Source organism: Streptomyces sp. NPDC043738, from assembly GCF_056436545.1.
On the sequence record NZ_JBWKCJ010000020.1, the window covers coordinates 95,310 to 152,480 of the forward strand.

Genomic DNA, 57,171 nt, shown 5'->3' on the forward strand with positions numbered 1-57,171 from the left:
AGCTCGATCTGCGCGACACGGCGAGGGATGTCGAGCTCGGCGAACAGGCTGCGTGCGGTGTTGTACGAGTGGTGGGCGGAGAGGGGGCCGAGGGTCGCGCCCTGGTCACGTTGCAGATCGCCGAGGAGGACGAGCGACCGGCCGTAGAGGTACAGGCCCTTGTCCTCGAGCGCACGCGGGTTGTGGCTGCCGAGCCACCGGTTCAACAGGTGTGAGGCGAACGAGAAGTTCTGACGGCTCAGACACACGATGGCGCGGTCGAGGTCCTCCGTCCATGTCTCGTAGTCCGCTGGGCGAACTGAGCTGCGCCCTGCCCGGCCGTCCATGGAACGGGAGAGCAGCGCCTCGAAACGGCCTCGCGCCAACGTGTCAGCACGTGCGAGCGCGGTGTCGAGGATGGCCTGTGTATCCGGCCGGGGAACGGTGTCCGCACCGAGCTTCTCCCACTTCGCCACGGTGCGCAGAGCGACGCCCAGGTGCTCAGCGAATGTGCGCGTACTCATCCGGAGCGCAGCGCGCAGGGCGCTCGCTTCGAGGCCGGTCCACTGCTGCACACCGATCACGGGCTGCCTCCCTCTTGTCACGTATGGAAGCACGCTGCGTGGTGGCTGCGGTCCGGAAGTGCAACGGAAGTGCAACGCCCGGTCATTTCGAGGCCGTTGGTCCGCCACGACGCTCGAAGCCATGGAACAGATCACAGAGCGACGACCGGTGAACGGCCCTTATGTGTATGGCTACTTGCGTCGTACGAGCAGTGAGGCCCGGCACGCTGCCCTTGCCGACTCCCTCGTTGAATACTGCCGACAGCACGAGCTGACGCTGTGCGGCCTCTTCACCGAGTGGGGAACCGTCGCCGAGGTACGGTCGGCGGCTTTCGTGGGGTTGCTCGACGTGCTGGTGCTGCCGGACACGTACGGCGTTGTCCTGCCCGCTCGTAGCCACCTCGGGCCGAAACGCATCGTTGCGGAGCGCGAACGGCAGATAGGCCAGACGAACGCGCGCCTGATCGTGGTCCGCTCGGCCAAGCCGAGGCACGGCGATCTTCGCCCCGTCGACGCCGGCCCTGTGGCCCGGCGGAAAGGGGGCGTCTGATGTCCCTGCGTGAGGCGCTGCGCGCCGCACCGCTCGTCGAGGACGTCCCCGGTGTGCACCTGCTCGCGATCGGCCACGTGTGGGACGTCGTACGGGTGTCCGCCGACGCCGGATTCCTCGCGCTCGCACGGCTCAGGACGGCCGAGGAGCGGCTCGGCCCGGTGCTCTACGACCGTCCGGGCGAACGCCTCTACTTCGCCGTTCCGACCGGCAGCCGAGGCGCGTGGGACGGCTTGCCGGTGCGGCTGCTGTCCAAGGGCTCATGGCTTGTCGCCCCGAACCCGTACCGCTGCGACGAGTGGTTCGGCGGATGGTGCGAGTTGCCCGACGACGAGAGGCTCACCGCCCCCGAGACGCTTCGCCGCGCTTTTGAGCAACCACAGATCGACTCAGCACAACCCGTGATCGTCGCAAGGGAGGAGAGGCAGAATGGAAACCTTCGAACGTGCTCGTCTTGACGCCTACTTCGGGCGCATCGCCACGCGGTTCGCTCCCCAGGAACGCCCCGCATCGTTCCTGATCACGCACCTGTTGCCGGAGCGCCCGGCGTTCGTGCGGGGCGTGGCGAACGTGACCGACCTGCGCGCCGTACTGCCCAAGCCCAAGTCTGTACAGGCCGAGGCCCGGCACCAGGTCGAGGCCGACGGGCACGCGTGCGACAGGCTGACGCGCGAGATGTTCGCCGACCCCGAACGCGCCGTGCGGTACGTCGAGGCGCGCGCCGCCGGCCGCCCGGTCGTGCTGCTCGACGTCGGCGGGTACTTCGCCCCGGCCCTCGACGCTCTGTGCGATCACTTCTCGGGTCGCGTCCTGGGCGTGGTCGAGGACACCGAGAACGGGCACAAGCGGTACGCCGAGCGCGACAAGCTGCCCTGCCCGGTCGTCTCCGTGGCCCGCTCGCCGCTGAAGGACCCCGAGGACTTCCTCGTCGGGCAGTCCGTGGTGTTCTCCACCGAGGCCCTGATGCGCAGCCGCGGCGACATCCTGCACGGCCGTACCGCGCTCGTGATCGGCTTTGGCAAGCTGGGCAGCTCCATCGCCCGCATGTTGCACGCCAAGGGTGTACGGGTGACCGTCTACGACATCGACGCCGTGCGCCGCACACAGGCACTCTCGCAGGGCTTCACGGTGGCTCGTGACCACGCAAGCGGTCTCAAGGACGCTGGGCTCGTACTGTGTGCGACCGGTTCGCTGGCGCTGCGCGGCGAGGACTTCCCGCGGCTGTGCAACGGCGCGTACGTGGCGACCGTCACCAGCAGCGAGGACGAGCTCGAGCTCAACGGCCTGCCGGACGTCTACGAGCGTGCCCACATCGGCGAACACGTCACCCGGTACCTGACGACCGGCCACTACTTCTACCTCCTCAACGGCGGTAACGCGGTCAACTTCCTGCACGGGGCCAGCGTGGGACCGTTCATCTTCCTCGTGCAGGCCGAGATACTCGCGGCTTCCGCCATGCTCGCCCGCGGCGAGCTGGACCCCGGTATGCACGAGATCAGCCCGACCGACCGCGCCGCCATCGCGGCGACGTGGCTCGACTACTTCAACCGATAGGAGACCTGCCCGTGCCCATCACGGCCGAGCACATCCGCGAGACCGTCGACGACTACCTCGACACCCGCCCGGACGAGAAAGGGCGGCTCGAGCCCATCCTCGACCTCCTCGACGCCGGCGCTGACCTCACCTCGCGGAAGGAGTTCCGGGGGCACGCCACGGCGGGTGCGATCCTCGCCGACCCCGCCGGCCGCGTGCTCCACATCCGGCATCTGGCTCTCGACCGCTGGTTGCTGCCCGGCGGGCACCTTGAGGCCGATGACGCCCGGCTCGTCGACGCGGCGCAGCGCGAGCTCACCGAGGAGACCGGCATCCCCGCGTCCGTCGTCGTCCCGGCAGGGCTGCGCCCGCTCCACATCGACGTGCACCCCATCCCGGCGAACGACGCCAAGGGCGAGCCCGAGCACCAGCACGTCGACTTTCGGTTCCTCTTCCGGACCTCGGCCGATGTCGGCGAGCTCCAGACCGAGGAGGTTACGGCCGCGGCGTGGCGCGACGCCGAAACCCTCGCGGATGAGGCGCTGCGCAGCCGCGTCATGCAGGCCCTGCGCTGACCGGAAGACAGGCCGCTGCGGCGCTGCGATCCCTACGCGCACCCTGGAAGCCTCGTAACGCGAACGCCCTGACCCGCACCCTCCCCGGCGAGTCGGGGCGCTCGTTCGTCTGCGCCTACCGCTCACCCCACGCGGCGTAGCCCGTCGCAGGGGTCTTGGCGAGCTGCTCGCGCAGGTACTCGGTCGTCCACTCGAGGCCGAGCAACGGTTCGTCCCTGGCTTCGACGACGGAGCGCAGGGCGATTACGGCATGCATGGCGCGGTCGGCGAGCACCCGATCGTGCCGCTCGGCGTCGCCCACCGTCGCGGGGTGCGGAATGTCGAGCGCCTCGAGGATGGCCGCGAGCAGATCGCGGTAGGCACTGGTTCGATCGGTACGAGACACGGGGCTGACTCCCTCGGTCCGGAGGAATTCGGATCAAGGCGTCGCCCGATGGCAGGGCACCGGGCGACGCCCGGCCGCGGCCCGTCTGTCCGCGCGGTCCGCAAGGAGTCCGCGGGATCTTCGAACGGGCTCAACTCCAACCAACATCACCAACCGTAGTAATGGCAGGTCAGAGGGGGCCTGGTGTCTCCGGTGCAGGTCAGCGGAACGGGTCATGAGTTCCGGTTCAACGTGTGAGCGGGTGACGTGACACCGCGTCGCTGAGCGGACGAATGCGCAGCTCGGAAAGGGTCGGACTGTCTCCAGTCCGACCCTTTCGCATGCCCGCGCCGACTGGGCGCCGACCGGGAATCGCCTCGCGGTGTCGGCCCGGCCGGCCCGGCGCAAGCGTGTCGAGATCAAGGCTGATCTCGAAGGGCACCGGACGCCGGAGTGAGCCTCGGAAGATACCGGCGGGCGCGTACCTACGGGTCGGCTCATCGAGCTCGTAGACATGTACGACCGGTGCGCCGTCCTCGTCTTCGACGCACCAGTGGTGCGGGATGCCGGCCTCGGCGTCGTCCGTCGTGACCAGCAGGTCCGGCTCGAGGGCGACGGTGAGCATGGTGGGCGGGCCTCGGTGCGCCTGCTGCCCCTGGACCCCACGCAGTGGCGGCGCCTTGCCCCTGGTGATGTCATCACGCTGCACGAGAGCGCCGAGCCTCGGGGCACGGCGACGATTCTTCAGGTGTGCGGCCCGGCTGCGTAGCTGTGTGCCCGCCGCTGCGGACTGGGTCGTTATGACGATCAGCGCCGATGAGGCTTCCGGTGAACCCGTCGCCGGACGGTCTTCCGTATCCGCCCCCGGCCCCGGCGCCGCCGGAGCCGCGACAGGTGTGAGCGGGGACCCGGCGACCGATGACCTCCTCGCGCGTTTCACCGAGGCCCTCGGCCCGCCCTTCGTGCCGCTCGCCGCGCTCTGGGTGCACGGTTCGATCGCCGAGGGAACCGATTACCGCCCCGGTCGCAGCGACCTCGATCTGGTCGCCGTGCTCGACCGGCCCTGCACCCCCGAGGAGGAGCGGCGGCTGATCGGGCTCCACGAGCGGCTGGTGCGGGAGCTGCCGCTCGCGCGCGGGCTGCACTGCTCGTACCTCCCCGCCGACGGACTGGACGATCCGGACCGGGAGCATCCGGTATGGGCCCACCAGGAGTACTACGCCCGCCCGGTCAGTCCGGTCGCCAGGCGGGAACTGCACACGTTCGGGCGGGTGCTGCACGGTCGGCAGGTCGCCGGGCTGCTGCCCACGGTGACGGATCGTCAACTCGCCGACTTCATCGTCGGCGAGCTGCGGGAGAGCCTCGCCGGCCTCGCCGCGTCGCGCAGTGAACTGCTGCTCCAGGACGGCTGGCTGGACTACGCCGTGCTCACCGTGGCCCGGATGCACATCACCCTGCGGGACCGCCGACTGATCAGCAAACGCGAGGCCCTCGACGTGCTTTGCGCCGAGCTCGACGCCCCCGGGGAGGCCGTGGCGGACATCCGTCGGCGCCGATATGGGGACGGCGTGGAGGGGGCGGGGCAGGAGGACGAGGCCTGGCGGCGCCGGAGGGCGGGGCTGGCGGCCCGCTTCCTGGGGCCGGTCGTCGGGCGGCTGCTCTCTTCGTACGGATAGACCACCCGGCCCGGCCGCGACGGGACCCGCCAACAGGGGCCCGCGGATACGGGGCGGTCCAAAAGGGGGCAGTCCTAAGGGGGAAGCTCCAAGTGGGGTTAGTTCATTATGGCCCGGATTTGGGGGCTCGGGCATCGTCTTCAGGGGCGAATTTGCGGGGAATTCGTGCGCCTAGCTTGGATGCATGACGGAGAGCGCGAACAAGGTGAACGGTCAGGTCAGCGGCCAGGTCAGCGGTCAGGCGGGCAGGCAGCCGGACGGCGGGGTCAGCGGCAGGGGGAACGGGGGGAGCGGGGACCTGACGTGTATGGCCGGCGACGGGGTGGAGCTGGCCGTGCGGGATCACGGCGGGGCCGGGCCCGCGGTGCTGTTGTTGCACGGGGCGGGGCGGACGTTGGCGGACTGGGAGCGGGTCGCGCCGCTGCTGGCCGCGCGGCACCGGGTGCTGGCGATGGATCTGCGGGGCCACGGGCGGTCGGGTGACGGCGCGGTGCCGTGGACGTTCGAGGTGGCCGTGGGGGATGTGGCGGCGGTGTCGGCGGCCTGCGGGGTGCCGGAGGCCGTGGTGGTGGGGCATTCGATGGGCGGGATGGTGGCCGCGCGGTGCCTGGAGCTGCTGCCCGACACGCCCGCCGCGGTGAACCTCGACGGGCACGGGATGGGGCGGGTGGAGCAGTACGTGGGGCTGGACGCCGCGTACGTGCGCGAACGACTGGCGGAGGCGCGGAAGTTCGCGGAGGAGACGGGTGGACGGCCCTTCGACGCGGCCGCGTTGGACGGCGTGTACGGGTATCAGGCGGCGATGGCGGCGCAGTTGGGAATTCCCGGCGAGTTCATGGCGGCCGGGGTGCGGCGGTCCTTGGCGCGGACGGCGGACGGGCGGCTGTTCCTGCGGCCGGGGCGACGGCAGGCGGTCCAGGTCCAGGAGGCGATGGCGGGGATCGATCTGTTCGCGCTCTACCGGCGGGTGACGCGGCCGTTGCTGATCGCCCGGGCGCTGCGCCCCAACCCCCAGGTGCCGGGCATGCCGCCCTGGTTCGAGGAGCTGATGGCCGCGTATGTGGAGGGGCTGCACCGCGATCTGGGGGAGCTGGCGCGGACGCAGCCGCAGGTGACCGTGGCGGGGGTGGACGGGACCCACGCGATGGCGCTGGAGCGGCCGGAGGAGGTGGCGGAGCTGGTGGCCGGGTTCGTGGGAGGGGTCGTGAAGGCCGGGCGCGTGGGCACGGGAGCGTGAGGCCGGTTCGCCGTCGAGGCACCCATGAGGGCGGGGAGGCGAGTCGCAGGCCTCGGCGGCGGCCCGCCGATCGGGCCCCCTACCGCGGAAAGACCTGGAAGAGCGTCGCCGGGCGGCCCCGGTAGCGTTCGCCGCCGGTGCGCAGGGTCTGTTCGATGAAGGTGCGGGCGTAGCTGTGCGGGTCCTGTTCGGGGCCGCCGAGGCCCCTGATGTACGTGGCGTGCGCCGCCAGTGAGGCGACCGCGCGGTCGATGCCGGGGCCGACCTCGGCGGCGTGGGTGGGGTGGGGGGAGCCGGCCACGGCGACCCAGCGGACGCCGTTCCAGGGCGCCAGGCCGCGCACGTCGGCCAGCTCGGGGAAGATCCAGCGGTTGCCGGCGTCGCCCGCCGCGTCCAGGACGGCGCGGCCGACCACCCGGTGGTCCGGGGTGTTCCACTCCACCCCGCCCCAGGTGTCGTGGTGGTTGAGGGTGATCAGCAGCTCGGGGCGGTGGCGCCGGATGGCCGCGGAGAGGTCGCGGCGCAGCGCCGTACCGGCCTCGATGACGCCGTCGTGGTGGTGTTCGAGGAACTCGACGGTGTGCACGCCGACGAGCGCCGCGCCGGCCCGCTGCTCGGCCTCGCGGATGCGCGCGCACTCCCCGGGTGCCAGTCCGTCGATGCCGGCCTCGCCGCGGGTCACGAGCAGGTAGCTGACCTCGCGTCCGGCGGCGGTCCATTCGGCGATGGCGGCCGCGGCGCCGTACTCCAGGTCGTCGGGGTGGGCGACGACCGCGAGGGCGCGCTGCCACTCCTTGGGCATGGGGGAGAGGCCGGGTTCGGCGGGCATGGGTGCCTTCCTTCCCTTCCGGTGAACCTGCTTCCGGGCCGGTGCCGTGTGGTGAGCGGTCCGTGCGGTGGAGCGGGTTCCGCTGCCGGGCGGTCCCGTTGGGGGCTGGTCCGGGTCGATCGTGCCACGAGAGGGCGGCGCGCTCCGGGAGGTGGGGCGTGGGGTGTGGGTGAGGTGGGGAGAGGAGCCTGGTGGGTCCGTGCGCGCTCCTCGGGCGGCTGAACTGGGTTTCATCACATCAGGTGAATATCTGGCCCAAGGTTGCGGTCGGCAACGCGCCGTTGCCACGCTGTTGCTGACTGTCAAGCTGTTGGGAGGGGCACGTGCCTTTCGGTGAGCAGCCCGCGTACCTCCGCGTCGCCGGCGACCTGCGCCAGAAGATCGTCGACGGGGTGCTTCCGCCGCACACCCGCCTCCCCTCCCAGGCCCGTATCCGCGAGGAGTACGGCGTCTCGGACACCGTCGCGCTGGAGGCGCGCAAGGTCCTGATGGCCGAGGGCCTGGTCGAGGGCCGCTCGGGCTCGGGCACCTACGTGCGCGAGCAGCCCGTCCCGCGCCGTATCGCCCGGGCCGGATTCCACGCGGTCGGCGGCTGTACGCCCTTCCGGCAGGAGCAGACGGACGAGCGGGTGCGCGGCACCTGGGAGTCCAACAGCGAGCAGGAGGGGGCCAGTTCGGCGGTCGCCGCCCGGCTGCGCGTTCCGCCGGGGGCCAGGGTGATGCGCACCCGCTATGTGTTCCGGGCGGAGGGCGAGCCGGCGATGCTCTCCACGTCCTGGGAGCCCCTGGAGGTGACGGGGCGGACGCCCGTGATGCTGCCGGAGGAGGGGCCGCTGGCGGGGCGCGGGGTGGTCGAGCGGATGGCGGCCATCGACGTGGTGGTGGACAACGTCGTCGAGGAGGTCGGGGCGCGGCCCGCGCTGGCCGAGGAGGCCATGGCGCTCGGCGGGGTGCCGGGGCATGCGGTGCTGGTCGTCTCGCGTACGTACTTCGCGGGCCGCAGGCCGGTCGAGACCGCCGATGTCGTCACGCTCGCGGACCGGTATCGGGTGGCCTACCACCTGCCGGTGAAGTAGCCGGGCGGCCCGCGAGGCCGCCCTCTGCCGTCGCCGCTCCGCCTCCGTATCCGCCCTCCCGGCGGCCCGTACTGGATCCGTGGCGGCTTTCAGTCTCCAGTCCGATGTCCCTTTTGATGGGATATGCCCGTGAATGTTGGCTGGATCTTGGTGTTGGAAACCTCACAGACCCTCAGCTGGGCGGGAGTTTTGGCCAGCAGCGGGAAGCCGATCTTCGGATTCGCTCTTACGATGGCGAAGTTTGTGCACGGCACGGGGGAAGACCAGGAGACCAGCACGTGAGCACGACGAAAACCCAGGGTGCGGAGCAGGGTTCGCATTCGAATTACCGGCGGTCCCTCGGGACCATCGCCCTGACCGCGACGGGCCTCGGGTCCATCATCGGCTCCGGCTGGCTCTTCGGGGCCGAGCGGGCCGCCGCCATCGCCGGTCCGGCCGCGATCCTGGCCTGGGTCATCGGCGCGCTGGTCGCGCTCACCATCGCGCTCACCTACAGCGAGCTGGGTGCGATGTTCCCGAAGGCCGGCGGCATGGTCCGCTACGGCCAGTACTCGCACGGCTCGCTGGCCGGCTACCTCGCGGCCTGGGCCAACTGGATCGCGATCGTCTCGGTCATCCCCGGTGAGGCCACCGCCTCGGTCCAGTACATGAGTTCCTGGGACTTCGGCTGGGCGAAGGCGCTCTACGACGGCAAGGAGCTGACCGGCACCGGTGTCGGGCTCGCCAGCGTCCTGCTGATCTTCTACTTCTTCCTCAACTGGTTCGCCATCTCGCTGTTCGCGAAGACCAACACCGCGATCACGGTCTTCAAGGTCGTGGTGCCGGTGCTGACCGCCAGCGCGCTGATGCTGGCGCACTTCGACACGGACAACATCACCGGCAACGGCGGCTTCACCCCCAACGGCTGGAGCTCGGTCTTCACCGCCGTCGCCGTCTCCGGCATCGTCTGGGCCTACAACGGCTTCCAGTCCCCGCTGAACCTCGCCGGCGAGGCCCGCAACCCGGGCAAGTCGCTGCCCAAGGCCGTCGTCTGGTCGATCCTGATCGCGCTGGTCATCTATGTCGCGCTGCAGGTCGCGTTCCTGATGGCGGTCCCCGCCGACAAGCTGGGCGCCAGCGGCGGCTGGGCCGGCCTCGGCTACAACTCGCCGCTCGCCGACCTCGCGGTGGCCTGGGGCCTGAACTGGCTGGCGCTGCTGCTGTACGCGGACGCCTTCGTCTCGCCGTCCGGCACCGGCATGATCTACGCCGCCACCACCTCGCGCATGATCCACGGCGTGCAGGAGAACGGTCATCTGCCCGGCGTCTTCGGCAAGGTGGACAAGAAGACCGGCGTGCCGCGTCCGGCGCTGCTGCTCAACCTCGTGATCGCCTTCCTCTTCCTCGCGGTCTTCCGCGGCTGGGGCTCGCTCGCCGAGATCGTCTCGGTCGCCACCGTCATCTCGTACATCACCGGCCCGGTCGCGGTGATGTCGCTGCGCCGCATCTCGCCGGACCTCACCCGCCCGGTCAAGCTCCGGGTGATGCCGCTCATCGCGCCGGTCGCGATGGTCTTCGGCTCGCTGGTCCTGTACTGGGGCCGCTGGCCGCTGACCGGCAAGGTCATCCTGATCATGGCCGTCGGACTGCCGGTCTGGGCCTGGTACGAGATCGGCAAGCCGCTGACCCAGGGCCGCAAGCCGTGGGCCGGGCTGCGCCCGCACCTCAAGGCCGGCGCCTGGATGGTGGCGTATCTGCTGGTCATGGCCGCGGTGTCGTACATGGGCGGCAAGGAGTTCGGCGGTAAGGGCTATCTGCCCGCAGGCTGGGACATCGTCGTGGTCGCCGTGATCGGACTGGCCTTCTACTACTGGGGCGTGCGCAGTTCGTGGCGCAACCCGTCGCTGGTCCAGGTCGAGGCCGAGATCCGTGCGGAGGAAGAGGCCGCCGCGGCGGACGCGGCCGGAGAGGCAGAAGGGGCCAAGGCGTCCGTCGGGGCCTGAGTCAGCCTGGCGCCACGCCTCACAGTTTCGGACATACGCCCGGTCCTTCGGGCGAAAACCGGCCACTCGCAGGCCGCTTCCGGTACACCCGGGGCCCGCGAGTGGCCGGTTCGGTACCTCTTTGTGTAAATCCATATCCGGTGCGTAAAGGTCGGGCGTACGCTCGGGCATATGCGGATTGCGATTTCGGCATCAGCAGACGAGGGGCGCGTCACGACGCGCTGTGTGGCGGACGGAGGGGCGCAATGACCGAGGGTGGAGCCGTGCTCCCCTGGCTCGTCATCCGCCAGGACGAAGGGGGCAACCGGTATCGCGTCGGCCGCTATGCCACCCGGGCGGAGGCGGAGCGGGTGGCCGACCGGCTCGATTCACCGGGCCGGCGGCAGCTCTACGTGGTCGAGAAGGTCGACCATGCGGCGACCTGAGGGGCGGCGGGCGAGAAGCGGGACGAAGGCGGGGGACGTAGGCTGCCGCGCATGACGACGGTGCGCGTAGTAGTGGGCGGAGCGGTGTGCCAGGGCGGGCGGCTGCTGGCCGCACGCCGCAGCGCACCGCCCGCGCTGGCCGGCCGCTGGGAGCTGCCCGGCGGCAAGGTGGAGGACGACGAGACGCCCGAACGGGCGCTGGAGCGCGAACTGCGTGAGGAGCTGGGCGTCGAGGCGGTGGTCGGGGAGCGCATCCCCGGGGAGTGGGTGCTGCGGCCCGGCTACGTCCTGCAGGTGTGGACGGCCCGGCTGGCGTCCGGTGAGCCGCGGCCGCTGCAGGACCACGACGAGCTGCGCTGGCTGCTGCCCGGCGAGGAGTCGCAGGTCGACTGGCTGGATCAGGACCGCCCGGCGGTCGCCGAGGCGATGCGCAGGCTGGTCGCCACGGCCGGGATCCCGGGCGTGCGGTCCGCTTGAGCGCGCGCGGCCGCCCGCCCGCCCTGGCTCGCGCCCCGTGTGCCTTGGCTCCTTCGCCGCGCACGCATGACCGCCCGCCGCGCACGCACGGCCCCACTGTTCCCATATGCGCCATTTGTGTCACAGCGCACCGTTGGCGGCGATACTTCGACCTCGATATCGGGTATGTCCAGATTGACCCCTTCAATGTGGGCAATCCGACGGGGATGCCATCGGGGTTGGGATGTGATCGGCGTGAGCGACAGCGCAGCGGCAGGGGCCCCGGAATCCGGCTCCAGCAGTGTCCGCAAGCGCGGCAGGGCCACCGGTTCACCGATCGCCGAATGGAGCTTTCCGGCCGACCCCGGAGCGGTGCGCACCGCCCGCACGATGGTCCGTCGGGTGCTGGACGACTGGGGACTGAACGGCGCCACCGATGTGGCCGTACTACTCGTCAGCGAGCTCGTCACCAACTCCCTGCGCTACGCCAGCGGACCGATCGGCGTCCGCATGGTGCTGCTGAGCTCCGGCGGGCTGCTCGTCGAGGTCTCCGACCCGCTGCCCGACCCGCCGCAGGAGCGCGCAGCCGCCCCGGACGACGAGGGCGGCCGTGGATTGCAGCTGGTCGCGTGCAGTTCGCGACGCTGGGGGACCCGGCGTGGAAAGAGTGGCAAGACAGTGTGGTTCGAGCTGTCGGTGGCTGGTTAGGAGACATGTGGAGTCCTGATCGTTGCCATTTCATCGACATTTTGTAGATGGCCTGCGATCGAGACTGTGCTGTGATCGTGAAGACCGTGTTCCGGATAGCCGAGGTGCTGGATACTCAGGCTGGTCCGGTCCGGGCACGATGAGCTGGAGGGGACGGGGCTCGTGAGCGAGATGTCATCTGGCGGGGCAGAACCCGCACAGGCCGAGGGTCAGGGTGGTGCGGACGGCCCCGGTGACCCAGGTGGGCGTGCGTACGCCCGCGACCTGCACGGTCCGCCCGTATGGCAGAGCAGCCGGCCCGGCTCGATCTACGACTACATCAGAGTGGCCTCCTTCTCGCTCGGCCCCGACGGGCGGATCGACCAGTGGAGCGAGCGGGCCGAGCAGATGCTCGGGATCCCCGCCCGCTACGCCATCGGCAAGGACCCCATCGAGGCGTTCGTCCCCAGCGAGTTCCGCGAGACCGGGCGCCGCAAGGTGTCGGAGATCCTCGACGGCCGCGAGTGGACCGGCCTGGTGCCCTACCGCAGGGCCGAGGGCGGACCGGCCGACGGGCTCGCCGAGATCTATGTGATGCCCTCCCACGACGAGGCCGGGCAGCGCGCCGCGGTCTGCGTCGTCGTCGATGTCCGGGCGCTGCGCGGCATCGAGACCGACCTCGCCGCCTCACAGGCCGTTTTCGGTCAATCCCCCATGGGCTTCACCCTGTTCGGCACGGACCTGAAGCTGCTGCGGGTCAACGAGCGCTTCGCCACGGTCTTCGGCGGCCCCGCCGCCAAGTACCGCGGCCGCACCCCGCACGACTTCCTGCCGCGCCCCGAGGCCGAGCGGATGACCGCCGCGCTGCGCCGCGTCCTGGAGACCGGCGAACCGGTCACCGAGATGCAGCTGGTGGGGGCGGTGCCCGGCGAGGAGGAGCGCCGCCGCTGGTCGGTGTCGCTCTACCGACTGCACGGCGCCAGCGGCCGCCCCATCGGCGTCGCGGCGCTCGCCGCCGACGTCACCGGCCGGCGCCGGGCCGAGCGCGAGGCCGCCAGCGCCCGCCGCAACCTCGCCCTGCTCAACGAGGCCGGCGCCCGGATAGGCAACTCCCTCGACCTGGAGACCACCGCCCGCACCCTGTTGGACGTCGCCGTCCCGCAGTTCTGCGATCTGGCGTCGGTGGACCTCTATCAGGGCCTGCTGGCCGGCGACGAGGCACCGCCCGGCATGAGCGACGGCAGCGCCGAGCTGCGCCGGGTCGCGTTCGCCAGCGCCGTCTCCGACGCCCCGTTCGCCAGTGCCGCCGGCGGCGCGCCCCAGGACCCGCCGGTCGCCGTCGGCGCCGTCCACCGCTACCCCTTCAACTCCCCCTGCGCGGCCGCCCTGCGCACCGCCCAGGCGCAGATCATCCCGGGCCGGGAGAGCGACGAAGGACCGGAGCTGGGCGCCGTGGTGCACTCCACGCTCGTCGTCCCCATGGTCGCCAGGGACACCGTCGTCGGGCTGGTGCAGTTCTCCCGCGCGAAGGGCAGCGAGCCGTTCGGGGAACGCGACACCGCCCTGGCCGTGGAGCTCGCGGCGCGCGCCGCGGTCTGCATCGACAACGCCCGCCTCTACCGCCGCGAGCACGAACGCGCGCTGATCCTGCAGCGCAGCCTGCTGCCGCCCGGCGACCCGGAGGCGGCCGGCCTCGACATCGCCTGCCGCTATCTGCCCGGCACCACCGCGACCGAGGTCGGCGGCGACTGGTTCGACGTCATCGAACTCCCCGGACACCGCACGGCGTTGGTCGTCGGCGACGTCATGGGCCGCGGGCTGCGCGCCGCCGTGGCGATGGGCGAACTCCGCACCGCCGTAAGGACGCTGGCGCTGCTGGACCTGGAGCCGGCCGAGGTGCTCTCGGCGCTGGACGAGATCGCCCGCGGGCTCGGCGGCAGCGGCGACGGCCGGTCCGCCGGGCGCGCGTCCCGCGGCCGGTCAGGTGCCGCCGGCGCACCGGAGCCGGGCCGCTCCGCCCGTACCGCCGACCTCTCCGAGGTCTACCTCGCCACCTGCGTCTACGCCGTCTACGACCCGGTCACCCGGCGGGCGACGTTCGCCAACGCCGGGCATCTGCCGCCGGTCCTGGTCGAGGAGGGCGAGGACGCGCTGCTGCTCGACGTACCGCCGGGGATGCCGCTGGGCGTCGGGGGCGAGCCGTTCGAGGAGATCGAGGTGGAGCTGCCGGACGGCGCGCTGCTGGCCCTGTACACCGACGGGCTGGTGGAGTCCCGCCACCACCCCCTCGACGAGGGGCTGCAGGCCTTCCGGGCGGCGCTGTCGGGCGCCGACCGCCAGCTGGAGGACGCCTGCGACCACGTCCTGAGCGCCCTGGACACCTCGCACGGCGAGGACGACATCGCGCTGCTGATGGCCCGGGTGCACGGGCTGCCCAAGGACTCGGTGGGCGACTGGAGCCTCGCGCCGGAGGCCCGTTCGGTGGCCCGTGCCCGTGAGCTGGCCCGCGACCAGCTGACGGACTGGGGCCTGCAGGGGCTGGTCGACACCGCGGAGCTGCTGGTCAGCGAGCTGGTGACGAACGCGCTGCGGCACGGCCACGGCGAGATCCGGCTGCGGCTGCTGCTGGACCGCACGCTGGTCTGCGAGGTCTGGGACGCCGATCTCGCCCAGCCGCGCCGCCGCCGCGCCCGGGACACCGACGAGGGCGGCCGCGGACTGCAGCTGGTCGGTCTGCTCAGCGAGGGCTGGGGCAGCCGCCGCACCCCGCGCGGCAAGACCGTCTGGTTCGAACTCGCCCTGCCCGACGGGGAGTCGACGGGCATGGACCCCTCGGAAGCGCTGCTGAGTCTGTTCTGAGGCCCGTGCCGAGGCGGCGTCAGGCGGCGGCCCGCAGGTTCGCCGCCGCCCGCTCCGCCTCGCGGACCACCCGCGCGGTGTCCACCCCCACCAGCTCACCGCGCGCCTTGCGCAGCCGCCCGTCGACGAAGACCTCGCTGACGTTCGGCGGCTGCCCGTTGAGCACGATCTGGCTGGTCCAGTCGAAGCGCGGGGCGAAGTTGAGGGTGCCGGGGTCCAGGACGACGACGTCGGCGCGCTTGCCCGGAGTCAGCGACCCGACCCGGTCGGCCATGCCGATGCACTCCGCACCGCCCAGCGTCGCCATCCGCAGCACCGCCGGGATCGTCGGATGGACCCCCGCGTCCTCGTGCCGGGCCCGCTGGAGGCCCACCGCCGCCTTCATCAGGTTGAACATGTCCGAGGTGTCGTTGGTCCCGCCGTCGTGGCCGAGCCCGGCCCGCACGCCGCGGCGGTGCAGCGCGGGCAGCGGCGCGATGCCCGAGGCCAGCCGCATGTTGCTGAGCGGGCAGTGCGCCACCCGGACGTCGTGCTCGCCGGTCAGCGCGATCTCCCGGTCGTCGAGGTGCACCGCGTGGTTCATCAGCAGGTCCGGGCCGAAGGCGCCGACCTCCCGCAGCGCGCGGACCGGATCGTCCGCGCGGTCCGCGCGGCACTCCAGCACATGGCAGTTGAGCATCACGCCCAGCTCCCGGGCCAGCTCGTGGAACTGGCGCAGCTCGGCGCGGACGGACATCCCGGCCTGCGCCGACACCTGCGCCAAGGCCAGCGGCAGCGGGTCCAGGAAGTCCCTCTTGACCCGGGGGATCAGCTCCCGGGCGGCGGCGTGCTGGGCCGCCGCGTAGACGAACCGCACCCCGGCGTCGTCCAGCGCCCGGACGTAGGCCCCGGCGGTGTCGTACGGGATGGGGTGGACCCAGTCGACGACGGTGGTGACGCCCGCGCCGAGGGCGTCGAGCGCGGCCAGACGCACGAAGCGGTACATGTCCCGGGGTCCGATCCTCGACAGCACATGTCCGTTGCAGCCGGACAGCCACCCGCTCAGGTCCCGGTCCGCGCAGCCGCCCCGGATGCTGGACTGCCACAGGTGGTTGTGCAGATCCACGAAACCCGGCAGCACGATCCGGCCGCCGGCCTCCAGCACCCGGGCGCCGGGCGGTGCCTCCAGGTGCCGTCCGACGGCGGCGATCGTGCCGTCGCGCAGCAGCAGGTCGACGCCGTCCTCCAGCGCGCCAAGGGGGCCCTCGCCCAGACCGGGGTCCATGGTGAGCACCAGATCGGCGCCGCGCAGCAGCGTCGGACGCCCGCCGCCCGGGGCCGTCGCGGGGCCGGCGGCCCGGTCGTCGGACTCGGGCACGCCGGCCGCCGCGGCGAGCGGAAGGCTGCCGATGCCCGCGAGGACCGTGCGCCGTCCGATCCGCGGGGAGGTCATTCCGTACGGCGCCGGATCTTGTTCCCGAGCCACACCAGCGGGTCGTACTTACGGTCCGCGGCGCGCTCCTTCAGCGGGATCAGCGCATTGTCGGTGATCTTGATGTGCTCGGGGCAGACCTCCGTGCAGCACTTGGTGATGTTGCAGTAGCCCAGCCCGTGCTCGTCCTGCGCGGTGCTCTTGCGGTCGATGCCGGACGCCGGCGCCGCGTCCAGCGGATGCATGTCGAGCTCGGCGATCCGCATCAGGAAGCGCGGGCCGGCGAACGCCGCCTTGTTCTCCTCGTGGTCCCGGACCACGTGGCAGGTGTCCTGGCACAGGAAGCACTCGATGCACTTGCGGAACTCCTGCGAGCGGCCCACGTCCTCCTGCTGCATGCGGTACTCACCGGGCGCCAGCTCCGCGGGCGGCATGAACGAGGGGATCTCGCGGGCCTTGGTGTAGTTGAACGACACGTCGGTGACCAGGTCGCGGATGACCGGGAACGCCCGCATCGGCGTGACCGTGATCGTCTCCGTACGGTCGAACACCGACATCCGGGTCATGCACATCAGCCGCGGCCGGCCGTTGACCTCCGCGCTGCACGAACCGCACTTGCCCGCCTTGCAGTTCCAGCGCACCGCGAGATCCGGCGCCTGGGTCGCCTGCAGCCGGTGGATGATGTCCAGCACCACCTCGCCCTCGTGCACCTCGACCGTGAAGTCCTCAAGGCCTCCGGCGCCGGTGTCGCCCCGCCACACCCGGAAGTGCGCCTGGTAGGCACCGGACTTCCCGGGCCCCTCCGCCGCGTCGGATACCGTCTGCTGCTCGCTCACCGGCTCAGCTCCTCGTCCGTCAGATACTTCGCCAGCTCGTCCTTCTCGAACAGCTCCAGCAGATCGCGGCGGATCGGCGGCATCTCCCGGCGGGAGAGCCGGATCTGTCCCAGCGCCGGGTCCGCGGCCCGGGAGTCGCCCTGCGGGTCCGCGAGCCGGCAGACCAGATTGATGTTGCGCCAGTTGCGGTCCATCGCCGGGTGGTCGTCGCGGGTGTGCCCGCCCCGGCTCTCCTCGCGCTCCAGCGCGGACCGGGCCACACACTCGCTGACCAGCAGCATGTTCCGCAGGTCCATGGAGAGGTGCCAGCCCGGGTTGTACTGCCGGTGCCCCTCGACGCCGGCCCGCCGGGCCCGTACCCGCAGATCCGCGAGCCGTTTGAGGGCCTCGTACATCTCGCCCTCCTTGCGGATGATGCCGACCAGGGCGTTCATCGCCTTCTGGAGCTCCTGGTGGAGGGTGTACGGGTTCTCCGCCGGGCCCTCGTCGTGCCCGGTGCCGTCCGCGCCCTCGCCGGCCTCGGCGCTGAAGGGCCGCAGCGCCTCCGCCTCGGCGGCGTCGATCTGCAGCGGGTCGACGGTGGGCCGCTCGGCCAGCGCCGCCGTGTACTCGGCCGCGTGCAGCCCCGCCCGGCGGCCGAAGACCAGCAGGTCGGACAGGGAGTTGCCGCCCAGCCGGTTGGAGCCGTGCATCCCGCCGGCGACCTCACCGGCCGCGAACAGGCCCGGTACGCCGGTCGCCGCCGCGGTGTCCGGGTCCACATCGACCCCGCCCATCACGTAGTGGCAGGTCGGCCCGACCTCCATCGGCTCGGCGGTGATGTCCACGTCCGCCAGCTCCAGGAACTGGTGGTGCATCGACGGCAGCCGGCGCTTGATCACCTCGGCCGGCATCCGGGTCGAGACGTCCAGATAGACCCCGCCGTGCGGGGAGCCGCGCCCCTCCTTGACCTCGGCGTTGATCGCGCGGGCGACCTCGTCGCGGGGCAGCAGCTCGGGCGGGCGGCGGTTGGTCTCCGGGTCCTCGTACCAGCGGTCGCCCTCCTCCTCGGTCTCGGCGTACTTCTCCTTGAAGACGTCGGGGATGTAGTCGAACATGAAGCGCCGGCCGTCGCTGTTGCGCAGCACCCCGCCGTCGCCGCGTACGGACTCGGTGACGAGGATGCCCTTGACCGACGGCGGCCAGACCATGCCGGTGGGGTGGAACTGCACCATCTCCATGTTGATCAGCGGTGCCCCGGCGAGCAGCGCCAGCGCGTGCCCGTCGCCGGTGTACTCCCAGGAGTTCGACGTCACCTTGAAGGACTTGCCGATGCCGCCGGTGGCCAGCACCACCGCCGGGGCCTCCAGGACGAAGAAGCGGCCGGACTCCCGCTCGTAGCAGAAGGCCCCGGCGACCCGGCCGTCCGCCTCCGCGCCGCGCTCCTTGAGGATGCGGGTGACGGTGCACTCCTGGAAGACCTTCAGCCGGGCGTCGTGGGCGCCGAACTCCCGCTCGTCCTCCTGCTGCAGCGAGACGATCTTCTGCTGGAGGGTACGGATCAGCTCCAGGCCCGTACGGTCGCCGACGTGCGCGAGGCGCGGGTACTCGTGGCCGCCGAAGTTGCGCTGGGAGATCCGGCCGTCGGGCGTGCGGTCGAAGAGCGCGCCCCAGGTCTCCAACTCCCATACCCGGTCGGGCGCTTCGCGGGCGTGCAGCTCGGCCATCCGCCAGTGGTTGAGGAACTTCCCGCCGCGCATGGTGTCGCGGAAGTGGACCTGCCAGTTGTCGTGCTCGTTGACGTTGCCCATGCTGGCCGCGATACCGCCCTCGGCCATCACCGTATGGGCCTTGCCGAACAGGGACTTGCAGATCACGGCCGTCCGCATACCGGCCTCGCGGGCCTCGATGGCGGCGCGCAGCCCGGCGCCGCCCGCGCCCACCACGACCACGTCCCATGCCTGCCGGTCCACATGCGCCATCGGGGGCACACCTTTCCTTGGAGAAGCTGCCGTCGGGACGGCTGCCACGGGGGCAGCCGCCGTCGCAGAAGTCGGTCAGAAGAAGCGGGGGTCCGAGAAGGCCCCGCTGGCCAGCAGGAAGACGTAGAAGTCCGCCAGGGCCACGCTGATCAGGGAGGACCAGGCGAGCAGCATGTGCCGCTCGTTGAGCCTGCCGACCCAGCCCCACATCCGGTAGCGCACCGGGTGCTTGGAGAAGTGCCGCAGCCGGCCGCCGATGATGTGCCGGCAGGAGTGGCAGGAGAGGGTGTACGCCCAGATCAGCACGATGTTGGCGAGGAAGACCAGGGTGCCCAGACCCATGTGGCCCCACTCGTAGTGCGCGTCGCGGAAGGTCAGCGCGGTGTCGTAGGTCAGCACCCCGGCGACCAGCACCGCGAAGTAGAAGAAGTAGCGGTGGATGTTCTGCAGGATCAGCGGGAAGCGGGTCTCACCGGTGTACTTCTTGTGCGGTTCGGCGACCGCGCAGGCCGGCGGCGAGGCCCAGAAGCCGCGGTAGTAGGCCTTGCGGTAGTAGTAGCAGGTCAGCCGGAAGCCCAGCGGGAAGATCAGGATGAGCAGTGCCGGGGACAGGCCCCACCAGCTGCCGACGATCTCCCAGTTGGGCCCGCCGCGCATGGTGTGGCAGTTCTGCGCCAGGCACGGCGAGTAGAACGGCGAGACATAGGGCGCGGCGTAGTAGTCGGCGTTCGCGAACGCCCGCCAGGTCGAGTAGACGATGAACGCGAGCAGTCCGGCGGCGGTGCCGGCCGGCGCCAGCCACCAGCGGTCGGTCCGCAGATGGCGGGCGGGAATGGCGGCGCGCGAGGCAGTGTGCACACCGCTCGCGCCCGTTTGCGATGAGGGTTCGGTGCCAGTGGCCAACGTCGGTCTCCGAGAAGGGCGCTCCGTCCGGAATGCTCGTTCCGCAATCGCTTTCCGTCGGGGCGGCAACGGGGTAGGGGTCTGAGTGGGGCGAGGACACCCCCTAAGGGGCATCCACCAGGGGTCTCTCCCTAGGGCGCATGACCGTTGCGGCAGCCGAGTCCCTCGTCATCGGCTCCCACCCACAGCGCCGCGTCGTAGGGGGCGTCGGAGATCGTCACCATCTCGACGGCGGGGGGAGCGCCGCCCCGGCGGGACGGCCCGGCCGCCGCGCTCTGCTTCAGCAGGGCGAGGCTCTCGCGCAGGTGGTCCGCATCGCTGCGCACCCGGCGCACGTCCAGGCCGGCGCCGAGTCGCGCCTCCAGCCTTCCCACCGACCGGACCAGGTCGTCCAGGCTGCGTTCAACCGCCGTCAGTTCGTCCTGATGGGACATATAACGTGCCCTCACTTTTGAAGGTGTGGTGGGCGATCTCATGCGCCCGAGAGTGTCGCGCGTCACAGTAGGCGTTGGGAAGGGGTCCGGCGCGATTACGACTCGAACCGGTGCGTTTCGGCTACCGCGTGCGACGGCGGAGATCGAACGCCGATACGGGAGAGGGTGGCAAATACGGGCGTACGCACGGCCGCTGACCCCTTGTCAGCCCGTCGTATTGCGCCGGGCGGGTGGCCTTCGTGCGGGCTTGGCCGTGTCGGGTGGCCGGGCGCCGAACGGTCGCTTTCAGTAGGGGCTCATAGATGTGATGAGCCGCAAAGTCGGCCGAACGTGGTGTGCCGGAGCCAGCCCGCCGGCGGCGCCGCGCGGGCGAGCCCGGAGGTAACAGTCATGACCCACCACGACAACCCCTCGGCCCGCGCGGCCCGTGGACGCCGCATCGCCGCACTGGCCGCCGCGGGGGTGCTGCTCCCGCTGCCGGCCCTCACCGGATGCAGCGGGGAGGGCGGGCAGTCGTCCTCCCCGGCGTCCCAGGACATCGCCCCGGCGCCCCGCGGCGAGCTCAAGGACGGCGGCACCCTGCGCTGGGCGGTCGACGCGATGCCGGGCACCCTCAACGCCTTCCAGGCCGACGCCGACGCGACCACCAGCCGGATCACCGGTGCGGTGCTGCCCAGCATGTTCACCGTCGACGCCGGCGGCGCGCCGCAGCGCAACGCGGACTACCTCGACGCCGCGGACGTCAGCGCCCGCGACCCCAAGCAGGTCGTCACCTACAAGATCAACCCCAAGGCGCGGTGGAGCGACGGCACCGCGATCACCGCCGCGGACTTCGTCGCCCAGTGGACGGCGCTGCGCGGCAGGGACAACGCGTACTGGACCGCCCGCAACGCCGGCTACGACCGGATCGGCAAGGTCGAGCAGGGCGCGGGCAGCCGGGAGGTCAAGGTCACCTTCGCCCGGCCCTACGCCGACTGGCGGTCGCTGTTCACCCCGCTCTACCCCAGGAGCGTGATGGGCAACGCCAACGCCTTCAACGACTCCGCGCGCGAGCGGCTCGCGGTGGGCGCGGGCCCGTTCCTGGTCCAGAAGCGGGACGCGGCCAAGGGGCGGGTCGTCCTGGCACGGAACCCCTCGTGGTGGGGGGCGCCCGCCAAGCTCGACAAGATCGTGCTGGAGGCGCTGCCCGGGGAGAAGCGGTCGGCGGCGCTGGCCGCCGGGTCCATCGACGTCGCCGCGGTCGACCAGATCGCCGCGAAGCGGGTCGCCTCCGCCCGGGGCCCGGCCGCGCCCGGCTTCCTCCGTAAGCCCGCGGCCGGCAACGCGGGCCCCCAGGGCGACGGCAGCCGGGCCCAGGACCGGCACGGCGCCAAGAACGCCGCCGAGCGCGCGGCGCTGAGCGGCTACACCCTCCACAAGGCCCTGGAGCCCGCCTACACCCAGCTCGCCCTCAACGGCAGCAGCGGCCCGCTGGCCGACGACCGGGTGCGCCGCGCGGTGGCCCGCGCCATCGACCGGCAGGCCCTCGCCGACGTCGTCCTCAAGCCGCTCGACCTGCCGTCCGAGCCGCTGGGCAGCCATCTGCTGATGGCCGGGCAGCGCGGCTACGAGGACCACAGCGACGCGCTCGGCGACCAGGACGCCGGGGCGGCCAAGGCGCTGCTCGCCGACGCCGGCTGGAAGTCCGACGGCGACCGGCAGCAGGCCGGCGGCAAGGCGGCCGCGCCGGCGCCCGGCGCGTGGCGCGGCGCGGACGGCCCCGGGGACGAGGACGGCGAGGCGGCGTCCGGCGGCCGGGTGGGGGACGGGCCCGGGCGTGGCGGCTACGAGGACGAGGACGACCGGGACGCCGGGACCGACGCCTACGACGAGGACGCCGACGGCGCGAACGACGGCCGCAACCCGGGCCGCCCCGCTCCCGGCCACGCCGGCCCGCCTGCCCGCGGCGAGGAGGAGCCGGGTGCCCGGCCCGCCGCCGCCGAGGCGCCGCTGTCCTTCACCGGCGCGGTCGGCTCCGAGATCCAGCGGGCCGCCCTGCTGCGGCAGAGCGCCTCGATCTACAAGGAGGCGGCCGCCCGGCAGAAGGAGAAGGCGGACGGCGACCGCGACTCCGCCGCGTACGCCAGGTACAAGCGGTACCGCATGCGCGCGGCGCAGACGCTGAGCGCCGCCGAGCTGGTCGAGACCGGCCGGCAGGTGGACCTGCCGGGATCCGCCGGCCACCCCGGCGCCCGCCACGTCGCCGCCGGGCACGCCGGGCACGCCCACGGCGCGGTGGCCGCCCGCGCCGACCGGGACCCGGCCGGCGGAAAGACGGCGGCCCGCACCACCACCGTCAAGAAGAACGGCAAGCCGCTCACGCTGCGTTTCGTCGTGCCCGACGGCGCGGCCGCCGAGCCGCTGCGCACCGTCGCCCGGCGGATCGCCACGATGCTCGACAAGATCGGCGTGCAGACCTCGCTCCAGCGGGTCTCCGACGCCAGCTACTTCCAGGACCACATCGCCTCCGGCGACTTCGACCTGGCGCTGTACTCCTGGCCCGGCACCGCCTATCCGGCGACCGACGCCCGCCCGATCTACGCCAAGCCGCAGCCGGCGGCCGACGGCTCGCTGACCGTCGAGCAGAACTACAGCCGGGTCGGCACCGACCACATCGACCAGCTCTTCGACCAGGCCGCCTCCGAGCTGGACGAGGGCGCCGCCCGCACGCTGGTGGAGCAGGCCGACGCCCGGATCTGGGCGGCCGCCGGGTCGATCCCGCTCTACCAGCGGCCCGAGCTCGTGGCCACCAAGGAGTCGCTCGCCAACGTCGGCGCCTTCGGCTTCGCCACACCGCGGTTCCAGGACATCGGCTACAAGAAGTAAGGGCCACCCCAAAGCTAACAATCGGTAAAAAACCGCAGGTCAGACGGTGTGGACCTGGGCTGCGGCGGCCATAACCGCCGCGGCCACGTACCATGGGGTGAGGCCGTGGCGTGTCATGCCCGGCAGGCGCGCGTACCGGATGGACGCGTCGCCATCCACGATTCCGGGAGAAGCGCCGCCAGTATGCCCACCCGCCACGACATTCGTAACGTCGCCATCGTCGCCCACGTCGACCACGGCAAGACGACCATCGTCGACGCCATGCTCAAGCAGGCCGGCTCCTTCGCCGCGCACGCCGCCGAGTCCCTCGACGACCGCATGATGGACTCGAACGATCTGGAGCGTGAGAAGGGCATCACGATCCTCGCCAAGAACACGGCGGTGAAGTATCACCCCAAGGACGGCGGCGACGTCATCACGATCAACATCATCGACACCCCCGGCCACGCCGACTTCGGTGGCGAGGTCGAGCGCGGTCTGTCGATGGTGGACGCGGTCGTCCTGCTCGTGGACGCCTCCGAGGGCCCCCTCCCGCAGACCCGCTTCGTGCTGCGCAAGGCCCTCCAGCAGCGTCTGCCCGTCATCCTGTGCATCAACAAGACGGACCGCCCGGACTCCCGGATCGACGAGGTCGTCAACGAGACCTACGACCTCTTCCTGGACCTGGACGCGGACGAGGACCAGATCGAGTTCCCGATCGTCTACGCCTGCGGCCGTGACGGCATCGCCTCGCTGACCAAGCCGGAGGACGGCACGGTCCCGGCGGACTCCACCAACCTGGAGCCATTCTTCTCCACGATCCTGGAGCACGTCCCGGCCCCCGAGTACGACGAGACGGCGCCGCTGCAGGCCCACGTCACCAACCTCGACGCGGACAACTTCCTCGGCCGTATCGCGCTGCTCCGCGTCGAGCAGGGCGAGCTGCGCAAGGGCCAGACCGTGGCTTGGATCAAGCGCGACGGCTCGGTCGCCAACGTCCGCATCACCGAGCTGATGATGACCGAGGCGCTCACCCGCAAGCCCGCCGAGGTCGCGGGCCCCGGTGACATCTGCGCCGTGGCCGGTATCCCGGACATCATGATCGGCGAGACCCTGGCCGACCCGGAGAACCCGATCGCGCTGCCGCTGATCACGGTGGACGAGCCGGCCATCTCGATGACCATCGGCACCAACACCTCGCCGCTCGTCGGCCGTGGCGGCACCGGCAAGGGCGCGGACGCCAAGGCCGCGGTCAAGGACCGCAAGGTCACCGCCCGCCAGGTCAAGGACCGCCTGGACCGCGAGCTGATCGGTAACGTCAGCCTCCGGGTCCTGGACACCGAGCGCCCCGATGCCTGGGAGGTGCAGGGCCGCGGTGAGCTGGCCCTCGCGATCCTGGTCGAGCAGATGCGCCGTGAGGGCTTCGAGCTGACCATCGGCAAGCCGCAGGTCGTCACGCAGGAGATCGACGGCAAGACGTACGAGCCGGTCGAGCGCATGACCATCGACGTCCCCGAGGAGCACATGGGCGCCGTCACGCAGCTCATGGGCGTCCGCAAGGGCCGCATGGACAACATGTCCAACCACGGCTCCGGCTGGGTCCGCATGGAGTTCGTCGTCCCCTCCCGCGGCCTCATCGGCTTCCGTACGGAGTTCCTGACCAACACCCGCGGCACGGGCATCGCCCACTCGATCCACGAGGGCCACGAGCCGTGGTTCGGCACGCTGGCGACCCGTAACAACGGCTCGCTCGTCGCCGACCGCGCCGGCGCGGTCACCGCCTTCGCGATGACCAACCTCCAGGAGCGCGGCGTGCTGTTCACCGACCCGGGCACCGAGGTGTACGAGGGCATGATCGTCGGCGAGAACTCGCGCGCCGACGACATGGACGTGAACATCACCAAGGAGAAGAAGCTCACCAACATGCGGTCGGCCTCGGCCGACTCCTTCGAGGCGATCGTCCCGCCGCGCAAGCTCTCCCTGGAGCAGTCCCTGGAGTTCTGCCGCGACGACGAGTGCGTCGAGGTGACCCCGGAGGCCGTGCGCATCCGCAAGGTCGTCCTGGACCAGAAGGAGCGCGGCCGCACCGCGTCGCGCGCCAAGCGGTAACGCTGGGCGCCGGGCCTTTATCTCGACCTCGGCGCGCGTGGGGCGTCCCTCTTGTACGGGGGGCGCCCCTTCGCTGCGCTTTGCCCGCCTCCCACGTTTTTGGCTTTCCCGCCGTGGTGGTTGTTCGCCGTTGCGCCTGGCGGCGGGCGTGGCGTTTCCGGCTTTCCCGCCATGGCGCCTTGTCCCCGTTGCGCCTGCGGCGGGCGGTTGTTTGTCGGGTGCGGTGACAGCCCTACGGACTCCGTCCTACGGTCTGTCCCCTCCCGTGGTGGGTGGGAAGACGGGCCGGTGGGGCCACACCTGCTCCGTCGACTACCGGCACACGAACGCTGACGCCCAGCCCCACCGGTCTCCTTCCCCCCACCCACGGGAGGGGGCGGACCGCAGGACGGAGTCCGGAGGGGCGCACCCGCTGCCGAAAACGCCCCGCGCAGCGGCACCCAGCCCGCCGCAGGCGAACCAAGCGAAACCCCCACGGCGGGAAAGCCGAAAACGTGGGAGGCGGGCCAAGCGCAGCGGACCGGCAAATGGAGCACCCCCCGCATGCGACACCCCCCACTCTGCGATCTCATGAGGGCCAGGCCCGATCCCTGGGCTTGGCCCGATCGCGGAGCTGAGGAGGCACCATGGGTGGAGCCACGCGCGCGAAGTGGGGCGCGTGCGCCGTCGTGGTCGCTCTCGTGGCCACGGCCTGCGGCGGGGGGAGCGCGGCCCGCGCCGGGGTGGTCAGCGCCTCGTGGGGGGATCCGCAGAATCCCCTGGAGCCGGCGAACACCAACGAGGTCCAGGGCGGCAAGGTCCTGGAGATGCTGTTCCGGGGGCTCAAGCGGTACAACCCGAGGACCGGGGCCGCGCAGAACGTCATCGCGGAGCGCATCGAGACCAAGGATTCGCAGAACTTCACGGTGACGCTGAAGCCGGGCTGGTCCTTCAGCAACGGCGAGAAGGTCACCGCCGCTTCGTTCGTGGACGCCTGGAACTACGGGGCGCTGCTGGACAACAAGCAGAAGAACGCGCCGTTCTTCCAGTACATCGACGGCTTCGACCGGGTGCACCCGGAGGACGGTGTGGCCACCGCCCGGACCCTGTCGGGGCTGGCGGTGAAGGACGACCGGACCTTCACCGTGAAACTCCGTCAGAAGTTCTCCAGCTGGCCGGACACGCTGGGCTATGCGGCCTTCATGCCGCTGCCGCGGGCGTTCTTCACCGACCATGACGCCTGGCTGGAGCGGCCCGTCGGCAACGGCCCGTACGTCGTGGACTCCTACGACAAGGGGTCCGTGCTGCGCATGCGGAAATGGGCGAAGTACCCGGGTGACGATCCGGCCCGAAACGCCGGGATCGACCTGCGGGTCTACACGGACAGCAACACCGCCTACACCGATCTGCAGGCCGGGAACCTCGATCTGGTCGACGATGTGCCGGCCGCCCAGCTCAAGAGCGTCCACGCCGATCTGGGCAAGCGGTACATCAACCAGCCGGCCGGGATCATCCAGACCCTCGCCTTCCCCATGTACCTCAAGGGATGGGGCGAGCCGGGCAAGGACAAGGTGCGCCGCGGTCTGTCGATGGCGATCGACCGGGAGCAGATCACCAGGGAGATCTTCCAGCGGACGCGGACGCCCGCGACGGACTGGACCTCGCCGGTGCTCGGGGCGGACGGGGGGTACAAGGCGGGGCTGTGCGGTGAGGTCTGCACGTTCGATCCGGCGAAGGCCAGGGCGCTGGTCAAGGAAGGCGGCGGGCTGCCCGGCGGCCGGATGACGATCACGTACAACGCCGACACCGGATCGCACAAGGACTGGGTCGACGCGATCTGCAACAGCATCAACAAGTCGCTGGGGGACGACGAGGCGTGTGTAGGAAATCCGATCGGCACGTTCGCCGATTTCCGGAACAAGATCGCGGCGAAGGGAATGCCCGGACCGTTCCGCAACGGCTGGCAGATGGACTATCCGCTGATCCAGAACTTCCTGCAGCCGCTGTACTACACCAACTCCTCGGCGAATGACGGAAAGTTCAGCAACGCCGGATTCGACAAGTTGGTGAACGTGGCGAACGCGGCGACGGACAGCAAGGAGGCCGTCGCGAAGTTCCAGGACGCGGAGCGGATACTCGCCCGCCAGATGCCGGCGATTCCGCTGTGGTACCAGAACGGCAGCGGCGGCTATTCGGACCGCATCAGCAATGTGTCGCTGAATCCGTTCAGCGTGCCGGTCTACAGCGAGATCAAGGTCAACTGAGCGAGCCGCGGGCGCTGCCGGCGCCGCCCGTACTGTCCGCGCGATGAGGGAGGTTGGGGCCGGTGGGACGCTATGTGATCCGGCGGCTGCTGCAGATGGTCCCGGTGTTCGTCGGCAGCACGTTCCTGATCTTCTTCATGGTGTACGCGCTGGGCGACCCCGTCGCGGCGATGTTCGGCGACCGGGCGCCGGACCCCGCCACCGCCGCCCAGATCCGCCGCGACCTCTACCTCGACCATCCGCTGTGGCAGCAGTACCTGCACTACATGGGGCAGATCTTCCGGGGGGACTTCGGCACCGCCTTCAACGGCCAGTCGGTCACCGAGCTGATGGCCTCGGCCTTTCCGGTCACGCTGCGGCTGACGGTGGTCGCCGTCGTGATCGAGATGGTGGTGGGCGTCGTGCTGGGGGTGTTCAGCGGTCTGCGGCGGGGCCGGGGCATCGACACCTCGGTGCTGCTGCTCTCGCTCGTCGTGGTGTCCATCCCGACGTTCGTGAGCGGCTATCTGCTGCAGTTCGTGTTCGGCGTGCGGTGGGGATGGGCCGCGCCGTCCGTCGCGCCGGAGGCACCGCTGAACGAGATGCTGCTGCCGGGCCTGGTGCTGGCGCTGGTCTCGCTGGCGTATGTGACCCGGCTGACCCGCACCTCGATCGCGGAGAACGCCCGCGCCGACTACGTCCGTACGGCCGTCGCCAAGGGCCTGCCCCAACGCCGTGTCATCACCCGCCATCTGCTGCGCAATTCGCTGATCCCGGTCGTCACGTTCATCGGGACCGATATCGGCGCCCTGATGGGCGGTGCGATCGTCACCGAGCGCATCTTCAACATCCACGGCGTCGGATTCCAGCTCTACCAGGGAATCCTGCGGCAGAACTCGCCGACCGTCGTGGGTTTCGTGACGATCCTGGTGCTGGTCTTCCTCGTCGCGAACCTCCTCGTCGACCTGCTCTACGCCGTCCTCGACCCGAGGATCCGCTATGCCTGAGTCCTATGTCCCCAAGGAAGCCATCGGCCACGGCGACGGCGGCTCCGCCGCGCTGGCCATCGGCGAGGCGGAGTCGCTGGAACGGAGGCCGGGCGCGGCGCCGCCCGGTGCCGGGCCACCCGCCCCCGTGCCCCTGGGCAAGCCGCGCAGCCTGTGGAGCGACGCCTGGCACGATCTGCGCCGCAACCCGGTCTTCGTGCTCTCCGCGCTGGTCATCGTCTTCCTGGTGGTGATCGCGATCTGGCCGCAGCTGATCGCCACCGGCAACCCCTACCGCGCCGACCTGGCCAAGGCGCAGCAGGGCTCCCAGCCCGGCCACCCCTTCGGCTTCGACACCCAGGGCCGGGACGTCTACACCCGCGTGGTCTACGGGGCCCGCGCCTCCATCACCGTCGGCGTCTGCGCCACCGCCGGTGCCGCGCTGCTGGGCAGCCTGATGGGCGGGCTGGCCGGATTCTTCGGCGGCTGGTCGGACACCCTGCTCTCCCGGCTCGCCGACATCTTCTTCGGCATCCCGGTGATCCTCGGCGGGCTGGTGTTCCTCTCCGTCGTCACCAGCACCACCGTCTGGCCGGTGGTCGGCTTCATCGTGCTGCTCGGCTGGCCGCAGGTCTCCCGTATCGCCCGCGGCTCCGTCGTCACCGCCAAACAGCACGACTACGTCCAGGCCGCCCGCGCGCTGGGCGCCGGCAACGGGCGGATGCTGCTGCGGCACATCGCGCCGAACGCGGTGGCGCCGGTCATCGTCGTCGCCACCATCGCGCTCGGTACGTACATCGCGCTGGAGGCGACGCTGTCGTACCTGGGGGCGGGCCTGAAGCCGCCCACCGTCTCCTGGGGCATCGACATCTCCACGGCCTCCACCTACATCCGCAGCGCGCCGCACATGCTGCTGTGGCCGGCGGGCGCGCTGAGCGTCACGGTGCTGGCGTTCATCATGCTCGGCGACGCGGTGCGCGACGCCCTCGACCCCAAGTTGCGCTGAGGAGGCGGCAGATGACGAACAGTGCCGGTGAGGCCGGGGGCGGTGGGGCGGGCACGGTCACCGACACCGCCCTGCTCGACGTGCGGGACCTGCGGGTGGAGTTCCGTACCCGGGACGGGATCGCGAAGGCCGTCAACGGTGTCAGCTTCAGCGTCGCGCCGGGCCAGACGCTGGCGGTGCTCGGCGAGTCCGGGTCCGGCAAGTCCGTCACCGCGCAGGCCGTGATGGGCATCCTGGACTCGCCGCCCGGCTTCGTGACCGGCGGCGAGATCATCTTCCAGGGCCGCGATCTGCTGTCCCTGCGCAAGGACGAACGGCGCAGGGTCCGCGGCGCCAAGATGGCGATGATCTTCCAGGACGCGCTGTCCTCGCTGAATCCGGTGCTCAGCGTCGGGGCGCAGCTGGGGGAGATGTTCCAGGTCCATGAGGGGATGTCCCGTAAGGAGGCCCGCGGCCGGGCGGTGGAGCTGATGGAGCGGGTGGGCATTCCCGCGGCCAGGGCGCGGGTGGGGGACTACCCGCACCAGTTCTCCGGCGGGATGCGCCAGCGCATCATGATCGCGATGGCGCTGGCCCTGGGCCCCGACCTGATCATCGCCGACGAGCCGACCACCGCGCTGGACGTCACCGTCCAGGCGCAGGTCATGGACCTGCTCGCGGAGCTGCAGCGCGAGTTCACCATGGGGCTGATCCTGATCACCCATGACCTGGGCGTGGTCGCCGACGTCGCCGACACCATCGCGGTGATGTACGCCGGGCGGATCGTGGAGACCGCACCGGTCCACCAGCTCTACCGCGCGCCCGCCCACCCGTACACCCGAGGGCTGCTGGACTCCATCCCCCGGCTGGACCACAAGGGGCAGCGGCTGTACGCCATCAAGGGCCTGCCGCCCAATCTGACGGCCATCCCGCCGGGCTGCCCCTTCAACCCGCGCTGCCCGCTGGCGCAGGACATCTGCCGCACGGACCTGCCGCCGCTGTACGAGGCCGGACCCGGCCGAGCCAGTGCCTGCCACTTCTGGAAGGAGACCCTCGGTGGCGCGCGATGACGCAAACCCCGCCGCGGCCGGCGCCGGCCCGGCGCCCGGCGAGCCCCTCCTGGAGATCCGCGACCTGGTCAAGCACTTCCCCCTCACCCGGGGCGTGCTCTTCAAAAAGCAGGTCGGCGCCGTCAAGGCCGTCGACGGGGTCTCCTTCGACCTCCGCAAGGGCGAGACCCTGGGGATCGTCGGGGAATCGGGCTGCGGCAAGTCCACGGTCGCCAAGCTGCTGGTGGGCCTGGAGCGCCCGACGGCGGGTCGGATCCGCTACCGGGGCGAGGACATCACCCGCCTGTCGGGCCGGGCCATGAAGGCGGTGCGACGCAACATCCAGATGGTCTTCCAGGACCCCTACACGTCCCTGAACCCCCGGATGACGGTCGGCGACATCGTCGGCGAGCCCTACGAGATCCACCCGGAGGTGGCCCCCAAGGGAGACCGCCGCCGCAAGGTCCAAGAACTCCTGGACGTGGTGGGGCTCAACCCCGAGTACATCAACCGCTATCCGCACCAGTTCTCCGGCGGCCAGCGCCAGCGCATCGGCATCGCCCGCGGCCTCGCCCTGCGCCCGGAGATCATCGTCGCCGACGAGCCGGTCTCCGCGCTGGACGTCTCCGTCCAGGCCCAGGTGGTCAACCTCCTGGAGCAGTTGCAGGACGAGTTCGACCTCTCCTATGTCTTCATCGCCCACGACCTGTCCGTCGTCCGGCACATCTCCGACCGGATCGCGGTGATGTACCTGGGGCGGCTCGCCGAGATCGGCACCGAGGAGCAGATCTACGACCACCCCACCCACCCCTACACCCAGGCCCTGCTCTCCGCCGTGCCCGTACCGGACCCCGACTCCCGCGCCGCCCGCGAGCGCATCCTGCTCACCGGCGACGTGCCCTCACCCGCCGACCCGCCGTCCGGCTGCCCCTTCCGCACCCGCTGCTGGAAGGCCCAGGACCTGTGCGCCGAGGTCGTCCCCCCGCTCGAAGTCCCCCCGCCCTTCCGGGAGTCGACCGGACCGGCCCGGCACCCCTCGGCCTGTCACTTCGCACAGGAGCGCCAGGTGGTACCGGTCGAGGACCGCCTGCCCGACGGGGAGGACGGCGAGGACGGCGATGACCGCCTGCCCGACGGACCGGAGCCGGGCCCGGTCGCCCACCGCTAGGCCGCCTCGCCAGGGGGCGCCCCGGCCGCTCCGCCGGGCCGGGCCCCGGCCGTGCCGCGCACCACCTCCAGGTACTCCCCGATGGCGTCCCGGTTGCGCACCAGCGTCTCGATGCGCTCGGTCATCCGGTCGCGCTCGCGCTCCAGCGTGGCGAGCATCTCCGGTGTCGCGTCGGGGAAGTGGATGGCCCGGGGCTTGTCCAGGCAGGGCAGGATCTGCTTGATGAGCCGGGTCGGCAGCCCGGCGTCGAGGAGCCCCCGGATCTGCAACACCCGATCCACGCAAGGCTCGTCGTAGGCGCGGTAGCCGTTGGCGCAGCGCTCGGCGACGATCAGCCCCTGCTCCTCGTAGTAACGCAACAGCCGCCGGGGCGTACCCGTACGCGCCGACAGCTCCCCGATCCGCATCCACACCACCTCCCGACAACGACAGCGCCGCCGTGGCCGGGAACATTCCCCGCCACGGCGGCAGTCGGCAGCGCCTGGGTGCTACTTGTCGGAGTCGGTCCCCGCGTCCTCGATCGCCGCCAGCGCCGGGTCGAGGATGATGTCCTCGTCGCGGGCCGCGGTCGTCGGCTCCTCCGGGAAGTGGCAGGCCGTCAGGTGGCCCGCCTCGCTGCCGGAGAGCTGGAGCAGGGGCGGCGGCTCCGTGGCGCACTTGTCCTGCGCCTTCCAGCAGCGGGTGCGGAAGCGGCAGCCGGACGGCGGGTTGACGGGGGAGGGCACGTCGCCGGCGAGCCGGATGCGCTCGCGCTCCTCCTCCTCGCTCTCCACCAGCTTGGCCTCCGGCACCGCGGAGAGCAGCGCGTGGGTGTACGGGTGGCGCGGCCGGTTGTAGATCTCGTCGCGGGAGCCCACCTCGACGACCTTGCCGAGGTACATCACCGCGACCCGCTCGCTGAAGTGCCGCACGATCGCCAGGTCGTGGGCGATGAACAGGAACGCGATGCCCAGCTCGCGCTGGAGCTCCTGGAGCAGGTTGACGACCTGGGCCTGGATGGAGACGTCCAGGGCCGAGACCGGCTCGTCGGCGACGATCAGCTTCGGCTCCAGGGCCAGCGCCCGGGCCACGCCGATGCGCTGCCGCTGGCCGCCGGAGAACTCGTGCGGGAAGCGGTTGTAGTGCTCCGGGTTCAGGCCCACGGTCTCCAGGAGTTCGCGGATCCGCTTCTCCCGCCCACCGGGCGGGTTGATCCCGTTGATCTCCATCGGGCCGCCGATGATGGTGCCGACCGTCTGCCGCGGGTTGAGCGAGGCGTACGGGTCCTGGAAGATCATCTGGATCTCGGAGCGGATCGGCGCCAGTTGCTTGCGCTTGGCGTGGGTGATGTCCTGACCCGCGTACGTGATCTTGCCGGAGGTCGGCTCCATGAGCCGGGTGAGCAGCCGTCCGGTGGTGGATTTGCCGCAGCCCGACTCGCCGACCAGGCCGAAGCTCTCGCCGGCGTGCACGGTCAGGTCGACGCCGTCGACCGCCTGGACAGCGCCGACCTTCCGCTTGAACGGAAAGCCGCCGTAGATCGGGAAGTGCTTGGTGAGGCCCTCGGCGGTGAGCAGCGGCTCGCCCGGGGCGGGCTTGGCGTCGCGGGGCGCCGGGAGGGTGACGTTGTCTGTCATGGTGGTCGCTCCCTAGCCCAGCCGGGGCTTGATCTGCTCGGTGAAGAGGGTCTGCTTCTGCTCGGCGCTCAGGTGGCAGGCGGCGGCCCGCCCCAGCTCCAGCAGCGGCCGCTCGTCGGTGCACCGGGTGCCGCCGACCTCGCCGGCGAAGCCGCAGCGGGGGTTGAAGGCGCAGCCCGAGGGCGGGTTGAGCAGGCTCGGCGGGCTGCCCGGGATCGGGTGCAGCGCCTCGCTGACGTCCGAGGACAGCCGCGGCATGGAGCTCAGCAGGCCCCAGGTGTACGGGTGCCGCGGCTGGGTGAGGATCTCCTTGACCGAGCCCCGCTCCACCGCCCGGCCCGCGTACATCACCAGCAGGTCGTCCGCGGTGTTGGCGACCACGCCGAGGTCGTGGGTGATCAGGATGATCGCGGAGCCGAACTCCTGCTGGAGGTCCTTGAGCAGGTCGAGGATCTGCGCCTGGACGGTGACGTCGAGGGCGGTGGTCGGCTCGTCGGCGATCAGCAGCTGGGGGTTGCAGACCAGCGCCATGGCGATCATGGCGCGCTGGCGCATACCGCCGGAGAACTGGTGCGGATAGTCGTCCACCCGCAGCGTCGGCTGCGGGATGCCGACCTTGGCCAGCATCTCGATGGCGCGCTGCCGGCCCTCGCGCTTGCTGGCGCCGGTGTGCTTGATGAACGGCTCGGCGATCTGCCGGCCGACGGTGTAGTACGGCGACAGGGCGGTCAGCGCGTCCTGGAAGATCATGGCCATCTTGTTGCCGCGGAGCTTCTCCAGGGTCTTCTCCTTGGCCCTGGTCAACTCCTGGCCTTCCAGCGTGATGTCGCCGGAGATCTCGGTGGTCTTGGGGTTGTGCAGCCCCAGGATCGAGAGGTTGGTCACCGACTTGCCGGAGCCCGACTCGCCGACGATGCCGAGCGTCTGGCCGCGTTCCAGATCGAAGGAGAGACCGTCGACCGCCTTGACGATGCCGTCCTCGGTGGAGAACCGCACCTGAAGGTCACGAACGGACAGGAAGGGGTCGGACCCGGACGGCGTGGTGGCGTCCTCGGTCTTGGTGAGTGTGGTCACTTCGGTCTCTCCTAGGACAGGCGCACGCGCGGGTCGATGAAGGCGTACGTCGCATCCACGATGATGTTGAACACCAGGATCAGGGCGGCGCTGAAGACCAGCACTCCCATGACCATGGGCAGATCCAGGGTGAGGACGGAGTCGATCGCGAGCCGTCCGACGCCCGCCAGTTGGAAGGTGAACTCGGTGATCATCGCGCCGCCGAACAGCGAGCTGAGGTCCATGCCGAGGATGGTGACGATGGGGATCAGTGAGCCGCGCCAGGCGTAGCGCATGAAGACGTACGAGCGGGACAGACCCTTGGCCTTGGCCGTCCGGACGTGCTCCTCCTGCAGCTGCTCGATCATCGTCGAGCGGGACATACGGGTGTACTGCGCGGTGAAGATCGTCGCCATCACGAGCCAGGGCAGCAGCAGACCCATGAACCAGCCCGCGGGGTCCGAGGTGAGCTCCACGTACTTGGGGGAGTCCATGAGGCCGCTGTAGACGAACAATCCCAGGGCGATCGGGCCGAGGATGTAGATCTGCGCCGAGCTCAGCACCATCGAGACCGAGGTGAGGACCTTGTCCAGGAACGTGCCGCGCTTGTAGGCGGCGAGCAGGCCGGTGCCCAGGCCCACGGTCAGGAAGACCGCGGCGCCGCCGACGGCCAGCGAGGCGGTGGTGGGCAGCCGGTCGATCAGCGTCGCCCAGACGTCCTGCTTGGTGGCGAAGGAGTAGCCGAAGCACGGGGCGTCGCAGTGACCGATGGAGTAGTCGCGGCCGGCGAAGATGCCGACGAGCCAGTCCCAGTACTGCGTCGGCAGCGGCTTGTCGAGGCCGAGGTTCTGGTGGATCAGCGCGATGTTGTCCGCGGTGCAGTTCTTTCCGCAGGACATCGCGGCCGGGTCACCGGCACCGAAGAACACGCAGAACGTGAAGGCACTGAGCAGAAGAAGGATGACAACAGCGCCGAACGTCCGGCGAAGTAGGAATTGAAGCATGGCAGTTCGCTGCTCTCAGGACGGCGGCGGCAGTGGGCGTGAGGGGTGGCGGACAAAGGCCCCGGAGGGCGCGCGTTCCGCCGTGTGCGCGCCGTCCGGAGTGCCTTCGTCAGGTGGTCGCCTGAGCGACTACCGCTACTTCTTCAGGTACAGCGTGTTCGGGTCGAGGTAGCTGACGTCCAGGTTGTACCGGGCGCCGCCGACGTTCGAGCCATACAGCTGGAGCACCTTGGTGTAGAAGACCGGCGCGGCCGGGTTGACCTTCTCCACGATGTACTGGTGCAGCTTCTCCCACTCCGCGGTCGCCTTGGCGACGTCGGTGATCGCGGAGATGCGGGCGATCTCGGAGTTCACGTGCTTGTCGTTGACGTGGGAGTAGTTCGAGGCGCCGTCCTGGATCGTGGTGCCGTCGTACGACGGCGGGATCACGGTCGAGGCGTCCGGCCAGTCCTGGCCCCAGCCGGTCATGTAGATGTCGAAGCCGTTGTCGACCTTGCCCATCTGCTCGTACCAGGAGGCCGCGTCGACCTCCTTCTTCTGCACGTTGAAGCCGGCCTTGGTCAGCGCGTCCTCGATGGCGACGGCTTCCTTCTGGCGCGACTCGGTGTTGGAGTAGGCGTACACGAGCTTCATGCCCGTCTTGCCCGCCTCCTTCAGGAGCTTCTTGGCCTTCTCCGGCTCGCCGTTGGGGTGCGTCAGCTTGCCGTAGGGGTCGTAGCCCTTCTTGTAGCCGGCGACGGTCGGGGCGAGCAGGCCGCCGGCGATCTCACCGCCGTAGCTGCCGCCGTTGAGCCGGACGATCTGCTGGCTCGGCAGCGCGTAGGTGATCGCGTCGCGGATCTTCTTGTCCTTGAGGCGGTCCATGTTGAAGTTCATCTGCCAGACGTAGGGCTGGTAGCCCTGCACCAGGCGCTTGCTCGCGCTCGGGTTGTCCAGCACATTCTTGGTCAGCGTGGGCTCCACCGAGTTGGTGAGGCTCACCGCGTTCTTCGCCTCACCCTGGTCGGCCATCAGACGCTTGGTGGAGTCCGACGCCTGGTGGTTGAAGGTGAAGTTGTAGCCGTCCGGGTACGCGGTGCGCATCGGGTCCGTCTTCGGGTCCCAGTTCTTGTTGCGCACCAGCTGCATGGACTTGCCGGACTTGAACGACGCGATCTTGTACGGGCCCGAGGTCACCGGCTTGACGTCGTAGGCGTCCTTGGTGTCCTTGGCGCTGTCCGGGACCACGCTGTAGCCGGGCATCGTCAGCGCGTAGGGCAGCTGCGACTGCGGCTTCTTGAAGTGGAAGATGACGGTCTTCTCGTCCGGGGTGTCCAGGACGCTCTTGGGCAGGTGGTCGCCCTTGTACGGACCGTCCGGCAGCGCCTTGCGGTAGGTCGTGCCGGCGCCCGACAGCCAGGTCTGGATGTAGGTCGGGCCGTCGGTGATGAACGTGGCGTACAGGCGCTCTATGGAGTGGCGGATGTCCTTCGAGGTGATCGGCTTGCCGTCCTCGAACTTGATGCCGTCCTTGAGCGTGTACTTCCAGGTCTTGCCGCCGTCGGACATCTGGCCGGCGTCGGTGGCGAGGTCACCGACCACCTTGGCGTTGCCCTTGTCGTCCTGCTTGAACGCGGTCAGCCCGCGGAAGATCAGCTGCGACAGGGCCTTCATGTCGCTGACGTACATCTGGCCCGGGTCCAGGTGGTTGAAGCTGTCACGCTGGTACACGCGGATGGTGCCGCCCTTACGCGCGCCCTTGACGGCAACGGCCGGGCCGGTGGAGTCGGCCGCGGTGCCCATCGGGATCGCCTTGGCCTGCGCCGCGGCGTCCGCGTCCGTCTGCGCCTTGTCCTTGTTGGAGCCGCTGCCGCCGCTGCAACCGGTCAGCGCGAGTGAACCGGCCGCCAGGGCCACGATCACCGCGCGTGCTCTGCGCGTAGAAAGTGCGTTCATGAGTTCCAAGCACCTGCCTGTCAGTTGGGGTCCAGTTGTGCTGTCCGAAGCAACCGGGGCAGGCCCGGGAGGTGGGGGTGACAGCGAGCCCCCCGCAAGTGGACGGTCAGCGACCGGACTTGGGGTCGAAGGCGTCGCGGACCGAGTCTCCGAGCAGGTTGAAGCAGAGCACGAAGATCAGCATGGCCGCGGCGGGGAAGAGCAAGAAGGTGGGGTCGTTCTCGTAGAAGCGGGCACCCGACTGGAACAGCCGTCCCCAGTCGGGGGTCGGCTCGACGATGCCGACGCCCAGGAAGGACAGGCCCGCCTCCGCGGTGACGAAGAGCGGCAGCATGTAGGTGCTCTGCACGAGCACCGGCGTGACCACGTTCGGGAGCAGTTCCTTGCGGATGATCCGCCAGGGCGAGGCGCCGGTGATCTTGGCGGCCTCCACGAACTCCCGCTCGCGCAGGGAGAGCACCTGTCCTCGCAGCAGTCGCGCCAGACCCATCCAGCCCAGGAACCACTGGACGATGATCAGCGCACAGACCCGCACGTAGGTGGGGGTCTCGTCACCCGGGTCCACGAAGAGCGCCACCACGACCGGCATGAAGGCCACGAAGGTCAGCTGGCTCGGGAAGGCCAGCAGGAAGTCGATCACCCGGCTGATGAAGAAGTCGGCCTTGCCGCCGACGTAGCCGGCCGTCACACCGATGAGGATGCCGGTGAGCACGGTCAGGATGGTCACCGCGACGGAGATGCCCAGCGACATCCGGATGCCGTAGATCAGCTGCATGAACACATCCCGGCCCAGCTGCGGTTCGATGCCGAACCAGTGCTCGGGCGAAATGCCCCCGTTGGCCCCGGCCGGGTAGCCGAACTCGTCGAGGAGGTTGGGATCTTCGCTGCCGTAGAACGTGTACGGGTCCTTGCCGTACAGCGAGCCGATCACCGGGGCCAGGGCCGCGATCACGAAGAAAGCCAGCACGACGATCCCGCAGATCATGCCCGTTCGGTCGCGCTTGAAGCGCATCCACATCAATTGGCCGGGGGATCGGCCGACGAGCTCACCGCCCTTGCTCTTCTTTTCCTTCTTCAGACCCTTGGGTCCAAGTCCCGGGGTATCGGACTTGGTAGCCGCGGTCTGGGATGGACTAGTCATCGCGAAGTGCCCCCGCGCCGAGTTCTCTTGGAACGTGAAGCGGCGCCGAGTCGCACCGCTGGATGAGCGGACTTTCGCAAGTGATTTATGGCGGAGTCAAGGGGATCGGGTGCCCTTACGAACAGGTCGTCTACTTCTTGAGCGAAGATTGCGCAGATCGACGCAAGGGCGTGCTTGACAGGTGGGCGGGATATGCGGCATGGGGGACATATGCCCATCAACCTCTTTAACATGAAGGCAACTTCACTGTCGCAACACCGATATACGGACGCGCCATGATGAACAACGTACGGCCGTGCGGGTGCCGTAGACCGGTCGGGGACGCCACTCGGCGCCCCGGCCGGTCGCTGTTTTGTCCCCCTTCGCCCACTGCTCCGTTCGGGGCTGTTGTCCCGGCGCCGGGAGTCGAGTAGACCTGCGGTGGACGCCTCGTATACCGGGGCGCCGTGGACGACCCTGGTACTTCGACACGGACGGGGGGCGGGCCGTGTCCACAGTGCGGGATCGCGATCTCACTCGCGGCGCGCGCCGCGCCGGCGCGCTGGTCTGCCTGTTGCTCGCACTGCTCGGCGCGGGCTGGATCGTCCGGGACCTCGCCGTCGCCCGGCACGGCGCGGACGTGTGGTGGACCTGGCTCGGGGACGCCCGCCGGCCCCGGGAGTCCACCGTCTGGGCCACCTCGCCGCTCGATCCGCTGCTGGTGCTCGGCGCGCTCGCCACGGCCCTCGCGGTGCGGCGCAGCACGGTCCCCTCGTCCGTGGCCTCCGGCGCGCTGCTCTCCCTCGCCCTCGCCACCGCCCTGCTGCGCACCCCCCTGACCTGGACACTGGGCGCGGGCCGGCTGCCGGGTGCGGACGGCGAGCTGACGGCACAGGCGCGGGCGAGCGCCCTCGTCCAGCTCGCGCTGGCCGTCGCACTGCTCGCGGTGGTCGCGGCGGACCGCCGGCGGGGCGGGCGGACCGGCCGCCATACGAGGCGACCGGCGCGCGGGCTGGCGGCGGTGGCCTCATCGGCCTACGGGGTCGTCCATGCGGCGCCCCACGGGGCCGACGCCGGGCCGCCCGGGCGGCCGCACAAGGGGGCGGCCACCACCGCCGCCGTCCTGCTGGGGACCGCCGGGGCCGCCGTCGCCGGATGGGAGGTCCACTGGTGGGCGCGGATCGGCGGGGACGTCTACCGCAAGGGGCTGCTCGGCGACGCGTCGGTCTCCGGCGCCCTGCTGCAGCCCCCAGTCCACTGGCATGCGATGGCTCTCGCGCTGCTGGCCCTGGGGGCCGCGGCCGCCGCGCTGCGCCAGGCGTCCTGGGCCCGGCCGGCGGCGCTCACCGCCGCCGCGCTGCTGTCGGTGCACGGCGCCACGGCGCTCGCCTTCGCCGGACGCACCGGGCAGTTCGGCCGCCTCGCCGAGCTGCCCGCCGGGGCCCGGCTGGAGCTGGCCACCGCGGCGTTCGTGACGGCCGCCGGGCTGACCGCGCTGATCGCGGCGGCCCGCCCCGGCGTCCCGGACGCCGCCGCGGACGTGGACGGCGTACGGGCGTACGGCTCCGCGCCCGATGCGGCGCGGCCTCCGCACGCCCCGCCCCCGCCGTCCACCCTCCCGCCCGGCTGGTGAGCGTCGGACGGGCATTCCCCGTATGCGGCCCCAGGGCGACCCCGATGACCGTGACAAGGAAATCCGCGGTATTCGATCAGGGGTATCGCCCTCACCTATATCCCCGCTATCAGACGCGCATCCCCAATGACCGCTTGAGGAAGTCGACCTGGAGCAGCAGCAGGTTTTCGGCCACCTGTTCCTGGGGTGTCATATGGGTCACCCCGGACAGCGGCAGCACCTCGTGCGGGCGGCCCGCCGCCAGCAGCGCCGAGGACAGCCGCAGCGAATGCGCCACGACCACGTTGTCGTCCGCGAGGCCGTGCACGATCAGCATCGGACGGTGCGGTTCCACCGCTTTGGACAGTCCCTCGTCCGTGATCAGCGAATTCTCCGCGTAGACCGCCGGCTCCTCGTCCGGGTGGCCGAGGTACCGCTCCTGATAGTGGGTGTCGTACAGGCGGAGATCGGTCACCGGCGCGCCCACCACCGCGGCGTGGAAGACGTCGGGCCGGCGCAGCGCGGCGAGCCCGGCGAGGTAGCCGCCGAAGGACCAGCCGCGGATGGCCACCCGGTCCAGGTCGAGGGGAAGGGATCCGGCCAGCGCCTGCAGGGCGTGGACCTGGTCGTCCAGCGCGAACTCCGCGAGGCGCCGGGAGACCGACTTCTCCCAGGCGGGGGAGCGGCCCGGGGTGCCGCGGCCGTCCGCGACGATCACCGCGAACCCCTGGTCGGCGAACCACTGGGAGGTCAGATGGGCGTTGTGCGAGGCGACCACCCGCTGACCGTGCGGGCCGCCGTACGGGTCCAGCAGGACCGGCAGCGGACCGTCGCCCTCCGCGTACCCGCCCGGCAGCAGCACCGCGCACGGAATCTCCCGCTCCCCGGCCAGGACGAGGCGGGGCCGGGCGGTCAGCGACGGTTCCTCGGCGTACGAACCGATCGTGGCGAGGGTCTTCTCCCCGCCGTCGGGGTCCAGCCGGATGACGTCCACCTGGGTGCCCGGGCGTTCCAGCGAGGTCTGGGACAGCACGGTCAGCGCGCCGCCGCGCACCGCGGAGGACACCGTCGGATAGGGGCGCTCGCCCACCCGCTCCCAGCCGCCCTGGTCGCCGCTGCCGCGGAACCAGGCGCGGTAGACGCCGATGTCGTGCATGTCGGTGCTGCTCGCGGAGAACAGCACGTCCTCCTCGCCGATGTCCAGTACGGCCCGCACATGCAGCGGCGCCCCGGTCAGCGGACGGTCACCGACGAACAGCTTGCGTGCGCCGCCCTCGTCCGCGATCCGCACCAACCGGCCGTCCGGCGTCCAGGCCGGCACGCCGGGGAACGGCTCGACCCAGGCCTCGTCCTCGTCCTCGTGCACCGTGCGGGTCGCGCCGGTCGCGGTGTCGACGGTCAGATAGCGCTGGTCGCGCTGGTCGCGGGCCTGGACCAGCAGCACCGGCGGGCCGGCCGCGGACCAGTGCACGCGCGCCAGATAGGGGTAGCGCCCGGTGTCCCAGGTGACGTCCGTGCGCGAGCCGTCCAGGCCGAAGAGCGCGAGGGTGACCTCGGCGTTGGCGGTGCCCGCAGCCGGGTAGGCGACCTGCGCCGGTTCACGGTCCGGATGGGCCGGATCGGAGATCCACCAGCGCCGCACCGGTGCCTCGTCGACCCGCGCGGCCAGCACCGCGTCGCTCTGCGGCGACCACCAAAAGCCCCGGTAGCGGCCCATCTCCTCGGCCGCGATGAACTCCGCGAGGCCCCAGGTCACCTCGGGGCCGTCGGGCTCGGCCAGCACCCGGTCCGCCCCCGCGCCGCCGGCCGCGGCCCCGTCGTCCGACGTCGCGGTGCCGTCCACCGCGACCACCCGCAGCCGGCCCTCGGCCACGAAGGCGACATGCCGTCCGTCGGGCGAGGGGCGGGGGTCCACCACCGGCCCCTGGACCGGGAGTTCGCGGGTGGTCCCGGCGCGCAGCTCGGAGACGAACAGCCGGCCGGACAGCGAGAACGCCGCCAACTCCACCGCGGAGTCCGCCGCGTAGCCGACGATGCCGGCCGAGCTCTCCCGGCTGCGCTCGCGGCGGGCCCGCTCCTGCGGGGGAAGCTTCTCCTGTGCGCCGGCCAGCAGGGCCCGCGGGTCGGCGGCCGTGAACTCCCGTCCCTCTTCCAGGTCGAGCACCCACAACTGCTGGCTGCGGTCGGTGCCCGAAGCGGAACGGAGGAAGGCGACCCGCGCGGCGTCGGGGGAGATGCTGTAGCCGCGCGGTGCGCCCAGGGTGAAGCGCTGCGTACGGGCATACTGCCGCGGAAACGAAGGCTGTCCGGTCATGGGCCGAGCCTAAGGGTTGTCCGGCCGGTCGGGGCCGGACCGTCGGCAGGATGCCGGGGCTCACCGAAGTCGCGCTCGTGAAGATCGTGTGCGCCCCCACTCTGCTCCCGTGCTCCGACTTATGCGCTAGCGCGGAAAGTTATGATCCCTTGCGCGTAGTGGGTACGGGGTAAAGAGCCCTTGGCATACCCCGGTGGACGGGTCCGTGGACACGGTCCGTGCACCATCAACTCTGACCGGACCGTGTGTACTTGGAGGTGAGCCGCCGTGGCACTCTCGATTTCGGCGGTGGTGCTGCTGGCGATCATCGTCTTCTTGCTCGTCAAGAAGTCCGGACTGAAGGCCGCGCATGCTTTCGTCTGCATGCTGCTGGGCTTCTATCTGGCCAGCTCGTCCGTCGCGCCGACGGTCAAGTCGCTGACGACGAATGTCGCCAGCATGATCGGCGGCATCAAGTTCTGAGCCGTCTCCGGGCCGGCTCGCCGCCACCGTGCCCGCACCCCGCCCGGTCGCCGGGCGGGCGAGCGGGATCGCATGGTGAGGGCGGGCCGGTCGGCTCGTAGGCTGTCGGCATGACCGCCCCGTCGCCCCTCACCGCCTCCGGCAGGGACACCGCGCCTCGCCGCGACGCCCCCGCCCGCCGTCTCCTGCTCGTCCATGCCCACCCGGACGACGAGTCGATCAACAACGGCGTGACCATGGCCAAGTACGCGGCCGAGGGCGCGCTGGTCACCCTCGTGACCTGCACGCGCGGCGAGGAGGGCGAGGTCATCCCGCCCGAGCTGGCGGCTCTCGCGCCGGACCGCGACGACGCCCTCGGCCCGTACCGCGAGGACGAGCTGGCCGCCGCGATGACGGCCCTGGGCGTCGGCGACCACCGCTTCCTCGGCGGGCCCGGCCGCTACCGCGACTCCGGGATGATGGGCGCCCCCCAGAACGAGCGGCCGGACTCCTTCTGGCAGGCCCCGCTCGACGGGGCCGCCGCCGACCTGGTGGCCGTCATCCGCGAGGTCCGTCCGCAGGTCCTGGTCACCTATGACCCGGATGGCGGATACGGGCACCCCGATCACATCCAGGCGCACCGCGTCGCCATGCGGGGCGCCGAGCTCGCCGCGCGGGCGGACTTCCGGCCCGAACTGGGCGCCGCGCACGCGATCGCGAAGATCTACTGGAACTGCAACCCCCGTTCCGTGGTCGAGGAGGGCTTCGAGCGGCTGCGCGCGGCCGGTCGCGGCTTCCCGGGGATCGCCGCCGTCGACGACGTGCCCGGCGTGGTGCCGGACGCCGAGGTCACCGCGTCGATCGCCGGCGACCGCGTGCAGGTGGCCGCGAAGACCGCGGCGATGCGGGCGCACTACACCCAGATCGCGGTCGACGGGCCGTTCTTCGCGCTCTCCAACGACCTGGGACAGCCGCTGTTCGCCACGGAGCACTATCGACTGGTGCACGGCGCTCCGGGCGCACCGGCCGGCGCGAGGGAGGACGATCTCTTCGCGGGTATCGGCGAAATGGTGGGTATGCAGGAGAGTGCCCCGATTGAGGAGGTGGCGGAATGAGCCCGGCCAAGGGCGGCGACGGCGGCGCGTCCGCCGGCAAGAGGGACGCCGGCGCGTCCGCCGGCAAGGCGCGGCGGTCCCGGGCGGGTTCGGGCGGTGCGCCCGGCGCCCGGCCCCCGGCGCGGTCCGGCGGCCCCGTGGCGCCGACCGCCGGTTCCGCGGCGACCGCACCGCTGACGCCCGGTCGGATCGGCCTGTACGTGCTGCTCCTGGTCGCGGGCGTGCTGGTCGCGATCGCCGGAACGCTGGTGCAGGCGGCCTGGTTCCCCGGCGGACTGGTGCTGGCGCTGGCCGGTGTGGGCGGGCTGTTCTACGGGGGAGCCAGGGCGACCGGTACGCCGGCCGGTGTGCTGGCGCCCGGTGCGGCCTGGCTGGTGACGGTGTTCCTGCTGCTCGGCGAGGTACGGCCGGAAGGTGACTTCCTCTTCAGCCCCGGGGCCGGGTCGTACATCTTCCTGCTGGGCGGCATCCTCGCGGCTGTGATCTGCGCCACCGCCGCCCAGGTGCGCGCTACGGGCCTGCGGCACGGCCGAGTTGGCGGATGACGTGGCACATACCGGGACGGATGCCATGCCGGTCCGGGTGAACGGCCCGCGCGCGGGGGTATCGCCCGTGGCGGCGGTCTTCGTACGCTCCCCGGGTGTCCGCCCGCGGCGGACAGTATGGTGGTGCGCGCCGTCGCGCCGCCCTGGGGGCACCCCTCGGCCTCGGGCCGGGGAACATCTCTGACGAGCGGCGGAGCCAACCGGGAGAACCTGCTTTGAGTCGTGAATCTGACAGTTCGTCCTCCGGCCCTCAGGGCCGTGGCGCAGCCGCGTACCCGTCAGGGACGCCGCCGTACGGCTCGCCCAGGGGAGACGCCGACGAGGCGCTGGCGTCCGGTGCCGCGGCGCGCCCGGAGGAGCCCAAAACCGAGACCACGCTGACGACGCGGATCAAGATCAACATTCCGGGGTCGCGCCCCATCCCGCCGGTCGTCGTGCGCAAGCCGGTCGGCGAGGAGTCCGGCAAGAACGGACCGGCCGCCTCCGGAGGTACCGCCGCGCCCCGCGGAGTGACCCGCCCCGCGCGCGGCGCCGAGCGGAGCGCGGAGCGCACGGCGAACACCCCCAGGCCCGACGCCCCGGCGGACGAGGCCACCGCGGGCGGTCCGGCCGAGAAGACCAGCGACTGGTTCGCGCCGCGCAAGGCGCAGGGCGGTCCGTCCGGTTCGTCCTCGACCACCGGGTCCCATGCGGCGCCGACCGCCCCGGGCGGGGCCACCCCGCCGCACGGAACCCCGGGCGCCACGCCTCCGCAGCGCCCCGACCTGCCGTACTTCTCCGACGGTCCGGCCCCGCAGGGCGGCGCGGCACCGTTCGACGGCGGTCCCGGGCAAGGCGGTGCGTCGCCCTTCGACGGCGGTCCGCGCGGCGCCTCCTCGCCGTTCGACGGCGCCGCGCACGGCGGCCCACGGGGCGGCTCGCCGTTCGACGGCGCACGCCCCGATGACGGGCCGGCGTTCGACGCCCCCACCGGACTCGCGCGCGACCACAGCCCGTTCGACGCCCCGGCGGGCCCCAGCGGCCCGACGACCGGGCCGGCCCGCGGCAGCTCCGCGCTCAACCTCCCGCCCGGCTTCAGTGGTCCGCCGGCCGGCACCGGCGGCAGGCCCGGAATCGGCGACGACACCGCGGAGCTGACCCCGCAGCCGCCCGCGCCGCTCGCCGGTCCCGGCAGCGGCCTCGGCGCCGGCAGCGGTATCTCGGGCGGGCTGCCCGGCGGGCAGTCCACCGCGGTGCCCGGTGGCCCGAAGGGCAAGCGCGGGGGGAAGAGCACCCCCGTGGGCGGCCCGCAGGGCGGCGCCCCGGCCGGCCGCGACCGGGTGTCCGGCGACACTCTGGTCAGCGGCATCCCGGCGACCCCCGGGGCTGACGGACCGTCGCCCCGTTCGCCGTTCGCGGCCACCCCGCCCGGTGAGGGCGACAGCGCCGCACCCAAGCCGCGGCCCAAGATCCCCGAGCCCATCAACCCGCCCAAGAAGGGCCGCAACAAGCTCGTCCTCGTGGGCGTCGCGGTCGTGGTCCTGGCCGGTGTGGCCTACGGCGCCGGTCTGCTGCTCGACCACGCCGACGTGCCCAACGGCACCACCGCGCTCGGTGTCGACATCGGCGGCACCACCAAGGAAGAGGCCGTCAAGAAGCTGGACGCGGCGCTCAAGAACAGCCGCACCGCGCCGCTCAAGCTCACCGTGGACGGCAAGGCCGTCACCCTCCAGCCGGCCAAGGCGGGCCTGGACGTCGACACGCAGGCCACGGTCCGCGACGCGGCCGGCCGGGACTACAACCCGGTCTCCGTCATCGGGTCGCTGTTCGGCGGCACCCGCACGGCCAAGCCGGCGATGATCGTCGACGACGAGAAGCTGCAGGTCGCGCTGGCGAACGCCGCCGGGGCCGGGGGCGCCGCCGAGGACGGCGGGATCACCTTCGAGAACGGCAAGGCGGTGCCGCACTACGGCGCGCCCCACAAGGCCGTCGACGTCAAGGCGTCCCAGCAGAAGATCGCCGACGCCTATCGCCACCGCATCGAGACCGGCACCGACACGCCGGTCGTGCTCGCCGCCAGCACCCAGCAGCCGCAGGTCAGCAAGGCCGCGGTGGACAAGGCGATGAAGCAGTACGCCGAGCCCGCGATGCTGGGCCTGGTGACGGTGCGGACGGACGCGGTGCACACGGTCTCCTTCAGCCCGCAGAAGTCCATCCCGAAGTTCCTGTCCTTCAAGATCGGCAGCAACGGCGAGCTGGTGCCGTACTACGACCGGCCGGCCCTCAAGGAGCTCTACGGCGACACCTTCAACGGCGTACTGCTGACGAAGGGCGACGGCTCCAAGAAGCCGGTCACCGTCGAGGAGGTGGCCAGCGCGGTCGGCAAGGCGCTGCAGGGCACCACACCGGCCGAGCGGATCCAGACCATCGGCGCGGACGCGGGCTGACGCACCGGCCGGCGGCCGGCCGCACACCGGCTGACGGGAGGCCGCTCACCGGCCGGCGGTCATCCGCCGGCCGACCGCCTCGAAGTGTGAAACCGCAGGTGAACAGGCCCCCTGAGGGTTTTCTCGGCAGCACCCCGAGAAGACCCCCAGGGGGCCTCACCCATGACAGATGTCATGGCGGAGTGCGGACGATCGGCACTGCCGCGCGGCGGGCGGATCCCGGAAGCTGAAGAGCATGACGACCGCAGCGACCACCACAGCCACCACCGCCGAGGAGGCGGGCCGGGCGCCCGTGGTCAGCTTCCGTCAGGTCAGCCGGAGTTACGGCGCGGTGCGCGCGGTGGCCGACCTGAATCTGGAGCTGTATCCGGGCGAGACCGTCGCCCTCCTCGGGCCGAACGGCGCCGGCAAGTCCTCGACCCTCGACCTGCTCCTCGGACTGCGCACCGCCGACTCCGGCAGCGTGACCCTGTTCGGCACGAGCCCGCAGCGCGCCATAGAGCAGGGCAGGGTCGGCGCGATGCTGCAGAGCGGCGGCCTGATGGAGGGCGTCAAGGTCAAGGAGCTGGTCCGGCTGGCCCGCGATCTGCATCCGCGCGGCTACCCCCTCGACGAGATCATGGCCACCGCCGGCATCGCCGACATCGCCGACCGCATGGTCGACAAGCTCTCCGGCGGCCAGGAGCAGCGGGTGCGCTTCGCCCTCGCCACCGCCGGCGCCAACGACTTGATCGTGCTGGACGAGCCGACCACCGGCATGGACGTCTCGGCCCGGCAGACGTTCTGGGGCGCGATGCGCCGGCAGGCCCGGCAGGGCCGTACGGTCCTCTTCGCGACGCACTACCTCGAAGAGGCCGACGAGATCGCCGACCGGGTGATCGTGCTGCACCGCGGCCGGGTGCTGGCCGACGGCAGCGCGGCCGAGATCAAGGCCAGGGCCGGTGCCCGCCGGGTCACCTTCGACCTCGACGAGCCGGTCGACGTCGACGCCCTCTCCGGCCTGCCGTTCCTGACCTCACTGGCGGTGTCCGACAGCGGCTCGACCTCGGGCTCCGGCCGGCGGACGGTGCGCCTGCAGTCCCAGGACGCCGACGCCACCGTCCACGCCCTGTACGCCCTCGGCCTCTACCCGCGGCATCTGGAGGTCTCCGGCCTCGGCCTGGAGCAGGCCTTCCTCGCCCTCACCTCGGCTTCCGACGCGACCCCCACCACCGCCGAGGAGGCGGCCCGATGACCACCCTGATCAAGCTGGAGATCATCCGCGCCCTGCGCAACAAGAAGTTCATGTTCTTCTCGGTGATCTATCCGCCGGCGCTGTATCTGATCATCGCCGGCGGCGCGGACAGCACGCCGATCCCCGGCATGAAGCTGGACATGGGGCTGTACTTCATGGTCTCCATGGCGGCGTTCGGCGCCATGACCGCCGTGCTGCTGGGCAACAGCGAGCGCATCGCCAAGGAGCGCGAGAAGGGCTGGGTGCGGCAGCTGCGGCTGACGGCCCTGCCCGGCCGCGGCTATGTCGCCGCGAAGATAGCCGCGGCGGCGACGGTCAGTCTGCCCTCCATCGTGCTCGTCATGATCGCCGGTGCGGTGGTCAAGGGCGTCCGGCTGGAGGTCTGGCAGTGGGCGGCGATCGTGCTCGGCACCTGGCTCGGCAGCTTCGTCTTCGCCGCGCTCGGCGTCGCCATCGGCTACCTCGCCACCGGCGACGCGGTCCGCCCGATATCGATGCTGGTCTACTTCGCGCTGGCCTTCCTCGGCGGCCTGTGGATGCCGCTGACGATCCTGCCGCAGTGGGTGCAGAACATCGCCGAGTGGCTGCCCACCCACGCCTACGCCGCGCTCGGCACGGCGGTGGAGGCCGGCGGCGCCCCCCACGGGAAGGACATCGCCATCCTCCTCGGTTACCTTGTTCTCTTTGCCGGCGGTGCGGCCTGGCTGTACCGCAAGGACGCCCGCGCGGCGTGATCACGGATGGGTCGATGGTGAGGCGAGCAGGCCGGATGGGCGATGACTGAGCCGGGGACCGAACGCAACCCCGTCATGATCGGGTCCCCGCCGCGCAACCGCCGGCAGGCGATGACCAAGTCCCTGTGGATCGTCATCTGGTTCCTGTACCTGTCCGGTCCCGTCGGCCAGCTGCTCGAAGGCGAGCTGTCGGCGCGGGACGAGGCGCTGGGGTGGACGGGCCTGTCGGTCTTCATCGCCGTCTACTTCGCCCTGGTCTTCCGGCACATGGTCCACGCCCCGCTGCGCGGGACCGTGGTACGGGCGATGGTCGCCTTCCTCGCGGTGCTCGCCGCGCTGCTGTCGTGGACCCTGGGCCCCAACTGGCTGGTGCTGTTCACCTTCGTCTGCGTGGCCTGTGCCGTGACGCTGCCGTTCCGGATGTCGCGCTGGGCCATCCCGGCGCTGACGGCCGCCCTCGTGGCGATCGGCATGCGCTACGAGGACACCCGGATCTACCTCTTCGCCTACGCGCTGCCCTGCCTCCTGAGCGGTTTCGCCATGGTCGGCGTCCAGCATCTGATCCGTACGACCGCGCAGCTGCGCGAGGCCCGCGAGGAGGTCGCCCGGCTGGCCGCCAACGACGAGCGGCTGCGCCTGGCCCGAGATCTGCACGACCTCCTCGGCCACTCGCTCTCCCTGATCACGCTCAAGAGCGAGCTGGCGGGGCGGATGCTGCCGGACAAACCGGCCGACGCGGCCCAGCAGGTCGCCGACATCGAGCGGGTCAGCAGACAGGCGCTGGTCGACGTCCGCGAGGCGGTCACCGGCTACCGCCGCCCCCGGCTCGCCGTCGAGCTGGCGGGCGCGCGGGCCGCGCTGCGCACCGCCGGCGTCACGCTCACCGTCGACCCCGCGCTGGAGGGCGGGCACCGCGGGCTCGCGGCCGACGAGGAGGGAGCGCTGGCCTGGGCACTGCGCGAGGCCGTCACCAACGTCGTACGGCACAGCGGCGCCCGCCACTGCGAGCTGCTGCTCACCGAGGAGTGGGAGGCCGACGAGCGGCGTTTCTGCTGCCTGGCGGTGCTCGACGACGGCGCCGGCCCGCCCCGCGCCCAGCACGACGGCAACGGCCTCAGCGGCCTGCGGGAACGCCTGGCCCTGGCCGACGGCCGCCTGGAGACCGGCCCCGCCCCCCGCGGCCGCGGCTTCGCCCTGCGCGCCTACGTCCCGATGGCCAACCCCACTTCGTCCGGGACCGCGACCTCGGCCGACGAGGGGGTACAGGGCGCGGGTGGGACCGGGGGCCGGGAGCTCTAAGCTGGCCGCCATGATCAGAGTGCTGCTGGCCGAGGACCAGTCGATGGTCCGGGAGGCGCTGGCCGCGCTGCTGTCGCTGGAGGAGGACCTGGAGGTCGTCGCACAGGCGGCCCGCGGGGACGAGGTGCTCCCGGCGGCGCGGGCGCAGGACGTCGACGTCGCGTTGCTGGACATCGAGATGCCCGGCATGAGCGGGCTGGACGCGGCGGCCGCGCTGCGTGCCGCGCTGCCCGGCGTGAAGATCGTCATCCTCACCACCTTCGGCCGCCCCGGCTACCTGCGGCGCGCCATGGAGTCCGGTGCCGATGCCTTCCTGGTCAAGGACGCCCCGGCGGCCCGGCTCGCGGACGCGGTGCGCCGCGTGCTGCGCGGTGAGCGGGTCATCGACCCGGCCCTGGCGGCGGCCGCGCTCGCCGACGGGGCCAGCCCGCTGACCGAGCGCGAACGGCAGGTGCTGCGGACGGCCGCCGACGGCTCCACCAACGCCGAGATCGCCCGCGCCCTGCAGCTGTCCCAGGGCACGGTCCGCAACTACCTCTCCACCGCCATCCAGAAGACCGGCGCCCGCAACCGCGCCGAGGCGGTCCGCACGGCACGCGACAAGGGCTGGCTCTAGGGAAGGGGCCCTCTGGGAGTCGCTCCGGCCCCGCCCCGTCCGGCCGTCCCCCGGGCGCGGGACCTTCGTCCCTGTGCGGTGCCGGGTGGCTTCGCGCAGGCTGGAGGTGTGACGGCCGCCAACCGAGGCACAACGAGCGATCGCCGCGCCACCGCGCTGCTGATCCTCGCGATCCTCGTCGTCACCGTCCTGGACGCGACGACCGGCCCGGAGCTGCACATCTCGGCCTTCATGGGCATCGCCCCGCTGTACGCCGCGCTGCGCTGCTCGTACCGCCACACGCGCCTGGTGGCGGCCGTCTTCGTGGTGTGCCTGACCTACGTCGACATCTTCACGGTGCCCGACTGGGCCCCGGCCAGCCGCGTCGTCGGCATCTTCGGCGCGGTCCTGGTGGCGGTCTTCTCCCTGGTGCTGTGCCGCACCCGGCTGCAGCGCGAGGCGCTGCACGCCCGCACGAGCCTGGTGGCCGACACGGTGCAGCGGGCGATGCTGCGCGAGCTGCCGCTGAGCGCCGGGCCGGTCGAGGCGTACGGCTTCTATGTCTCCGCCCAGGAGGGCGCCCGGGTCGGCGGCGACATCTACGAGGCCATCGACACCCCCCACGGGCTGCGGCTGATGATCGGCGACGTACAGGGCAAGGGCATGCCGGCGATCGGCGCCGGCCTGGAGGTGCTGGCGTCGTTCCGGGAGGCCGCGCAGTACCAGGACTCCCTGGAGTCGGTGGCCGAGCGCATGGAGAGCGCGCTGACCCGCTACAACACCCGCTCCGTCGCGCAGGGCACCGACGAGCGCTTCGTCACGGCGCTGCTGATGGAGATGCGCGACACCCCCAACGGGCCCCGGGGCCGGGTGCTGTCCTGCGGCCACATCCCGTACTACCTGGTGCGTGCGGGCAGGGTGTACGAGCGCCGGGACGGCGAGGGCGGGCTGCCGCTGGGCCTGGGCCCGCTCGGCGTGGAGCCGCGCCGCGCCGCACGGGTCCTCCCGGAGCCGGACGACTGGGTCGTGCTGTGCACCGACGGCGTCACCGAGGCACGCGGCGCGGACGGCGAGTTCTACCCGCTGGCCGAGCGCCTGGCCGGCTGGACCGGTCTGGAGCCGGCCGAGCTGGCCCGCACCCTCCGCGCCGACCTGGAGTCCTTCACCGGTGGCCGGCTGCTGGACGACGCGACCGCACTGGTCGTCCGGCGCCGGACGCGTCTTACGGGACCGGCGGCCGGGGCCCTTGGTACGGAGCTTCCCCGGCTGACGCCGGGCCTGCCGCCGCAGCTCAGTTGAGCATGGCGCGGGCCGCGGCGGCCTCGCGGCGGATCGCGTCCGCACCGGCCGGCTCGACGGCCGCCACCACCCGCGCGTACTCCTCCAGCTCGGCCGCCCCGGCGAGGAACTCGCCCCGCTGGACGAGCAGCCGGGCCCGCTCGTGGCGCAGCCGCGCCGGATGGCTCGGCAGCAGCAGCGACAACTCCAGCGCCCACAGCTGCACCGCGCTGTGCTCCGGGCGGGCCTGCGCCCAGGCCCGGATGTTGTTGAGCACCCGCAGCACGACGTCCAGCGGGCCGGCGGGCTCGATCATCTGCTCGGTCAGCGGCCCACCGGTCGCCCCCGCGACCAGCAGCGCCGCGTCGTCATCGGTCAGCGGCCGCCCGCCCGCGAACGGATCGGCCAGTACGTGCACCCCGTAGGGGTCGCCGAAGCCGACGACGAAGTGCCCCGGCAGCGCCACCCCGTACACGGGTGCGCCGGCCCGCCGGGCGACCTCCATCCACACCACCGACAGCAGGATCGGCAGGCCCCGGCGGCGCCGCACCACCTCGTGCAGCAGCGAGGACTGAAGCCGCCGGTAGTCGGCCGGGGAGCCGCCGAAGCCACAGCGGGTGCCCAGCAGCTCGGCGAGGTTGCGGGCCCAGGCGCCCGGCCCGCTGTCAGAGGGGCAGCGCGCAGCGCTTCCGGCTGGGGCGGTGGTCGGGCGACGGGCGGGCGCGTAGGGCAGCAGCCCGGCCAGGCGGTCCAGTTCGATCTGGACGTCGTCGATGCCGCGCTCGTCCAGCCCGGGGTCGGCCTCGGCGCCGATCAGCAGGCACAGCAGGGCCAGGTCGGGCGCCTTCGCGCGCGCGGCCTCGGCGAACAGCCGCCGCCGCGCGGCACGGGCGGCCTGTTCCGGCTCGGGTTCCTGGGACATGGGGGTGGTACTCCGTCAGTCGCGGCCGCCCGGCAGGGCACGCCGGTAGTGGTAGCCGTGGTGGTCGCTGAAGCCGAGCCGGTCGTAGAACGCCAGGGCGCCCGCGTTGTCCGCCTCGACCTGCAGATACGCCGCGGAGGCCCCCTCGTCCAGGGCGCGCTCGGCGAGGGCCGCCATCACCAGTGTGGCCAGCCCCTGCCGCCGCAGGGCCGGGTCCACCTCCAGCGCCGCGAACCCCGCCCAGCGCCCGTCGACGACCAGGCGGCCGATCGCCGCCGTCGTGCCGTCGGCGCCGCGCACCGTGGCGAACCACACCGAGGGGCCACCGGTCAGCACCGCCCGCGCCGCGTCGGTGGGAGCGTCGCCGTCGCCGGTCCGGTTGTACAGGGCCAGCCACTCCGGGCCCGCCTCCCGCGACAGCGTGACGCGGGTGGTGTCGGCCGTGGTGTCCGCGAGCGGTGCCAGCGCCGAGATCAGGACCCTGGTGTGCGCCTCCTCGCGCCAGCCGCGCCCGGCCAGCTCCGCGGCCAGCTCCTCGTCGGTGTCCGCCCGCCCGGTGGCGACCACGATCACCGCCGGCAGCCCGCGGTCGCCGTACCACCGCTCGACCCGCTCGAGGGCCTCGTCCAGCGGGAGGCCGGGGGCTCCGAGGGGCAGTACGGAGTTGGCCCGGCGGGTGAACCCCCCGGAGGCACGCAGCGTCCACTCCCCGAGACGTTCGGTCTCGACGGCCGGCCAGCCGCGGGCCGCGATCTGCTGGAGCTCCCGGGTGCCGGCCGCCGGCACCTTTCTGCGGGCCGGTGCCGCGGGCGCGACCTTCGCCGCGACCAGCGAGGATTCCTCGATCCGCACACACTCGCCGCTGCGTCGTGTGATGCTCAGCACACCCTGGTCCCACGATGTGAGAACGCCGACCACGTCCGTGAACGCCGGCTCCCCGGGTCCGCCCCCCGTCCGACGCCGGACGGATACCCTTTTGCCCACGTCAGCACGGGTGATACGGACTTCCGCGCGACCGCCGGCCAGGAATTCCATCGCTCAAACCGCCCCTCTTGTTCGTCTCGTGCCCGGGAACGGAGATACTAGGTGGCGGGCATCGACGACGCCGCGCTCCCGCGCGCCCAGCGGCGGTACCGCCAATCGGTCCCGCCGGCCCTACCGAGGAGGAACGACAGCGTGACCTACGTCATCGCGCAGCCTTGTGTCGACGTCAAGGACAAGGCGTGCATCGAGGAGTGCCCGGTCGACTGCATCTACGAGGGCTCCCGGTCCTTGTACATCCACCCGGACGAATGCGTCGACTGTGGCGCCTGTGAGCCGGTCTGCCCGGTCGAGGCGATCTTCTACGAGGACGACACCCCGGAGGAGTGGAAGGACTACTACAAGGCGAATGTGGAGTTCTTCGACGAGCTCGGCTCGCCCGGTGGCGCCAGCAAGCTCGGCCTGATCGAGCGGGACCACCCCTTCATCGCCGGGCTGCCGCCGCAGAACCAGTAACGACCGGAGGACCCAGGAGGGAGTCTCGCCGCTCCCTTCCGGCCTCCGACGTCGTCAGCGGTCGCACGGCGCCGCCCCGGACCCGTACGGCCCCGGCCGCACGGCTTCGACCTGCTTCGGTCCCGTACGGCCTTCCGCCGTACGGGACCGAGGCGTATGCGCCGGGCGTCCCCGCACCACCGAGAAAGAGAGCACCGTGGGCGCAGCCTCCACCCCCCAGCCCGGATCCTCCCGGGAGTCGCTCCGCGACCGGCTTCCCGTCTTCCCGTGGGACCGGCTGGAGCCGTACAAGACCACCGCCGCCGCGCACGCCGGCGGGATCGTCGACCTGTCCGTCGGCACCCCGGTCGACCCGGTCCCCGCCGTGGTCCGGCAGGCGCTGACCGCGGCGGCCGACAGTCCGGGCTATCCGACGGTGTGGGGGACGGCCGAGCTGCGTGACGCGCTCACCGGCTGGGCCGCCGAGCGCCTGGGCGCAAAGGGCCTGGCGCACACCAACGTGCTGCCGGTCGTCGGCTCCAAGGAGCTGGTGGCCTGGCTGCCGACCCAGCTGGGTCTGGGCGCCGGCGACAAGGTCGGCTACCCGCGCCTGGCCTACCCGACGTACGAGGTCGGCGCCCGCCTGGCCGGCGCCGAGCCGGTCGTCTACGACGACCCCTGGGACCTGGACCCCGACGGCCTGCGACTGCTCTGGCTGAACTCGCCGTCCAACCCCACCGGCCGGGTGCTGGGCGCCGACGAGCTGCGCCGCACGGTCGCCTGGGCGCGCGAGCACGGTGTGCTGCTCTTCAGCGACGAGTGCTACCTCGAACTGGGCTGGGAGGCCGACCCGGTCTCCGTGCTCCACCCGGACGTCTGCGGCGGTTCGCCGGAAGGCATCGTCGCCGTCCACTCCCTCTCCAAGCGCTCCAACCTCGCCGGCTACCGCTCCGCCTTCCTCGTCGGCGACGCCGCGGTCCTCGGCGACCTGCTGCAGATCCGCAAGCACGGCGGCATGATGATCGCGGCGCCGGTCCAGGCCGCCACCGTCGCCGCGCTCGGTGACACCGCCCATGTCGCCGAGCAGCGTGCGCGCTACGCCCGCCGCCGCGCCGCGCTGCGCGGCGCCTTCGAGGCCGCGGGCTTCCGCATCGAGCACAGCGAGGCGTCGCTCTACCTCTGGGCGACCCGCGACGAGCCCTGCTGGGACACCGTCGGCGAGCTCGCCGAGCGCGGCATCCTGGTCGCCCCCGGCGAGTTCTACGGCCCGGCGGGGGAGCGGTTCGTACGGATCGCCTTCACCGCCACCGACGAGCGGGTCGACGCCGCGGTGCGCCGCCTGGCGGAGTAGGGCGGCATACGCGTGCGCGGGGGCCCGGGGAGAGCGAACTCCCCGGGCCCCCGCGCGTGCTTCCGGCGGGCGGTCAGCCGCCGAGCGGCATCCCGCCGAGCAGGGCCTGCCCGGCCAGGCCCATGGCCGCGTCCACCGGCAGCTTGTTGGTCGTGATGCCGTCCTTGGTGAACGGGCGGGCCGTGCCCTCGGCCTTCTGCGCGGCACCCTGGGTGATCGGCAGGACCTTCTTGACGGCGGGGGCCGCGGTCTCGACGAGCGCCGGGGCGAGCTTGGTCACCGCCTTCTTGCCGGTCGTGTTCAGCACGCCGGCGCCGTCGTGCGCGGCGTGGTCGAGGGCCTTGTTGGTGTTGCGGGAGTCCAGGGGTGCGGTGAGCCCGCCCACCAGGTCGGGCGCCTTGGCGGGCAGTGCCGCGGCGCTGGCGGTACCGGCCGCACCGACCACAGGAGCGGCACCTGCTGCGACGAGCAGGGCGGCTCGGGCGATCCGACGCGTAACGGGGAGGGACATGGTGCTCCTTTTACGGAGAGGGACTCGTACTTCTGACAGATGTGCCATGTCCGCCGGGCGGACGCACTGACTACCGCTTCAGACCCCCGAAGGTTGCGGTGAATTAAGGTAAAGAATTGGTAACGCGACACATATTCGGCCGTGGCGGAAGGTGCTCGATATGTGTGCGCGGCACAGGCGGTGGAGGCGTCACGGGCCTTCTGGCACAAGGGAATTGAGGGCCCGCCCGGCCTTTGTGATCTCAATTCCCCTTACCGTGAGGGGAATTACCGCCGCCCGATGGGCGGCGCATCGAGGAGAACTCTGCGGAGTTATTGCGCGGTGATAATACGAACGTCGCGCCCGGCCTTCGCCGCATCGGCCGGCTTGCGCTGCCAGCCCTTGTCGGCATCGGCCGCCGACCACGTCCGGCCGGCGTAGGAGATCTGCTCGATGCGCAGTTCCGCGGAGTGCGCCATCGCCCACACGGCCAGCTCCCAGCCGCGCCGCGAGGCGTCGCCCGCCGCCACCGGCCCGACCGGCCGCACCGGAACCGTCAGACCGCGCTCGCCGCCCGCACCGCGCCCGGCCGCGCTCTTCGTCCGCGGCAGCACCTCGGGCCCGAACTCCCGCACCAGCTTCTCGCGCACCTTGGCGGCGCCGCCCGCCTTGCTGTCCACCGGCCGGCTCTCGGTGCAGGTCATCGCACCCCCGTCGCGCCCGGTCAGCGCCCCGGTCAGCCGCGCGGCGTTCGCCTCGTGCTTGGCGTACGCCTGCGGATAGCCGCTGCGCTGCACCTTCTGGGCCGCCACGGTCAGCGGCAGCCGGGAGTAGCCGGGCACCTTGGCCAGGTGCCGGTAGAACTCCCCCGCCGAGTAGACCGGGTCCATGATCTGCTTCACGGTGCCCCAG

General features: G+C 71.6%; 50 protein-coding genes and 1 pseudogene (2 of these 51 running past the window's edge). 31 read left to right on the forward strand and 20 right to left on the reverse strand.

Annotated features, from left to right (window positions below; all coding sequences use genetic code 11):
- Nucleotides 1-563, reverse strand: the 5' portion of a protein-coding gene (locus tag AC0680_RS24835; RefSeq protein ID WP_478632507.1) for a helix-turn-helix domain-containing protein. The gene continues 520 nt to the left of window position 1, outside the view; only the first 563 of its 1,083 coding nucleotides appear in the window; the start codon lies at nt 561-563; its stop codon lies beyond the left edge, outside the window.
- Nucleotides 564-684: 121 nt separating this feature from the next.
- Between AC0680_RS24835 and AC0680_RS24840 the strand changes: the two genes are divergently transcribed.
- The 4 genes from AC0680_RS24840 to AC0680_RS24855 are packed head-to-tail and all read left to right on the forward strand — an operon-like array spanning nt 685 to nt 3,200.
- Nucleotides 685-1,092 (forward strand): hypothetical protein, encoded by a 408-nt coding sequence (locus tag AC0680_RS24840; RefSeq protein ID WP_478632509.1) that lies wholly within the window; start codon nt 685-687, stop codon nt 1,090-1,092.
- The gene (locus AC0680_RS24845; protein ID WP_478632510.1) at nt 1,092-1,550 is read left to right on the forward strand and encodes a hypothetical protein; all 459 of its coding nucleotides are present in this window, start codon (nt 1,092-1,094) and stop codon (nt 1,548-1,550) included. The genes AC0680_RS24840 and AC0680_RS24845 overlap by 1 nt, the downstream gene beginning before the upstream one ends.
- Entirely contained in the window at nt 1,522-2,646 is a 1,125-nt protein-coding gene (locus AC0680_RS24850; RefSeq protein ID WP_478632512.1) for an adenosylhomocysteinase, read from the forward strand. The genes AC0680_RS24845 and AC0680_RS24850 overlap by 29 nt, the downstream gene beginning before the upstream one ends.
- A gap of 11 nt (nt 2,647-2,657) precedes the next feature.
- The gene (locus AC0680_RS24855; RefSeq protein WP_478632515.1) at nt 2,658-3,200 is read left to right on the forward strand and encodes an NUDIX hydrolase; all 543 of its coding nucleotides are present in this window, start codon (nt 2,658-2,660) and stop codon (nt 3,198-3,200) included.
- A gap of 115 nt (nt 3,201-3,315) precedes the next feature.
- Here AC0680_RS24855 and AC0680_RS24860 read toward each other — a convergent pair whose 3' ends face one another.
- Together AC0680_RS24860 and AC0680_RS24865 are read right to left on the reverse strand one after the other, a co-directional pair.
- Nucleotides 3,316-3,585 carry a hypothetical protein gene (locus AC0680_RS24860; protein WP_478632518.1) on the reverse strand — a complete coding sequence of 90 codons (270 nt, stop codon included), beginning with the start codon at nt 3,583-3,585 and terminating at the stop codon, nt 3,316-3,318.
- A 373-nt stretch (nt 3,586-3,958) separates the two neighbouring features.
- Nucleotides 3,959-4,141, reverse strand: a pseudogene (locus AC0680_RS24865) (Uma2 family endonuclease); the annotation flags it as partial.
- A gap of 319 nt (nt 4,142-4,460) precedes the next feature.
- Between AC0680_RS24865 and AC0680_RS24870 the strand changes: the two are divergent.
- Entirely contained in the window at nt 4,461-5,240 is a 780-nt protein-coding gene (locus tag AC0680_RS24870) for a nucleotidyltransferase domain-containing protein (RefSeq protein WP_478632520.1), read from the forward strand.
- A gap of 184 nt (nt 5,241-5,424) precedes the next feature.
- A complete protein-coding gene (locus AC0680_RS24875) occupies nt 5,425-6,477 on the forward strand; it encodes an alpha/beta fold hydrolase (RefSeq protein ID WP_478632521.1) in 1,053 nt (350 codons plus the stop codon).
- Between the two features lie 79 nt (nt 6,478-6,556).
- Here AC0680_RS24875 and AC0680_RS24880 read toward each other — a convergent pair whose 3' ends face one another.
- Entirely contained in the window at nt 6,557-7,306 is a 750-nt protein-coding gene (locus tag AC0680_RS24880; RefSeq protein WP_478632523.1) for a PIG-L deacetylase family protein, read from the reverse strand.
- Nucleotides 7,307-7,629: 323 nt separating this feature from the next.
- Between AC0680_RS24880 and AC0680_RS24885 the strand changes: the two genes are divergently transcribed.
- From AC0680_RS24885 to AC0680_RS24910, 6 genes are all read left to right on the forward strand, one after another.
- Nucleotides 7,630-8,382, forward strand: coding sequence for a GntR family transcriptional regulator (locus tag AC0680_RS24885; protein WP_478632524.1), 753 nt, complete (start codon nt 7,630-7,632; stop codon nt 8,380-8,382).
- 278 nt (nt 8,383-8,660) lie between these two features.
- Entirely contained in the window at nt 8,661-10,364 is a 1,704-nt protein-coding gene (locus AC0680_RS24890; RefSeq protein ID WP_478632526.1) for an APC family permease, read from the forward strand.
- A 245-nt stretch (nt 10,365-10,609) separates the two neighbouring features.
- Entirely contained in the window at nt 10,610-10,789 is a 180-nt protein-coding gene (locus tag AC0680_RS24895; protein WP_384432289.1) for an SPOR domain-containing protein, read from the forward strand.
- Nucleotides 10,790-10,840: 51 nt separating this feature from the next.
- On the forward strand, nt 10,841-11,266 hold the full coding sequence (locus tag AC0680_RS24900; RefSeq protein ID WP_468984838.1) for a (deoxy)nucleoside triphosphate pyrophosphohydrolase: 426 nt from the start codon (nt 10,841-10,843) through the stop codon (nt 11,264-11,266).
- Between the two features lie 225 nt (nt 11,267-11,491).
- Nucleotides 11,492-11,953, forward strand: a complete 462-nt coding sequence (locus AC0680_RS24905; RefSeq protein WP_478632530.1) for an ATP-binding protein — start codon at nt 11,492-11,494, stop codon at nt 11,951-11,953.
- 171 nt (nt 11,954-12,124) lie between these two features.
- A complete protein-coding gene (locus tag AC0680_RS24910; protein ID WP_478632633.1) occupies nt 12,125-14,791 on the forward strand; it encodes a SpoIIE family protein phosphatase in 2,667 nt (888 codons plus the stop codon).
- Between the two features lie 19 nt (nt 14,792-14,810).
- Here the strand turns inward: AC0680_RS24910 and AC0680_RS24915 are convergent, their stop codons facing one another.
- From AC0680_RS24915 to AC0680_RS24935, 5 genes are all read right to left on the reverse strand, one after another.
- Nucleotides 14,811-16,256, reverse strand: a complete 1,446-nt coding sequence (locus tag AC0680_RS24915) for an amidohydrolase family protein (protein ID WP_478632533.1) — start codon at nt 16,254-16,256, stop codon at nt 14,811-14,813.
- Nucleotides 16,220-17,038: a succinate dehydrogenase/fumarate reductase iron-sulfur subunit gene (locus AC0680_RS24920; RefSeq protein ID WP_478632536.1), complete on the reverse strand. Its 819-nt coding sequence runs from the start codon at nt 17,036-17,038 to the stop codon at nt 16,220-16,222. Before AC0680_RS24920 ends, AC0680_RS24915 begins: the two co-directional genes overlap by 37 nt.
- Nucleotides 17,035-18,999, reverse strand: a complete 1,965-nt coding sequence (locus AC0680_RS24925) for a fumarate reductase/succinate dehydrogenase flavoprotein subunit (RefSeq protein ID WP_478632538.1) — start codon at nt 18,997-18,999, stop codon at nt 17,035-17,037. The genes AC0680_RS24920 and AC0680_RS24925 overlap by 4 nt, the downstream gene beginning before the upstream one ends.
- A 75-nt stretch (nt 19,000-19,074) precedes the next feature.
- Nucleotides 19,075-19,902 carry a hypothetical protein gene (locus AC0680_RS24930; RefSeq protein ID WP_478632539.1) on the reverse strand — a complete coding sequence of 276 codons (828 nt, stop codon included), beginning with the start codon at nt 19,900-19,902 and terminating at the stop codon, nt 19,075-19,077.
- A gap of 131 nt (nt 19,903-20,033) precedes the next feature.
- Nucleotides 20,034-20,336 carry a hypothetical protein gene (locus tag AC0680_RS24935; protein WP_478632541.1) on the reverse strand — a complete coding sequence of 101 codons (303 nt, stop codon included), beginning with the start codon at nt 20,334-20,336 and terminating at the stop codon, nt 20,034-20,036.
- 390 nt (nt 20,337-20,726) lie between these two features.
- Between AC0680_RS24935 and AC0680_RS24940 the strand changes: the two genes are divergently transcribed.
- The 7 genes from AC0680_RS24940 to AC0680_RS24970 all read left to right on the forward strand — a co-directional run bounded on the left by AC0680_RS24940 (nt 20,727) and on the right by AC0680_RS24970 (nt 31,699).
- Nucleotides 20,727-23,201 (forward strand): ABC transporter family substrate-binding protein, encoded by a 2,475-nt coding sequence (locus AC0680_RS24940; RefSeq protein ID WP_478632543.1) that lies wholly within the window; start codon nt 20,727-20,729, stop codon nt 23,199-23,201.
- Between the two features lie 183 nt (nt 23,202-23,384).
- Entirely contained in the window at nt 23,385-25,289 is a 1,905-nt protein-coding gene (gene typA, locus AC0680_RS24945) for a translational GTPase TypA (RefSeq protein ID WP_384432264.1), read from the forward strand.
- Between the two features lie 626 nt (nt 25,290-25,915).
- Nucleotides 25,916-27,532, forward strand: coding sequence for a peptide ABC transporter substrate-binding protein (locus tag AC0680_RS24950; RefSeq protein WP_478632546.1), 1,617 nt, complete (start codon nt 25,916-25,918; stop codon nt 27,530-27,532).
- Between the two features lie 62 nt (nt 27,533-27,594).
- Nucleotides 27,595-28,518 (forward strand): ABC transporter permease, encoded by a 924-nt coding sequence (locus AC0680_RS24955; protein WP_478632549.1) that lies wholly within the window; start codon nt 27,595-27,597, stop codon nt 28,516-28,518.
- Nucleotides 28,511-29,503 carry an ABC transporter permease gene (locus tag AC0680_RS24960; protein WP_478632551.1) on the forward strand — a complete coding sequence of 331 codons (993 nt, stop codon included), beginning with the start codon at nt 28,511-28,513 and terminating at the stop codon, nt 29,501-29,503. Before AC0680_RS24955 ends, AC0680_RS24960 begins: the two co-directional genes overlap by 8 nt.
- 11 nt (nt 29,504-29,514) lie before the next feature.
- A complete protein-coding gene (locus AC0680_RS24965) occupies nt 29,515-30,552 on the forward strand; it encodes an ABC transporter ATP-binding protein (RefSeq protein ID WP_478632553.1) in 1,038 nt (345 codons plus the stop codon).
- Complete coding sequence (locus AC0680_RS24970; protein ID WP_478632556.1) at nt 30,539-31,699, forward strand: ABC transporter ATP-binding protein; 1,161 nt, start codon at nt 30,539-30,541, stop codon at nt 31,697-31,699. The genes AC0680_RS24965 and AC0680_RS24970 overlap by 14 nt, the downstream gene beginning before the upstream one ends.
- Here the strand turns inward: AC0680_RS24970 and AC0680_RS24975 are convergent.
- From AC0680_RS24975 to AC0680_RS25000, 6 genes are all read right to left on the reverse strand, one after another.
- Complete coding sequence (locus AC0680_RS24975) at nt 31,696-32,106, reverse strand: MerR family transcriptional regulator (protein ID WP_478632559.1); 411 nt, start codon at nt 32,104-32,106, stop codon at nt 31,696-31,698. The two genes, AC0680_RS24970 and AC0680_RS24975, sit on opposite strands and share 4 nt — an antisense overlap.
- A gap of 81 nt (nt 32,107-32,187) precedes the next feature.
- A complete protein-coding gene (locus AC0680_RS24980) occupies nt 32,188-33,315 on the reverse strand; it encodes an ABC transporter ATP-binding protein (RefSeq protein WP_478632561.1) in 1,128 nt (375 codons plus the stop codon).
- A gap of 12 nt (nt 33,316-33,327) precedes the next feature.
- Entirely contained in the window at nt 33,328-34,389 is a 1,062-nt protein-coding gene (locus tag AC0680_RS24985; RefSeq protein WP_478632564.1) for an ABC transporter ATP-binding protein, read from the reverse strand.
- Between the two features lie 11 nt (nt 34,390-34,400).
- A complete protein-coding gene (locus AC0680_RS24990; protein ID WP_478632566.1) occupies nt 34,401-35,372 on the reverse strand; it encodes an ABC transporter permease in 972 nt (323 codons plus the stop codon).
- 135 nt (nt 35,373-35,507) lie between these two features.
- Nucleotides 35,508-37,307 carry an ABC transporter substrate-binding protein gene (locus tag AC0680_RS24995; RefSeq protein WP_478632569.1) on the reverse strand — a complete coding sequence of 600 codons (1,800 nt, stop codon included), beginning with the start codon at nt 37,305-37,307 and terminating at the stop codon, nt 35,508-35,510.
- Nucleotides 37,308-37,413: 106 nt separating this feature from the next.
- Nucleotides 37,414-38,448 carry an ABC transporter permease gene (locus AC0680_RS25000; RefSeq protein WP_478632572.1) on the reverse strand — a complete coding sequence of 345 codons (1,035 nt, stop codon included), beginning with the start codon at nt 38,446-38,448 and terminating at the stop codon, nt 37,414-37,416.
- Between the two features lie 487 nt (nt 38,449-38,935).
- Between AC0680_RS25000 and AC0680_RS25005 the strand changes: the two genes are divergently transcribed.
- Nucleotides 38,936-40,060 carry a hypothetical protein gene (locus tag AC0680_RS25005; protein ID WP_478632574.1) on the forward strand — a complete coding sequence of 375 codons (1,125 nt, stop codon included), beginning with the start codon at nt 38,936-38,938 and terminating at the stop codon, nt 40,058-40,060.
- A 109-nt stretch (nt 40,061-40,169) separates the two neighbouring features.
- Here AC0680_RS25005 and AC0680_RS25010 read toward each other — a convergent pair whose 3' ends face one another.
- Entirely contained in the window at nt 40,170-42,353 is a 2,184-nt protein-coding gene (locus AC0680_RS25010; RefSeq protein ID WP_478632577.1) for a S9 family peptidase, read from the reverse strand.
- Between the two features lie 267 nt (nt 42,354-42,620).
- Here AC0680_RS25010 and AC0680_RS25015 point away from each other — a divergent pair, with 267 nt between their 5' ends.
- The 9 genes from AC0680_RS25015 (at nt 42,621) to AC0680_RS25055 (ending at nt 52,041) form a co-directional block, all read left to right on the forward strand.
- On the forward strand, nt 42,621-42,815 hold the full coding sequence (locus tag AC0680_RS25015) for a hypothetical protein (protein ID WP_384432225.1): 195 nt from the start codon (nt 42,621-42,623) through the stop codon (nt 42,813-42,815).
- A gap of 110 nt (nt 42,816-42,925) precedes the next feature.
- The gene (gene mshB, locus AC0680_RS25020) at nt 42,926-43,909 is read left to right on the forward strand and encodes an N-acetyl-1-D-myo-inositol-2-amino-2-deoxy-alpha-D-glucopyranoside deacetylase (protein WP_478632579.1); all 984 of its coding nucleotides are present in this window, start codon (nt 42,926-42,928) and stop codon (nt 43,907-43,909) included.
- A complete protein-coding gene (locus tag AC0680_RS25025) occupies nt 43,906-44,454 on the forward strand; it encodes a DUF6113 family protein (protein WP_478632582.1) in 549 nt (182 codons plus the stop codon). Before mshB ends, AC0680_RS25025 begins: the two co-directional genes overlap by 4 nt.
- A gap of 215 nt (nt 44,455-44,669) precedes the next feature.
- Nucleotides 44,670-46,880 (forward strand): hypothetical protein, encoded by a 2,211-nt coding sequence (locus AC0680_RS25030; RefSeq protein WP_478632584.1) that lies wholly within the window; start codon nt 44,670-44,672, stop codon nt 46,878-46,880.
- 235 nt (nt 46,881-47,115) lie between these two features.
- Nucleotides 47,116-48,114: an ABC transporter ATP-binding protein gene (locus AC0680_RS25035; RefSeq protein WP_478632586.1), complete on the forward strand. Its 999-nt coding sequence runs from the start codon at nt 47,116-47,118 to the stop codon at nt 48,112-48,114.
- Nucleotides 48,111-48,848: an ABC transporter permease gene (locus tag AC0680_RS25040; RefSeq protein WP_478632589.1), complete on the forward strand. Its 738-nt coding sequence runs from the start codon at nt 48,111-48,113 to the stop codon at nt 48,846-48,848. The genes AC0680_RS25035 and AC0680_RS25040 overlap by 4 nt, the downstream gene beginning before the upstream one ends.
- A gap of 42 nt (nt 48,849-48,890) precedes the next feature.
- Entirely contained in the window at nt 48,891-50,147 is a 1,257-nt protein-coding gene (locus AC0680_RS25045; RefSeq protein WP_478632591.1) for a sensor histidine kinase, read from the forward strand.
- Between the two features lie 10 nt (nt 50,148-50,157).
- Nucleotides 50,158-50,763, forward strand: a complete 606-nt coding sequence (locus tag AC0680_RS25050) for a response regulator transcription factor (RefSeq protein ID WP_478632593.1) — start codon at nt 50,158-50,160, stop codon at nt 50,761-50,763.
- A gap of 108 nt (nt 50,764-50,871) precedes the next feature.
- Complete coding sequence (locus tag AC0680_RS25055) at nt 50,872-52,041, forward strand: PP2C family protein-serine/threonine phosphatase (protein ID WP_478632595.1); 1,170 nt, start codon at nt 50,872-50,874, stop codon at nt 52,039-52,041.
- On the opposite strand, the gene AC0680_RS25060 is transcribed toward AC0680_RS25055, so the two are convergent.
- Both AC0680_RS25060 and AC0680_RS25065 read right to left on the reverse strand, forming a co-directional pair.
- Nucleotides 52,034-52,942, reverse strand: coding sequence for a transglutaminase family protein (locus tag AC0680_RS25060; RefSeq protein WP_478632598.1), 909 nt, complete (start codon nt 52,940-52,942; stop codon nt 52,034-52,036). The genes AC0680_RS25055 and AC0680_RS25060 overlap by 8 nt on opposite strands.
- A gap of 15 nt (nt 52,943-52,957) precedes the next feature.
- Nucleotides 52,958-53,977 (reverse strand): GNAT family N-acetyltransferase, encoded by a 1,020-nt coding sequence (locus tag AC0680_RS25065; RefSeq protein WP_478632601.1) that lies wholly within the window; start codon nt 53,975-53,977, stop codon nt 52,958-52,960.
- 141 nt (nt 53,978-54,118) lie between these two features.
- On the opposite strand from AC0680_RS25065, the gene fdxA reads away from it, so the two are divergent.
- Both fdxA and dapC read left to right on the forward strand, forming a co-directional pair.
- On the forward strand, nt 54,119-54,439 hold the full coding sequence (gene fdxA / locus AC0680_RS25070; protein ID WP_187811607.1) for a ferredoxin: 321 nt from the start codon (nt 54,119-54,121) through the stop codon (nt 54,437-54,439).
- 196 nt (nt 54,440-54,635) lie between these two features.
- Nucleotides 54,636-55,769: a succinyldiaminopimelate transaminase gene (gene dapC, locus AC0680_RS25075; RefSeq protein WP_478632605.1), complete on the forward strand. Its 1,134-nt coding sequence runs from the start codon at nt 54,636-54,638 to the stop codon at nt 55,767-55,769.
- Between the two features lie 73 nt (nt 55,770-55,842).
- Here the strand turns inward: dapC and AC0680_RS25080 are convergent, their stop codons facing one another.
- Nucleotides 55,843-56,280, reverse strand: coding sequence for an ATP-binding protein (locus AC0680_RS25080; protein ID WP_478632608.1), 438 nt, complete (start codon nt 56,278-56,280; stop codon nt 55,843-55,845).
- Between the two features lie 311 nt (nt 56,281-56,591).
- A protein-coding gene (locus tag AC0680_RS25085) for a VldE C-terminal domain-containing protein (RefSeq protein ID WP_478632609.1) crosses the window boundary here: on the reverse strand, nt 56,592-57,171 show its 3' portion. Its footprint extends 350 nt past the window's final position; only the last 580 of its 930 coding nucleotides appear in the window; its start codon lies off the right edge, out of view; it ends in the stop codon at nt 56,592-56,594.

Excerpts from the sequence above, each read along its gene's own strand:
- AC0680_RS24840 (WP_478632509.1), top strand. The coding sequence starts at position 685 with ATGGAACAGATCACAGAGCGACGACCGGTGAACGGCCCTTATGTGTAT.
- AC0680_RS24845 (WP_478632510.1), top strand. The coding sequence starts at position 1,092 with ATGTCCCTGCGTGAGGCGCTGCGCGCCGCACCGCTCGTCGAGGACGTC.
- AC0680_RS24850 (WP_478632512.1), top strand. The coding sequence starts at position 1,522 with ATGGAAACCTTCGAACGTGCTCGTCTTGACGCCTACTTCGGGCGCATC.
- AC0680_RS24875 (WP_478632521.1), top strand. The coding sequence starts at position 5,425 with ATGACGGAGAGCGCGAACAAGGTGAACGGTCAGGTCAGCGGCCAGGTC.
- AC0680_RS24880 (WP_478632523.1), bottom strand. The coding sequence starts at position 7,306 with ATGCCCGCCGAACCCGGCCTCTCCCCCATGCCCAAGGAGTGGCAGCGC.
- AC0680_RS24895 (WP_384432289.1), top strand. The coding sequence starts at position 10,610 with ATGACCGAGGGTGGAGCCGTGCTCCCCTGGCTCGTCATCCGCCAGGAC.
- AC0680_RS24900 (WP_468984838.1), top strand. The coding sequence starts at position 10,841 with ATGACGACGGTGCGCGTAGTAGTGGGCGGAGCGGTGTGCCAGGGCGGG.
- AC0680_RS24910 (WP_478632633.1), top strand. The coding sequence starts at position 12,125 with ATGTCATCTGGCGGGGCAGAACCCGCACAGGCCGAGGGTCAGGGTGGT.
- AC0680_RS24925 (WP_478632538.1), bottom strand. The coding sequence starts at position 18,999 with ATGGCGCATGTGGACCGGCAGGCATGGGACGTGGTCGTGGTGGGCGCG.
- AC0680_RS24935 (WP_478632541.1), bottom strand. The coding sequence starts at position 20,336 with ATGTCCCATCAGGACGAACTGACGGCGGTTGAACGCAGCCTGGACGAC.
- AC0680_RS24940 (WP_478632543.1), top strand. The coding sequence starts at position 20,727 with ATGACCCACCACGACAACCCCTCGGCCCGCGCGGCCCGTGGACGCCGC.
- typA (WP_384432264.1), top strand. The coding sequence starts at position 23,385 with ATGCCCACCCGCCACGACATTCGTAACGTCGCCATCGTCGCCCACGTC.
- AC0680_RS24950 (WP_478632546.1), top strand. The coding sequence starts at position 25,916 with ATGGGTGGAGCCACGCGCGCGAAGTGGGGCGCGTGCGCCGTCGTGGTC.
- AC0680_RS24960 (WP_478632551.1), top strand. The coding sequence starts at position 28,511 with ATGCCTGAGTCCTATGTCCCCAAGGAAGCCATCGGCCACGGCGACGGC.
- AC0680_RS24965 (WP_478632553.1), top strand. The coding sequence starts at position 29,515 with ATGACGAACAGTGCCGGTGAGGCCGGGGGCGGTGGGGCGGGCACGGTC.
- AC0680_RS24975 (WP_478632559.1), bottom strand. The coding sequence starts at position 32,106 with ATGCGGATCGGGGAGCTGTCGGCGCGTACGGGTACGCCCCGGCGGCTG.
- AC0680_RS24980 (WP_478632561.1), bottom strand. The coding sequence starts at position 33,315 with ATGACAGACAACGTCACCCTCCCGGCGCCCCGCGACGCCAAGCCCGCC.
- AC0680_RS24990 (WP_478632566.1), bottom strand. The coding sequence starts at position 35,372 with ATGCTTCAATTCCTACTTCGCCGGACGTTCGGCGCTGTTGTCATCCTT.
- AC0680_RS24995 (WP_478632569.1), bottom strand. The coding sequence starts at position 37,307 with ATGAACGCACTTTCTACGCGCAGAGCACGCGCGGTGATCGTGGCCCTG.
- AC0680_RS25000 (WP_478632572.1), bottom strand. The coding sequence starts at position 38,448 with ATGACTAGTCCATCCCAGACCGCGGCTACCAAGTCCGATACCCCGGGA.
- AC0680_RS25010 (WP_478632577.1), bottom strand. The coding sequence starts at position 42,353 with ATGACCGGACAGCCTTCGTTTCCGCGGCAGTATGCCCGTACGCAGCGC.
- mshB (WP_478632579.1), top strand. The coding sequence starts at position 42,926 with ATGACCGCCCCGTCGCCCCTCACCGCCTCCGGCAGGGACACCGCGCCT.
- AC0680_RS25025 (WP_478632582.1), top strand. The coding sequence starts at position 43,906 with ATGAGCCCGGCCAAGGGCGGCGACGGCGGCGCGTCCGCCGGCAAGAGG.
- AC0680_RS25035 (WP_478632586.1), top strand. The coding sequence starts at position 47,116 with ATGACGACCGCAGCGACCACCACAGCCACCACCGCCGAGGAGGCGGGC.
- AC0680_RS25040 (WP_478632589.1), top strand. The coding sequence starts at position 48,111 with ATGACCACCCTGATCAAGCTGGAGATCATCCGCGCCCTGCGCAACAAG.
- AC0680_RS25045 (WP_478632591.1), top strand. The coding sequence starts at position 48,891 with ATGACTGAGCCGGGGACCGAACGCAACCCCGTCATGATCGGGTCCCCG.
- AC0680_RS25050 (WP_478632593.1), top strand. The coding sequence starts at position 50,158 with ATGATCAGAGTGCTGCTGGCCGAGGACCAGTCGATGGTCCGGGAGGCG.
- AC0680_RS25060 (WP_478632598.1), bottom strand. The coding sequence starts at position 52,942 with ATGTCCCAGGAACCCGAGCCGGAACAGGCCGCCCGTGCCGCGCGGCGG.
- AC0680_RS25065 (WP_478632601.1), bottom strand. The coding sequence starts at position 53,977 with ATGGAATTCCTGGCCGGCGGTCGCGCGGAAGTCCGTATCACCCGTGCT.
- AC0680_RS25080 (WP_478632608.1), bottom strand. The coding sequence starts at position 56,280 with ATGTCCCTCCCCGTTACGCGTCGGATCGCCCGAGCCGCCCTGCTCGTC.